At 38.6% G+C, this 47,642-nt stretch carries 54 protein-coding genes; 37 read left to right on the top strand and 17 right to left on the bottom strand.

The features are described 5' to 3' along the window. Nucleotides 1–120 precede the first annotated feature (120 nt). On the bottom strand, nt 121–546 hold the full coding sequence (locus tag AC3E7H_RS09095; protein WP_075228257.1) for a DUF6556 family protein: 426 nt from the start codon (nt 544–546) through the stop codon (nt 121–123). Between the two features lie 136 nt (nt 547–682). Here AC3E7H_RS09095 and AC3E7H_RS09090 point away from each other — a divergent pair, with 136 nt between their 5' ends. The 6 genes from AC3E7H_RS09090 (at nt 683) to gla (ending at nt 6,977) form a co-directional block, all read left to right on the top strand. After that, nucleotides 683–1,825, top strand: coding sequence for a cysteine desulfurase family protein (locus AC3E7H_RS09090; RefSeq protein WP_000638945.1), 1,143 nt, complete (start codon nt 683–685; stop codon nt 1,823–1,825). 8 nt (nt 1,826–1,833) lie between these two features. Next, nucleotides 1,834–3,048, top strand: a complete 1,215-nt coding sequence (gene thiI / locus AC3E7H_RS09085; protein WP_001200055.1) for a tRNA uracil 4-sulfurtransferase ThiI — start codon at nt 1,834–1,836, stop codon at nt 3,046–3,048. Nucleotides 3,049–3,183: 135 nt separating this feature from the next. After that, nucleotides 3,184–4,008 carry an alpha/beta hydrolase gene (locus AC3E7H_RS09080; protein WP_001076728.1) on the top strand — a complete coding sequence of 275 codons (825 nt, stop codon included), beginning with the start codon at nt 3,184–3,186 and terminating at the stop codon, nt 4,006–4,008. Between the two features lie 21 nt (nt 4,009–4,029). Then, a complete protein-coding gene (locus tag AC3E7H_RS09075) occupies nt 4,030–4,770 on the top strand; it encodes an esterase family protein (protein ID WP_001019250.1) in 741 nt (246 codons plus the stop codon). A gap of 12 nt (nt 4,771–4,782) precedes the next feature. Beyond that, complete coding sequence (locus AC3E7H_RS09070) at nt 4,783–5,949, top strand: ATP-grasp domain-containing protein (protein WP_001108594.1); 1,167 nt, start codon at nt 4,783–4,785, stop codon at nt 5,947–5,949. A gap of 158 nt (nt 5,950–6,107) precedes the next feature. Then, the gene (gla, locus tag AC3E7H_RS09065) at nt 6,108–6,977 is read left to right on the top strand and encodes an aquaglyceroporin Gla (RefSeq protein WP_000344872.1); all 870 of its coding nucleotides are present in this window, start codon (nt 6,108–6,110) and stop codon (nt 6,975–6,977) included. Nucleotides 6,978–7,143: 166 nt separating this feature from the next. Here gla and AC3E7H_RS09060 read toward each other — a convergent pair whose 3' ends face one another. From AC3E7H_RS09060 to AC3E7H_RS09035, 6 genes are all read right to left on the bottom strand, one after another. Then, nucleotides 7,144–8,271: a tyrosine-type recombinase/integrase gene (locus AC3E7H_RS09060; protein WP_490676437.1), complete on the bottom strand. Its 1,128-nt coding sequence runs from the start codon at nt 8,269–8,271 to the stop codon at nt 7,144–7,146. Between the two features lie 54 nt (nt 8,272–8,325). After that, a complete protein-coding gene (locus AC3E7H_RS09055; RefSeq protein ID WP_490676436.1) occupies nt 8,326–8,667 on the bottom strand; it encodes a DUF771 domain-containing protein in 342 nt (113 codons plus the stop codon). A gap of 21 nt (nt 8,668–8,688) precedes the next feature. Then, nucleotides 8,689–9,819: a replication initiation factor domain-containing protein gene (locus tag AC3E7H_RS09050; protein ID WP_490676435.1), complete on the bottom strand. Its 1,131-nt coding sequence runs from the start codon at nt 9,817–9,819 to the stop codon at nt 8,689–8,691. 92 nt (nt 9,820–9,911) lie between these two features. Continuing rightward, nucleotides 9,912–11,333 carry an FtsK/SpoIIIE domain-containing protein gene (locus AC3E7H_RS09045; protein ID WP_490676434.1) on the bottom strand — a complete coding sequence of 474 codons (1,422 nt, stop codon included), beginning with the start codon at nt 11,331–11,333 and terminating at the stop codon, nt 9,912–9,914. Then, nucleotides 11,330–11,569 (bottom strand): hypothetical protein, encoded by a 240-nt coding sequence (locus AC3E7H_RS09040; protein ID WP_490676433.1) that lies wholly within the window; start codon nt 11,567–11,569, stop codon nt 11,330–11,332. The genes AC3E7H_RS09045 and AC3E7H_RS09040 overlap by 4 nt, the downstream gene beginning before the upstream one ends. Nucleotides 11,570–11,582: 13 nt before the next feature. Then, on the bottom strand, nt 11,583–12,011 hold the full coding sequence (locus AC3E7H_RS09035; protein ID WP_490676432.1) for a hypothetical protein: 429 nt from the start codon (nt 12,009–12,011) through the stop codon (nt 11,583–11,585). Nucleotides 12,012–12,211: 200 nt separating this feature from the next. Here AC3E7H_RS09035 and AC3E7H_RS09030 point away from each other — a divergent pair, with 200 nt between their 5' ends. Then, nucleotides 12,212–13,258 (top strand): hypothetical protein, encoded by a 1,047-nt coding sequence (locus tag AC3E7H_RS09030; protein WP_490676431.1) that lies wholly within the window; start codon nt 12,212–12,214, stop codon nt 13,256–13,258. Between the two features lie 82 nt (nt 13,259–13,340). Here the strand turns inward: AC3E7H_RS09030 and AC3E7H_RS09025 are convergent, their stop codons facing one another. Further along, nucleotides 13,341–13,670, bottom strand: a complete 330-nt coding sequence (locus tag AC3E7H_RS09025; protein WP_490676430.1) for a helix-turn-helix domain-containing protein — start codon at nt 13,668–13,670, stop codon at nt 13,341–13,343. A 151-nt stretch (nt 13,671–13,821) separates the two neighbouring features. On the opposite strand from AC3E7H_RS09025, the gene AC3E7H_RS09020 reads away from it, so the two are divergent. Then, nucleotides 13,822–16,785: an SEC10/PgrA surface exclusion domain-containing protein gene (locus AC3E7H_RS09020; RefSeq protein ID WP_490676429.1), complete on the top strand. Its 2,964-nt coding sequence runs from the start codon at nt 13,822–13,824 to the stop codon at nt 16,783–16,785. Nucleotides 16,786–17,041: 256 nt separating this feature from the next. Here the strand turns inward: AC3E7H_RS09020 and AC3E7H_RS09015 are convergent, their stop codons facing one another. Then, on the bottom strand, nt 17,042–18,298 hold the full coding sequence (locus AC3E7H_RS09015; RefSeq protein WP_490676428.1) for an ISL3 family transposase: 1,257 nt from the start codon (nt 18,296–18,298) through the stop codon (nt 17,042–17,044). Between the two features lie 237 nt (nt 18,299–18,535). Between AC3E7H_RS09015 and AC3E7H_RS09010 the strand changes: the two genes are divergently transcribed. The 4 genes from AC3E7H_RS09010 to abc-f are packed head-to-tail and all read left to right on the top strand — an operon-like array spanning nt 18,536 to nt 22,189. After that, a complete protein-coding gene (locus AC3E7H_RS09010; protein ID WP_001224360.1) occupies nt 18,536–19,069 on the top strand; it encodes a YutD family protein in 534 nt (177 codons plus the stop codon). Nucleotides 19,070–19,085: 16 nt separating this feature from the next. Further along, nucleotides 19,086–20,171, top strand: coding sequence for a dual-specificity RNA methyltransferase RlmN (rlmN, locus tag AC3E7H_RS09005; RefSeq protein WP_000804756.1), 1,086 nt, complete (start codon nt 19,086–19,088; stop codon nt 20,169–20,171). A 1-nt stretch (nt 20,172) separates the two neighbouring features. After that, nucleotides 20,173–20,646 carry a VanZ family protein gene (locus AC3E7H_RS09000; protein WP_001080341.1) on the top strand — a complete coding sequence of 158 codons (474 nt, stop codon included), beginning with the start codon at nt 20,173–20,175 and terminating at the stop codon, nt 20,644–20,646. 1 nt (nt 20,647) lies between these two features. Next, the gene (abc-f, locus tag AC3E7H_RS08995; RefSeq protein ID WP_049527818.1) at nt 20,648–22,189 is read left to right on the top strand and encodes a ribosomal protection-like ABC-F family protein; all 1,542 of its coding nucleotides are present in this window, start codon (nt 20,648–20,650) and stop codon (nt 22,187–22,189) included. Between the two features lie 61 nt (nt 22,190–22,250). Here abc-f and AC3E7H_RS08990 read toward each other — a convergent pair whose 3' ends face one another. The 5 genes from AC3E7H_RS08990 to AC3E7H_RS08970 form a co-directional block, all read right to left on the bottom strand. After that, on the bottom strand, nt 22,251–22,490 hold the full coding sequence (locus tag AC3E7H_RS08990) for a zinc-ribbon domain-containing protein (protein ID WP_083501000.1): 240 nt from the start codon (nt 22,488–22,490) through the stop codon (nt 22,251–22,253). A 28-nt stretch (nt 22,491–22,518) separates the two neighbouring features. Next, a complete protein-coding gene (locus AC3E7H_RS08985) occupies nt 22,519–23,325 on the bottom strand; it encodes a peptidylprolyl isomerase (RefSeq protein ID WP_000717397.1) in 807 nt (268 codons plus the stop codon). 71 nt (nt 23,326–23,396) lie between these two features. Next, nucleotides 23,397–24,209 carry an HAD family hydrolase gene (locus AC3E7H_RS08980; protein ID WP_490676427.1) on the bottom strand — a complete coding sequence of 271 codons (813 nt, stop codon included), beginning with the start codon at nt 24,207–24,209 and terminating at the stop codon, nt 23,397–23,399. Nucleotides 24,210–24,222: 13 nt separating this feature from the next. Further along, complete coding sequence (locus tag AC3E7H_RS08975; RefSeq protein WP_045763784.1) at nt 24,223–24,966, bottom strand: DeoR/GlpR family DNA-binding transcription regulator; 744 nt, start codon at nt 24,964–24,966, stop codon at nt 24,223–24,225. 113 nt (nt 24,967–25,079) lie between these two features. Continuing rightward, nucleotides 25,080–25,613, bottom strand: coding sequence for a hypothetical protein (locus AC3E7H_RS08970; RefSeq protein ID WP_490676426.1), 534 nt, complete (start codon nt 25,611–25,613; stop codon nt 25,080–25,082). Nucleotides 25,614–25,790: 177 nt separating this feature from the next. Here AC3E7H_RS08970 and rpsP point away from each other — a divergent pair, with 177 nt between their 5' ends. The 7 genes from rpsP (at nt 25,791) to AC3E7H_RS08935 (ending at nt 29,192) form a co-directional block, all read left to right on the top strand. Continuing rightward, nucleotides 25,791–26,063: a 30S ribosomal protein S16 gene (gene rpsP / locus AC3E7H_RS08965; protein WP_000268760.1), complete on the top strand. Its 273-nt coding sequence runs from the start codon at nt 25,791–25,793 to the stop codon at nt 26,061–26,063. A gap of 19 nt (nt 26,064–26,082) precedes the next feature. Continuing rightward, a complete protein-coding gene (gene kphA, locus AC3E7H_RS08960) occupies nt 26,083–26,322 on the top strand; it encodes an RNA-binding protein KphA (protein WP_000379617.1) in 240 nt (79 codons plus the stop codon). A 44-nt stretch (nt 26,323–26,366) separates the two neighbouring features. Next, the gene (locus AC3E7H_RS08955) at nt 26,367–26,702 is read left to right on the top strand and encodes a MazG nucleotide pyrophosphohydrolase domain-containing protein (protein WP_414316076.1); all 336 of its coding nucleotides are present in this window, start codon (nt 26,367–26,369) and stop codon (nt 26,700–26,702) included. Nucleotides 26,703–26,794: 92 nt separating this feature from the next. Further along, nucleotides 26,795–27,577 (top strand): alpha/beta fold hydrolase, encoded by a 783-nt coding sequence (locus AC3E7H_RS08950; protein ID WP_485714849.1) that lies wholly within the window; start codon nt 26,795–26,797, stop codon nt 27,575–27,577. A 36-nt stretch (nt 27,578–27,613) separates the two neighbouring features. Next, entirely contained in the window at nt 27,614–28,132 is a 519-nt protein-coding gene (gene rimM, locus AC3E7H_RS08945) for a ribosome maturation factor RimM (protein WP_414319500.1), read from the top strand. After that, entirely contained in the window at nt 28,122–28,841 is a 720-nt protein-coding gene (gene trmD / locus AC3E7H_RS08940) for a tRNA (guanosine(37)-N1)-methyltransferase TrmD (protein ID WP_049502991.1), read from the top strand. The genes rimM and trmD overlap by 11 nt, the downstream gene beginning before the upstream one ends. 12 nt (nt 28,842–28,853) lie before the next feature. Next, nucleotides 28,854–29,192 carry an ATP cone domain-containing protein gene (locus AC3E7H_RS08935; RefSeq protein ID WP_001196044.1) on the top strand — a complete coding sequence of 113 codons (339 nt, stop codon included), beginning with the start codon at nt 28,854–28,856 and terminating at the stop codon, nt 29,190–29,192. A 30-nt stretch (nt 29,193–29,222) separates the two neighbouring features. Here the strand turns inward: AC3E7H_RS08935 and AC3E7H_RS08930 are convergent, their stop codons facing one another. After that, nucleotides 29,223–29,543, bottom strand: a complete 321-nt coding sequence (locus tag AC3E7H_RS08930) for a hypothetical protein (RefSeq protein ID WP_414267271.1) — start codon at nt 29,541–29,543, stop codon at nt 29,223–29,225. Nucleotides 29,544–29,641: 98 nt separating this feature from the next. Between AC3E7H_RS08930 and AC3E7H_RS08925 the strand changes: the two genes are divergently transcribed. After that, entirely contained in the window at nt 29,642–29,857 is a 216-nt protein-coding gene (locus AC3E7H_RS08925; protein WP_000807425.1) for a YdbC family protein, read from the top strand. A gap of 51 nt (nt 29,858–29,908) precedes the next feature. On the opposite strand, the gene AC3E7H_RS08920 is transcribed toward AC3E7H_RS08925, so the two are convergent. Then, nucleotides 29,909–30,448, bottom strand: a complete 540-nt coding sequence (locus AC3E7H_RS08920; protein ID WP_485714850.1) for a biotin transporter BioY — start codon at nt 30,446–30,448, stop codon at nt 29,909–29,911. 317 nt (nt 30,449–30,765) lie between these two features. Next, nucleotides 30,766–32,112, bottom strand: coding sequence for a glutathione-disulfide reductase (gene gor / locus AC3E7H_RS08915; protein WP_414267269.1), 1,347 nt, complete (start codon nt 32,110–32,112; stop codon nt 30,766–30,768). A gap of 239 nt (nt 32,113–32,351) precedes the next feature. On the opposite strand from gor, the gene AC3E7H_RS08910 reads away from it, so the two are divergent. The 17 genes from AC3E7H_RS08910 (at nt 32,352) to AC3E7H_RS08830 (ending at nt 47,611) form a co-directional block, all read left to right on the top strand. Next, nucleotides 32,352–33,539: an efflux RND transporter periplasmic adaptor subunit gene (locus AC3E7H_RS08910; RefSeq protein WP_049509141.1), complete on the top strand. Its 1,188-nt coding sequence runs from the start codon at nt 32,352–32,354 to the stop codon at nt 33,537–33,539. Then, nucleotides 33,523–34,224: an ABC transporter ATP-binding protein gene (locus AC3E7H_RS08905; RefSeq protein ID WP_045615203.1), complete on the top strand. Its 702-nt coding sequence runs from the start codon at nt 33,523–33,525 to the stop codon at nt 34,222–34,224. Before AC3E7H_RS08910 ends, AC3E7H_RS08905 begins: the two co-directional genes overlap by 17 nt. Nucleotide 34,225: 1 nt before the next feature. After that, nucleotides 34,226–35,485 carry an ABC transporter permease gene (locus tag AC3E7H_RS08900; RefSeq protein WP_049527850.1) on the top strand — a complete coding sequence of 420 codons (1,260 nt, stop codon included), beginning with the start codon at nt 34,226–34,228 and terminating at the stop codon, nt 35,483–35,485. 134 nt (nt 35,486–35,619) lie between these two features. After that, complete coding sequence (metG, locus tag AC3E7H_RS08895) at nt 35,620–37,617, top strand: methionine--tRNA ligase (protein ID WP_490676425.1); 1,998 nt, start codon at nt 35,620–35,622, stop codon at nt 37,615–37,617. 113 nt (nt 37,618–37,730) lie between these two features. Next, complete coding sequence (locus AC3E7H_RS08890) at nt 37,731–38,657, top strand: aldo/keto reductase (protein ID WP_485714852.1); 927 nt, start codon at nt 37,731–37,733, stop codon at nt 38,655–38,657. A gap of 158 nt (nt 38,658–38,815) precedes the next feature. After that, nucleotides 38,816–39,847 (top strand): DNA/RNA non-specific endonuclease, encoded by a 1,032-nt coding sequence (locus AC3E7H_RS08885; protein ID WP_490676424.1) that lies wholly within the window; start codon nt 38,816–38,818, stop codon nt 39,845–39,847. Between the two features lie 107 nt (nt 39,848–39,954). Continuing rightward, nucleotides 39,955–40,191 (top strand): DUF2829 domain-containing protein, encoded by a 237-nt coding sequence (locus AC3E7H_RS08880; protein ID WP_000141913.1) that lies wholly within the window; start codon nt 39,955–39,957, stop codon nt 40,189–40,191. Next, a complete protein-coding gene (locus AC3E7H_RS08875; RefSeq protein WP_490676423.1) occupies nt 40,184–40,882 on the top strand; it encodes a 3-oxoacyl-ACP reductase in 699 nt (232 codons plus the stop codon). Before AC3E7H_RS08880 ends, AC3E7H_RS08875 begins: the two co-directional genes overlap by 8 nt. 36 nt (nt 40,883–40,918) lie before the next feature. Then, on the top strand, nt 40,919–41,254 hold the full coding sequence (locus AC3E7H_RS08870) for a hypothetical protein (protein ID WP_490676422.1): 336 nt from the start codon (nt 40,919–40,921) through the stop codon (nt 41,252–41,254). Between the two features lie 19 nt (nt 41,255–41,273). Next, entirely contained in the window at nt 41,274–41,699 is a 426-nt protein-coding gene (locus tag AC3E7H_RS08865) for an SMI1/KNR4 family protein (protein WP_490676421.1), read from the top strand. Between the two features lie 12 nt (nt 41,700–41,711). Beyond that, nucleotides 41,712–42,053, top strand: coding sequence for a DUF7716 domain-containing protein (locus tag AC3E7H_RS08860; RefSeq protein WP_490676420.1), 342 nt, complete (start codon nt 41,712–41,714; stop codon nt 42,051–42,053). 57 nt (nt 42,054–42,110) lie between these two features. Further along, on the top strand, nt 42,111–42,482 hold the full coding sequence (locus AC3E7H_RS08855) for an Imm51 family immunity protein (RefSeq protein WP_075228654.1): 372 nt from the start codon (nt 42,111–42,113) through the stop codon (nt 42,480–42,482). Between the two features lie 50 nt (nt 42,483–42,532). Further along, nucleotides 42,533–43,138, top strand: coding sequence for a DUF6707 family protein (locus AC3E7H_RS08850; protein ID WP_490676419.1), 606 nt, complete (start codon nt 42,533–42,535; stop codon nt 43,136–43,138). Between the two features lie 40 nt (nt 43,139–43,178). Next, nucleotides 43,179–43,679 carry an NUDIX hydrolase gene (locus AC3E7H_RS08845; protein WP_490676418.1) on the top strand — a complete coding sequence of 167 codons (501 nt, stop codon included), beginning with the start codon at nt 43,179–43,181 and terminating at the stop codon, nt 43,677–43,679. Beyond that, complete coding sequence (locus AC3E7H_RS08840) at nt 43,657–44,505, top strand: putative PEP-binding protein (RefSeq protein WP_490676417.1); 849 nt, start codon at nt 43,657–43,659, stop codon at nt 44,503–44,505. Before AC3E7H_RS08845 ends, AC3E7H_RS08840 begins: the two co-directional genes overlap by 23 nt. Beyond that, entirely contained in the window at nt 44,502–44,942 is a 441-nt protein-coding gene (locus AC3E7H_RS08835) for an ASCH domain-containing protein (RefSeq protein ID WP_490676416.1), read from the top strand. The genes AC3E7H_RS08840 and AC3E7H_RS08835 overlap by 4 nt, the downstream gene beginning before the upstream one ends. 122 nt (nt 44,943–45,064) lie before the next feature. Then, nucleotides 45,065–47,611: a M1 family metallopeptidase gene (locus tag AC3E7H_RS08830; protein ID WP_490676438.1), complete on the top strand. Its 2,547-nt coding sequence runs from the start codon at nt 45,065–45,067 to the stop codon at nt 47,609–47,611. Nucleotides 47,612–47,642: the final 31 nt, after the last annotated feature.

The following is a 47,642-nucleotide window of genomic DNA, read 5'->3' as shown; positions in this document are numbered from 1 at the left end:
AAAAATGATTGGTTTAAAGGCTGATCATTTTTCTGTTGCAAAGATTAACTTTTTCTGATTAATACTGAAGACAGCAATAAAAAAACCAGCGATTCAATCACTGGCTGTTAGATAGTTCTTTTAGGAAGCTCCATTGGTAGTAGACGTTTTTGTATCTGTTGTTTGAGTGCTAGAAGAAGGAACAGTCGGTTGTTCTTGTTTACTGCTAGTATCTTCTTTCTTACTTTCTGCACTGCTACTAGATTGAGTTGTTGTTTCTTCTTGTGTGTTTTCTTTTGTAGAAGTATTGTCCTTGTTTGGAGTAGTATTCTCTTGAGGGGATTCCTTTTGAATCTCTTTTATGACTGTTGTCTGGGTTGTCGTAGTTTCTTTTTTAGAGTTATTGTTGTTATTATTATTATTATTATTCATAGCATTCATGATGGTGATACTTGCAGTAATCAGCCCCAGAATACTACCGATAGTAGCAATCGTTTTTTGAAAAACAGTAAATCCTTTTTTGATGTGTTCCGTTTTAGGTTTTGATGTTCTACGATAATTAGACATAATATCTCTCCTTTACTAAAATTCATTATACCGAAAATCTTTAAAAAAAACTTAAATGAACCTGAATTGCCTTTCTTGTCGCCTGAACTGTTTCGTGATACAATAGAAGGAGTGATTTTAGAAAGCGTGAGAAACCATGATTTACTTTGATAATTCGGCAACGACTAAGCCTTATCCAGAAGCACTTGAAACCTATATGCAAGTGTCTGCAAAAATTATTGGAAATCCTTCAAGTCTCCATCGTTTGGGAGACCAATCTAGCAGAATTTTAGAAGCTTCTCGACAGCAGATTGCAGATTTGATTGGCAAGAAAAGCGAAGAAATCTTCTTTACCTCTGGTGGGACTGAAGGGGATAATTGGGTTATCAAAGGTGTGGCTTTTGAAAAAGCGCAATTTGGTAAACACATTATTGTGTCAGCTATTGAGCATCCAGCAGTCAAGGAGTCAGCTCTTTGGCTTAAGACTCAAGGTTTTGAAGTGGATTTTGCACCTGTAAATGAAAAAGGATTTGTAGATGTAACTGCTTTAGAAAACCTACTTCGTCCTGATACAACGCTAGTCTCTGTTATGGCAGTCAACAATGAAATCGGCTCAATCCAGCCTATTGAAGCTATATCAGAACTATTAGCTGATAAGCCAACGATTTCCTTCCATGTTGATGCGGTTCAAGCTTTAGCTAAGATTCCGACAGAAAAGTATTTGACTGACCGAGTGGATTTTGCGACCTTCTCTAGTCATAAATTCCACGGAGTTCGTGGTGTTGGATTTGTCTATATCAAGTCTGGCAAGAAAATTACACCGCTTTTAACTGGTGGTGGCCAAGAGCGTGACTATCGTTCAACAACTGAGAATGTAGCAGGAATTGCAGCAACAGCCAAGGCACTGCGTCTAGCTATGGAAAGATTGGAATTGTTTTCTAACAAAACGAGTCAGATGAAGGAAGTCATCCGTCAAGCTCTTCTCGACTATCCAGATATTTTTGTTTTCTCAGGTGAGGAAGACTTTGCTCCTCATATTCTGACCTTCGGAATTAAGGGAGTTCGTGGGGAAGTTATCGTTCATGCTTTTGAAGACTATGATATTTTCATTTCTACAACATCAGCTTGCTCGTCCAAGGCTGGGAAACCTGCTGGAACCCTGATTGCCATGGGGATTGAAAAGGATAAAGCCCAGTCAGCAGTACGCCTCAGCCTAGACCTAGAAAATGACATGAGTCAAGTTGAGCAATTTTTGACCAAACTAAAATTAATCTACAATCAAACTAAAAAAGTAAGATAGGAGCATTCATGCAGTATTCAGAAATTATGATTCGCTACGGAGAGCTTTCAACCAAGGGTAAAAATCGGATGCGTTTCATCAATAAACTACGTAATAATATCTCAGACGTTTTGTCCATCTATCCTCAAGTTAAAGTGACAGCAGACCGCGATCGTGCCCATGCTTATCTGAATGGGGCAGATTATGAACCGGTGGCAGAGTCACTCAAGCAAGTTTTCGGGATTCAAAACTTTTCTCCAGTCTATAAGGTTGAAAAATCTGTAGAAGTTCTGAAATCTGCTGTCCAAGAGATTATGAAGAATATTTACAAGGAAGGTATGACCTTTAAAATCTCAAGTAAGCGTAGCGACCACAACTTTGAGCTAGATAGCCGGGAACTCAACCAGACACTTGGTGGAGCAGTATTTGAAGCTATTCCAAATGTGCAGGCACAAATGAAAAATCCTGACATTAACCTTCAGGTGGAGATTCGTGAAGAAGCAGCCTACCTTTCATATGAAACTATTCGTGGTGCAGGTGGTTTGCCTGTCGGAACTTCTGGCAAAGGCATGCTCATGTTGTCAGGAGGGATTGACTCTCCTGTTGCTGGATATCTAGCTCTAAAACGTGGAGTGGATATCGAGGCTGTTCACTTTGCGAGCCCTCCCTACACTAGTCCAGGTGCCCTCAAGAAAGCCCAGGACTTAACCCGTAAATTGACCAAGTTCGGAGGAAATATACAATTTATCGAGGTTCCCTTCACGGAGATTCAAGAAGAAATCAAGGCTAAAGCGCCAGAAGCCTATCTCATGACACTGACTCGTCGCTTTATGATGCGGATTACTGACCGTATCCGAGAAGTGAGAAAAGGTTTGGTCATTATCAATGGGGAAAGCCTTGGTCAGGTGGCTAGCCAAACCCTAGAAAGTATGCAGGCTATCAATGCGGTGACTAATACACCAATCATCCGTCCAGTCGTGACCATGGATAAGTTGGAAATCATTGACATTGCACAAGAAATTGATACCTTTGAAATTTCTATCCAGCCCTTTGAAGATTGTTGTACGATTTTTGCGCCTGATCGTCCGAAGACAAATCCTAAGATTAAGAATGCTGAACAGTATGAAGCTCGAATGGATGTCGAAGGTTTGGTTGAGAGAGCAGTAGCGGGAATTATGATTACTGAAATTACACCTCAGGCTGAGAAGGATGCAGTCGATGAGTTAATCGATGATCTCCTTTAATCAGAAAAACCAGAGGAAAAGATAAAATAAGTAAAAAAAGTTAGTTTATTGTCTTAAATTTGGACGGAAACTGACTTTTTTTCTATTTTTATGATATAATTAGGTAAAATTTTGAATATAGAGAGTTTTCTGACAATGAATCAATCTTATTTTTATTTAAAAATGCGAGAGCATAAATTGGTGGTTCCCTACACAGGTAAGGAGCGCCGCGTACGTGTTCTCCTCCCAAAAAACTATGAGAAAGATACGGATAGAAGTTATCCAGTCGTGTATTTCCATGATGGACAAAACGTCTTTTATAGTAAGGAATCCTACGTCGGCCATTCCTGGAAGATTATCCCAGCCATCAAGCGAAATCCGGATATCAGTCGCATGATTATCGTGGCTATTGACAATGATGGTCTTGGACGGATGAATGAGTATGCAGCTTGGAAATTCCAAGAGTCTAATATTCCTGGTCAACAATTTGGTGGTAAAGGTGTCGAGTACGCAGAGTTTGTCATGGAAGTGGTTAAGCCCTTTATTGATGAAAACTATCGGACAAAATCAGACCGTAAACACACTGCCATGATAGGATCTTCACTTGGTGGGAATATTACCCAGTTTATTGGTTTAGAATATCAAGACCAGATTGGTTGCTTGGGAGTTTTCTCCTCTGCCAACTGGCTTCATCAAGAAGCCTTTGATCGCTATATTGAACGTAAAAAGCTTTTGCCTGACCAACGAATCTTTATCTATGTTGGAACGGAAGAAGCAGATGACACAGATAAGACCCTAATGGCTGGCAATATTAAGCAGGCCTATATCGACTCTTCCCTTCGCTATTATCATGATTTGATAGCAGGAGGAGTTCAGTTGGAAAATCTCTCTCTCAAGGTTCAGGCTGGAGCCATTCACCATGAAGTGCCATGGTCAGAAAATCTTCCAGCTTGCCTACGCTTTTTTGCAGAAAATTGGTAACTAGTATAAAGGAGACAGGATATGAATATTGAACATCTTAGCCACTGGAGTGGTCATCTAAATCGTGAAATGTACGTCAATCGTTACGGACACGCAGGTATCCCAGTTGTTGTCTTTGCGTCCTCAGGTGGTAGCCACAATGAATACTATGATTTTGGCATGATTGATGCATGTGCATCCTTTATTGAGGAGGGCCGTGTTCAGTTCTTTACACTTTCAAGTGTCGATAGCGAGAGCTGGCTTGCGACATGGAAAAACGGTCATGACCAAGCTGAAATGCACCGTGCTTATGAGCGATACGTTATTGAAGAAGCTATTCCTTTTATCAAGCATAAGACGGGCTGGTTCGATGGCATGATGACGACAGGTTGCTCTATGGGAGCTTACCATGCTCTTAACTTTTTCCTACAACATCCGGATGTCTTCACCAAAGTCATTGCTCTTAGTGGTGTCTACGATGCACGTTTCTTTGTCGGTGATTACTACAATGATGATGCCATCTATCAAAATTCACCAGTAGACTATATTTGGAATCAAAATGATGGTTGGTTTATCGACCGTTACCGTCAAGCTGAAATTGTGGTTTGTACGGGACTAGGTGCTTGGGAACATGATGGCCTACCTTCTTACTACAAGTTAAAAGAAGCCTTCGATCAAAAACAAATTCCTGCCTGGTTTGCAGAATGGGGACACGATGTTGCCCATGACTGGGAATGGTGGCGCAAACAAATGCCTTATTTCCTCGGTCACATGAGTCTATAAAAGGAGTTGCTTATGAATTATCTTGTAATTTCACCCTATTACCCACAAAATTTCCAACAGTTTAGTATTGAACTAGCCAATAAAGGAATCACCGTTCTAGGGATTGGGCAAGAACCCTATGAACAACTAGATGAACCATTGCGCAATAGCTTGACTGAGTATTTCCGAGTTGATAATCTTGAAAATCTTGATGAAGTTAAACGTGCAGTAGCCTTTCTTTTCTACAAACATGGTCCAATTGATCGCATCGAATCACACAATGAATACTGGCTAGAGTTGGACGCTGCCCTTCGTGAACAATTTCATGTCTTTGGTGCCAAACCAGAAGACCTCAAGAAAACTAAGTTCAAGTCTGAGATGAAAAAACTCTTCAAAAAAGCTGGGGTTCCAGTTGTGCCAGGTGCAGTTATTGAAACAGAAGCAGACGTTGATAAAGCTGTGAAAGAAATTGGACTTCCAATGATTGCCAAACCTGACAATGGAGTAGGTGCAGCAGCAACCTTTAAACTTGAAACGGAAGATGATGTCAATCACTTTAAGGCTGAATGGGACCACTCAACCGTTTATTTCTTTGAGAAATTTGTCACCTCTAGTGAGATCTGTACTTTCGATGGTTTGGTAGATAGAGATGGGAATATCGTCTTTTCTACGACCTTTGACTATGCTCACACACCTCTCGATCTTATGATTTACAAGATGGACAATTCTTATTATGTTCTAAAGGAGATGGATCCAAAATTGCGTAAATATGGTGAGGCAATTGTCAAAGAATTTGGCATGAAGGAACGTTTCTTCCATATTGAGTTCTTCCGTGAGGGTGATGACTATATCGCTATTGAATACAATAACCGTCCAGCGGGTGGTTTCACCATTGATGTCTATAACTATGCCCATTCTTTTGATTTGTATAAGGGCTATGCAGCGATCGTTGCGGGTGAACCATTCCCAGCTTCTCAATTCGATCCTCTATACTGCTTGGCAACATCTCGTCGCGCTAATGCCAACTATGTTTATTCAGAAGAAGACTTGCTCGCCAAATATGGTCACCAGTTCAAGGTCAAGAAAATCATGCCGGCTGCCTTTGCTGAATTGCAAGGAGACTTTCTCTATATGCTAACGACGTCAAGTCGTGAAGAAATGGATCAGATGATTAAGGACTTTGGTCAGCGTCAAGAATAATTAAAATTTTGACTTAACAAACTCTCTTTGTTAGGTCTTTTTTGTAGACTTGAAATAAAAGCGTTTTCCCGCAGGATTCTTTTAGAAAATCTGTTGCTAAAAGGCTTAAAAATTGATAGAATAGGGATTGTCTAAAAAATATTAAGGAGAATCTATCAATGGATTTCGCATGGGCAGTCAAATATGCCACTGAATTTTTGGGAACAGCCATCTTGATTATCTTGGGAAATGGTGCAGTTGCCAACGTTGAACTTAAAGGTACGAAAGGTCACCAAAGTGGCTGGCTCGTTATCGCTGTTGGTTACGGTATGGGGGTTATGATCCCTGCCTTGATGTTTGGTAATGTTTCTGGTAACCACATCAACCCAGCCTTCACTCTTGGTCTAGCAGTTAGCGGACTTTTCCCTTGGGCACAAGTAGCACCATACATCGTTGCACAAGTCTTGGGAGCAATCTTCGGACAAGCCTTGGTTGTTGCAACTCACCGTCCTTACTACTTGCAAACTGAAAAAGCAAACAATATCTTGGGAACTTTCTCAACAATTTCAAGTATCGACCACGGAACAAAAGAATCACGCTTTGCGGCAACAGTTAACGGTTTTATCAACGAGTTTGTTGGTTCATTCGTTCTCTTCTTTGCAGCACTTGGTTTGACAAAGGACTTTTTTGGTGCTGAAGTTCTCCAATATATGAAACAAATGGCGACTCAAGCAGGTCAAAATGTTGACTTCTCTGATTTGGCAATTAAAGCTCAAGTAGCGCCTCATACAGCTGCAGGACTTTCTGTTGGTCACTTGGCACTTGGTTTCTTGGTAATGGCCTTGGTAACATCTCTTGGTGGACCAACTGGACCTGGTTTGAACCCAGCTCGTGACTTTGGACCACGTCTCCTTCATGCCTTCCTTCCAAAATCAATCCTTGGTCAACACAAGGGCGATTCAAAATGGTGGTATGCTTGGGTACCAGTAGTTGCACCGATTGCAGCTGGTATTGCAGCAGTAGCGCTTTTCAAATTACTTTACCTATAATCACAAGAAAACTGGGAAGACCCAGTTTTTTCTTGTCTACGAAAGTCGAGTTTTTAGAGGCTCTTTGTCAACTGTAGTGGATTGATATAATAGTACTAGACCTTGAGAAATCAAGGTCTTTTTTGAATTTGGTCAATTTTTGGTCAACTTTTGTTAGAAAAAATTATTAACTTAAAAACTCCCTAACACGTTTGTTTTCGGATTCTTCTTTTTCCTTGATTAAATGACCATATGTTTGAGTTATTTGTGTAATATCTTTATGTCCCATATTTGAAGCTATAACCCAGATATCGATTCCATAACCTAACATAATACTTGCGTATGTGTGCCTAATACCTGTAGCTGATAAATCGAGTGGTTTGAGTTTTAACTTCTTGAGATGTTCTCTTAAACGCTTATTCACTTCGTGATTACTTGGAACGATAGTATACAAATCGAAAAAGATATGATTTTCTTTATTTTGGATATTTGTTTGTTCAATATCTCTACTTTGAATCTCTTTTAATTGATTCAAAACATTCAATGTTTCTATATCTACTGGTATAGTTCTGATTGATGTTTCTGTTTTGGGTGGTCGCCACTCTTGTTTCCGTGGATCGTAGCGCCGGTATGTTTTTACTTCTTGAGTTTCGTTCAAAATGCAATCCCATGTCAAGCCTAGCACCTCACCGAAACGCAAGCCAGTTTTTAGTTGAATAAAAAGAAGATAGTCAATAATATTAAACTTCAGTTCAATATTATGTTTTACCTCTTTCAATAATTTATGATAATCAGCTGAGCTTGTAATAGCTTTTTCTTTTTTTATCTTTCGACTTGCTTGCCCTGTAATAACAACACCATCTGTAAAATCAATGATTGATAACTTATCTTTTTTCGCAAATTGAATGACTTTTCTAACTTCCGCATTTAATCGCCGAACTGTATCTTTTCCAACCTTCTTTGCGTATTCGTTGATAAATTCTTGATATTCACTAAAAGTGATGTTAGTAGCGGATTTATCTTTGAAATATTCTAAAATAAGTTTTCCTCTATGTTTATGATGTGCAAGTGTTCCCTCACTTTTGTTTAAAGGGATAATTTGAAGATTATACCATTTCTGCCACAATTGATAGAGAGAGATATTTGAATCAATTACATTACCGTTTAACAACTCTAATTCAATTTTACTTGCTTCCAATATTGCTTCTTTTTTCGTTTTGAAGCCTGAGTTTGAAGCTACTACCTTTTTATTTTTATCAAATATTCTATAATCCCAATTTTTCTTTTTACCCCTTTGTCTGTATGAAATCGCCATATGATTATCCTTCCTACTTAAAAAGATAACCAAGACATCGTCTTGGCTATTATATCATTTCTCTTTTAATAATTCTGAAAAATGCTGTTCAAAAAATACTCTTGTCTTAGAGGCAAGAAAGATATATTTACCACCCTGATTTTGAGGATATTTTACAAAACCATTTTTGTTTTTATCAATATCGATTTTTGAGCGAATATCAGACCGATAGAGAACATTTTCAAGTAACCAAGGTCGAGAGACTGAAACCATCTCTAAAACCTCAGATAAGCTCATATATTTCCCCTGAGAAGCCTTGTTTTTCAAGTCAAGATATTCATCTTTCTCTACTATAATATGAGTACTAGGAAGAATTACTTCCAAATTTTCTATTTTAATTGAGATTTTATCCGTCATATAAGTTTTCCTCTCATTGTTTTATTTAAATATGTTCCACGGCTCTTTTTCTTTCTTTAATTCATCTTTTTTATTATTTAAAAAGATGATAGTATCAGGAGAGGGTTTGTACTTTGTTTTGAAATGAATCAAAACATGCCTGAAAAACTCCTGAATTGATTCTTTACCGTAAATTTTGTCAATCTTGTATAGAAACGATTCTAAACCGCTGTTTTTCAATAAGTAAATATAGGTAGATAATAAATCATTTTTTCTTCTTGGTTTTGACCTCAATAAATCAAAATCGGTTGAAACATATTCCAACATAACCTTTGAAATATCCCATAATTCATCATTTTTGAAAAATAAATACTTGTCCGTAAATCGTTGAAAAATTAGACTCGATAGTTCTTTATCATTTCTACATTTTAAAATATCTAAGCCTGTTTGGTTAGCGTAAGCCTGTCTGATTGACATTTCAAATCTCACCCAATCATCACATTTCAAGGCATCATCATAAAAGATGCCCTTTTTTTTCTCCTGCTCCAATTTTTTATCATAGATTCTTAACAATAGAGAGTTTCCTTTATTTGCTTTGCTACCAACGTAAATTGTTTCTACTCTATTGTTTGTATTGAACGTACTGATATTTGACTGATTCTTTCTCAATTTGATTGTATTTGTAAAACTATCAACGTATTTTGATTTTATTATTGACTTGTTTAACTCCTGGTGAATCTGATTCACTTTCAAACCTTCATCTATAAAATCAATCGCAAAATCAATTTTTGAAACTCTACAACTACCGCTAAAATAATTTTCTAATTCAAAAAATTTTTGAACTAATTGGCGATACGAAATTTTTTGATTATCTTCTTCGCGTCGTTTCAAGTAATGTTTCAAACCTTGACCCGAGAATTTGAGAAGCACTCCCATTCGTGGGCTGTCAGTGTTAAAACATAACAAAATTTCAAATTCATCAAAATTGATAATATAACTGTATCCTGCAAAGCCTTTTTCATTTAGCTTGTAATTAACCGTGTACTTTTCTAATTTCAATAATTCATCAATTTTTGAACAAATATCCAAAGCAAATGCCTCATAATTAGACATCATTTCGTTATACTCTGGTAAAAATACAAATGAAATTTCATCAACGTCACATTGAATCATAGTAAAATAACTCCTTTTAATTATATTGTAGTTAACCCCGTAAGGGGTGGGATGGGGGTCATTACTCGACCCCCATGAATGCCAGTACCCCATTATTTACGCTTTTTTCTTAATCGTTGACCGTATAAGAATGCTCTTTTAAATGTACTAATCTTTTCCAAACCGTGTTCGTGTAGATTGATATTCCAGAACTTTCTTGGTTTACTGAACTGTCCATCAGTAGTCATGATGTATCCTGAAAATCGTTGCGCATGATTATCAATATTGTCAGTTTCTCCAAAGACCATTCTAGCTAATTCATCTGTTATAGCGCCATTTGATAAACAAATACGAACACCTAAATTATCTCGTATTGCTGTACTCAAGAGTTCTGACCTTGGTTGTTGCATACAGATACAGATATAGACACCACTAGAGCGAGAACGCGAAACGATAGACAAGACCAAATCTTGAACCCTTTTTCTCATCTTGTTATCTGTAATGCTTGAAAGCATGGCTGAATATTCTTCGATAATACATAGTTTCATCTTCATCTCTTTACCGAAATTAACGAAAGTTGCGCCAGTAATATCATCACGTGCTGACAATTTTGCAATTTCTTTTTCACGTTTAATAACTAATTCCAACAATTCTTCAAAGTATGCTAAAATCTCTTCACTGTCTGATAAAATAGACCCAGCTGGTAGAAAATCCCATGAGCTGAACTCAGATTTTACATCTAATATTGTTAAATCAACATCTTCATTGAACATGAATACTTGTGCGAGCATTGATTTTAAAAACGTTGTTTTTGAGCTGTTTGTATTTCCGACTAATAACATTTGAGGAGAACGCAAGAAAGAAAAGGTCAAACCTTCTTCAACTGTTATTTCAAAATCATTAGCTGGTTTTAATTCTGTGATATGTTTAGGCTTCAGCTGTCTTGCTTTAGCTTCTACAATATCATCTAGTAAATAAATGAACTCTGTATTATCTTCACTTAACCAATAATCTAAAACAATGAGTGAACGGTTTTTACCCACTAAACACGCTGATAACATTTCCGCAAACTTTTCTAAATCGTCCGTAGTCTGGTCAGCTAATTTTTTGATTTTAACCGATATGCGCCTGCTTAGCTTTTCAAAGCACGCATGCGCTTTACTAACATCTATGAATTTGCTACCAACTTTGAGATTTGCAGTTGCTGAATCCAACAGTGCTTTGTGTGTTTGTCGTTCAATCAACCTTAGTTGATAGTATAGAGATACTGAGCCAATTTTTGATAGCTTTAAAACAAATCGAACCAGTAAAACAAGATTAACCAAAAGCAAGACAGCTATTCCAATTACTTCTAAATGAAAGCCAAGCTGTGCTTCACTTCTAAAAATCCCAATCTTTGTTCCTTTAAATAGTAGCCATCGAATAATACCACCACCAAATAGTAACCCAACTCCAAAAAATTGGAGTAGAGTTACTAGGCTTGGCAAGGTTGGCATCAGATGACCCGTATTTTTATTTAATTTATACCGAATCATAAATACCTACAAATTTCTTCCATTTCTTTTAACATCTTACGACGCATAAGTTCAAAATACATGTATGAACGAATGAAATCAGTGTAACGACCGTTTGAGTAAACCAAACTCAAATTCACGAAAGATGAAACTCGTCCTTGAACCTCAGAATTAATGTATGTTGCTAAAATCTTGCGTAATTCGATGGGCAAGTCTAAAGCTGATAAGTCATCTAATTCTTTAAAAATTTCTTTCATATCTATTTCCCCTCTACTTTAAACTAACCTCTTTGACATCTTCAGCCCAAACTTCGATGACATCATAACTTTTGAACTTATAGCGACCGCGTGGGTTGACTAACTGATACAAATGTCTGAACTGAATCTTGTTCGCAATTTCTAAAGTTGGGACAACAAGACTAATCAATTTAACTGCTCCATCATCTTTGGGCATTGAAAGGAACACTTCATAACCAATTGATTTGTCAGAAAAAACCGGGGCGTTCTTACCATTTTGATTTTTTTCGAATCCCACGATCGGAAAGAATGGTTTTGGCTCTGTAACGCTAACTGCAACGCAAGTTGAGATATTTGTGAGCTCAGGGGCAGTGCGACGGTCATTTACAATTGAACCTTCTGATTGTTTTGAATTGCTTCCAAACAATCCTGTTTGAACTAAATTATTGTTAATCTGTGACATTGGTATATCCTTTACTAGCTTGAAACTAGTTCTTTCTGTTGAATTTTTCTTGTAAATATTTGAACGTTCGTTATTTACATTTTCAGTTTATCATGATTAAAAATTCCGGTCGTCAAATGCACCAAAAGGGAAAAAATAAAAAATTTGCATTAGGAAATTTTATTTGATAAGCTGAAAATAGCGATAAGGAGGATATTATATTGGAAGAAAAGTATTATAATGTAAAAGAAGCTTTGGATTATATTAGAAGTTATCCCAGCGGAAGAATAGAAAAAGAATTTTATATGGATATAACTGAAAAACAAATTCGTGATATTTTGAAAAAAGATGTACTAGGGCAATATATGCACTGTTCGGAGGGAGAACATATAAGTGAAATATACGAAAATTTTCAAGGAGATGAAGTAGTTGAAACTTTGTATGTATTTCCAAAATTTGGGAAGCATCCCAAAATTCTCTCGAGTTGGGATGTTCTTTATAAAAAAGAAGATAAGCTAGTAAAGGAATTGCAACGGCAAGGTTTAAAAACACCAGAAGAGAAAATTAGAGAAGAGTTTAAAAATTCTGGAAAACCTGCGTATTTAATGAATGAAGATTATCTTTTTTCATTAAAATTGGAGATTGAAAGACGTCAACTACCGATTAAAATTTTTCGCATTCAACCACGTACTAGTTCAGCAATTAAGCAACTATTGAATGAAGAAATGTTGGAGACTAATTTTGAGTTAACTATAAATACTTTATTAGAAGAATTTGAACAAAGATTAAAAGAAGATTGGTTTGAAAATCAGAAATTATGCATTGAACAAGCTGAAAAAGTAGGTGAATTATTAGAGGATGTCCGGGGGCGAACAGAAATATTACAGTCTGTAGCACCAGAATTGTCATTGGATGCTTACAATAGTAGATTAAAAGAAGTAGAAGAATTTTATAATAAGTCAAAGAATCAAGAATTTATACCACCTTTTAATTTTGAAAAATCTTTCAATAAGTTTAAAAAAAATTATATGAATCAAGAAAACAAGAACGTGATTTCTTCTCTTTCAAATAAAATATATGAATTTGAAAAGTATCAGATTAACAAGTATAAAGAAAAGATTGAAGAACAAAATAAAAATAGAGTTATAACTGAAATTTCATTTAAACGGTATTTAGTCGAATTTTACAAGACTATAAATGACTCTTTTTGGAGAGAGGATTTTCTAAGTAATTTAGAGGATAATTTTGGGATAAAAATAAACCGCTAAGATTTTTTTCTTAGCGGTTCTTTACATTGTTTAATAGGGTTGTTATGTTATCAATTATAGCGTTTTGATTTTGATTAAAATATTATTTAATTTGATTCAGAATCATGTTGAATGCAGAAAGTATTTCTTTTTGTTTACTATCAGGTAAATTTTTTATATTTGAAATTAATTCAACAATTTCAGGATTCTCATCTTTTTTTGTAATATCGAAAAAAGATGAAATATCACATTCAAGGGCATTCATAACTTTTTCAAGGGTATTAATTGTTATGTTTGTTTCTAAGTGTTCAAGTTTATATACATAATTTGTTCCAAGATCAGCTCTTTCTTCAATTTGTTCTTGTGTAAGTCCTTTTTTCAATCTTAAAAGGCGAATTCGTTTTCCTATATACTTTCTTAATGATTGTTTCATGCAATACCTCTCAAACTAAATATTACAGTATTTGTTCTACATATTTTAGTTCTTAAAAGATTGCTTATAACTTTACAAGGTTGGTTTGATGTGGTATAATTAAATAAAAAAACAACTATATATAGTTGTTTTATAAATTTTTGGAGATTCTATGTCAAACAAAACTATTAAAACCCTAACAACTTCAACAGCTATTGCGCTTGCATCAGTTGGTGGAACTGCATTTGCTCAAGAAGCTCAAGCGACTTCAGTACCTACTGACACTGCTGTCAATGAACCAGCTCTTGTTGCTAAATCAGAAGTGAAACCACTTGAAAAGAGTGAAGTTCCTGCGCCTTCTACAGTAAAACCTGCTCTTGACGCTCAAAAAGGTGTAGTAAAAGACGCTGAAGCTAAGATTGAAACAGCTAAAACTGGCGTTCAAGAAAAAGAAGCTACTGTTGCTTCAACTGAAAAAGAAGTAGCTACTGCTACTCAAGTTGTTAAAGATGCTGAAGCAACTGCTTCTCAAGCAACACCTGCAAAAATTGCTGAAGCCAAAGATGCTCAAGCTAAGAACCTTGAAGCACAAACTGCTAACCAAGAAGCAACTGAAGCTACAAACGAACAAATCAAAACTGAAACTACTGTTCTTGCTGAAAAGCAATCAGACGTGGCAACAGCTAAAGAAAATCTTGACCAAGCTGAAAAAGATGTCCAAACAGCTGAACAAACAGTCGCAAATGCAGAATCTGCACTTGACGGAACTGGACTTGCAAATGCTGAAAACGACTTGAAAGACGCTCAAAAAGGCGTTAAAGGCGCTGAAGCTACAGTCGCTGAAGCTGAAGATGCTTTCAAAACAGCAAAAAAAGCTGATGAAGCACGTGAAGATGCTATCAAATCAGCTGAAACTGATGTAAATACTAAAAATGATGCTGTCAAATTGGCAAAAGAAAAATTGGCAACAGCTAACCAACATGCTGAATCAGTAGAAGCTAAATTGGAAGATGCTCAAACTGAACTTACTAAAGCTCAAGATGCACTCAAAAACGTTGATGTTGTAAATATCCAAAATCCAACTTTCCACATCTCTGACAGTCTCCGTGATAAAATTGGTGCAAAATCAAATGATATCACATACAAAGACGCTTATGAATTGTGGCGAACAAATGATAACGAAACCACTCGCATGGTCATGCGTGGTATGGCTGTCAAAATGGCTAGTGCATCAACCATTAAAATCAGCGAAGCTGATAAAAATCGTCCAGTTGATTTGAATAACTTGACTGATGACCAATTGGTAGAAATCAGTCAGTTCTACGCTAAAATGTTGACTCAGTTGAACCATAATTTTGGTTATAATACAAGTAAAAAGGCTTATGTTTCAGAAGAAACATTAGATTACTCAAAATCTGTTGCTAAAAAATATGAAACTCGTGCACTTGACCCACGTAAAGCTGGACACATCCCTGGTGGTCTTGAAAACCTTATGCCAATGGGTAACGGTGCTGCTGAACAAACCATGTATGACCTAAAACAAGCTGTTCAACGTTCATTTGAACTATCTTCATTCGAAGATGAGCCATCAAAATGGGAGCATCTACGCATTAACCTTGCTAACCAAGCAAATAGTCCAGTCGCTCTTTCAGTAGCTAACATCAATGGTCAATATTGGATGATTACAACATATGCTGAATTCGACAATAACACAGTCATCGAAGACAAAACAGACATCGCAACTCTTGAAAAAGCAGTCGCAACAGCTGAATCAAACCTTGAACAAGCTAAAACTGCATCAGAAAATGCTAAGAATGCTTTAACAACAGCTTCAACAGATTACGCAAGCGCACTTAGCTTGAAAACTGAAGCTGAAAAAGTATTGGCTGACGCAATGGCTACGCCACTCCAAGCTCAAGTTGCTGAAAACAACCTACGTTTAGCAAACATTGCTCTTGAAAATGCTAAGAAACGTGAAGCTCAAGCAAGTGAAGCAGTCGCTAACTTCTCAGCAAGTCTAGCTGACAAGAAAGCTACTCTTGAAAAAGCTCAAGATGCACTTAAAGAAGCTAAAACTGTTCAAACAATTGCGTCACAAGCTCTTGACATTGCTTCAGCCAAACTTGAAGACCAAGAAACTAAACTAGACAACTTGAACAAACAAGTTACTAAACTTCTTGCTGAAAAAGACGCCCTTGTTAAAGAAGCTAAAGAATTGGCTGAACAATTGCAAGCATATTTGGACGCACCAGTTGCTCTAGCAAATGCAAAACAAGCTCGAACAGCAATTAGTGTCAAATTGGAACTCGCTAAAGCTGACCTAGAAATGGCACAGTCTAAGCTTGAAAACTTGTTGACTGCACAAAAAGCAGAAGAAGCTAAACTTGCAGAACTTGAAGCAACATATGCTAAACTTATTGACCTTGCAGAGAAAGCTCAAGAAAATGTTGTTGCAACACTTCCTGATGGAACAGTAATTGCTGTACCAAAAGTAGCTCCAACTGCTGAAACTCTTCCTGAGTTGAATCTTGATGCACTTGTTAAGGAAGATGCTAAAGGTAGCGTTGTGAAACAACTTCCTGACGGAACAATTGTTGCTGTACCTAAAGATGCACCAGTTGCTGAAACTCTTCCTGAACTAAATCTTGAAGAACTAGCTAAAGAAGATGCTAAAGATAGTGTTGTAAAAACACTTCCTGACGGAACAATCGTAGCTGTTCCTAAAGATGCACCAGTTATTGAAGAACTTCCTACTGTCAATGTTGACGAATTGAAGAAAGCTCTTGATGCAGGTAAAGAAGTTACTTTAGATGCTCAAGGGAATGTTGTTGTACGTGAAACAAAACCAGCTACTTATGAAAAACCAGTGAACGTTGAACGTCCACAAGCCAATAATGATAAATCAAATAAAGATTATGCAAGTGATAAAAACGTTACTATCGATAATAAAGGAAATGTTATCGTAAATGGTCAGACTTACACAAGTCAGCAACAAGTATCAAGTAAACCAACTTATTCACGAGTAGAACGCGCAAAAACATTACCAAATACAGGAGAGTCATCAAGTGTTGCAATGTTGGTACTCGGTGCAATTCTTGGAACATTTGGACTTGTAACAGTACGTAGAAAAAATTAGAATAATAAAAAAATCTTCTTATTATAAATAGGAAGATTTTTTGGATTCACAAAATTAGTTTAAAAGACTACGCTATTTAAACTAATTTTGAGAATGAACATATACGGATATTCAGAACTTTAGTTGGTCAACCTTTGGTCAACTTTTGTATTTTGAATATACCTTAGATTGTGACGATGTCTTGGTATATCTGATACTCACTTACATATTCTAACTTATTTTAACTAAGATAAAACTGTAGTGGGTTGATGAAAAGTTATAACCTGGAGAGGACCAACTTGGTTCTCTCCTTTTTGATATTCAAAGCAATGAGGATTCTAATTTTAAAGTTTTCAAAGTTCCGGAAGCCAAAAGCATTGCGCTTGATGACCTTAATGAGGTTATTGGTAGCCTCTAGTTTTGCAGTTGAGTAGGGCAGTTCCAGTGAGTTCATGATTTTGTCCTTGTCTTTCAAAAAGGTCTTAAAAACAGTTTGAAAAATAGGATTTACACAAGAAATCGTTTCTTCAATTAGTTCAAAGAAATGGTCTGTTTGTTTCTCTTGGAAATGAAACAGTAATAGTTGATAGAGTTCATAGTGCTCTCTAAGTTCTTGAGAGTATGCAAGGAGCTTTTCGAGAATCTCTTTATTGGTCAAGTGTGAGCGAAAAGTCGGGCGATAAAATCGTTTATCGCTTAGTTTACGGCTATCCTGTTGAATGAGTTTCCAGTAACGTTTTAGTGCCTTATATTCGTGCGATTTACGATCAAAACGATTCATGACTTGGATGCGAAGACGATTCATAGCTCGACTGAGATGTTGGACAATGTGAAAGCGGTCGAGAACGATTTTAGCGTTAGGAAAAAGTTTTCTGGCAATATCGTAATAGGGACTAAACATATCCATGGTAATGACTTTCACGCGACTTCTCACCTGACTAGAATAACGAAGGAAATGATTGCGAATAGTCACTTGAGTCCGTCCATCTAAGATAGCTACGATCTTTCTGGAATCAAAATCCTGTGCAATGAAACTCATCTTACCTTTCTTGAAGCTGTATTCATCCCAAGACATGTGAGTTGGAAGGAACGATAAATCTGTCTTGAATTTGAATTCTTTCAATTTACGAATGACTGTCGAAGTAGAGACAGATAGACTTTCTGCGATAGCCGTCATAGGGACTTTCTCGATTAGTTTTTGAGTGATTTTCTGGTTGACGATGGTCGCGATTTGATGATTCTTTTTGACTAAGGAAGTCTCTGATACAGCCATTTTCCCGCAGACTTTACAACGAAAACGACGTTTTCTCAATCGAATGAGTGTCTTATATCCTGCACATTCGAGGTAGGGACTTTTAGATTCTTTTTGAAAGTCATATTTAGCCATTTGTCCTAGGCAGTGATGACACTTAGGAGCAGGATAATCGAGCTTAGCGATGATTTCTTTATGAGTTCCAGCATCAATATAATCCAAGATTATGATGTTCTTGTCTTTAATTTCGAGTAAGTTTGTGATAAAATTTAATTGTTCCATAAGATTCTTTCTAATGATGGTTTGGTCACTTTTCATTATAGGTCTTATGGGACTTTTTTTCTACAACAAAATAGGCTCCATAATTCCTATGGTGGTTTTACCCACTACAGAAATTATAGAGCCTTTTTAGATAGAGATTCTTAAATCGTCAGACTTTTTTCATTTTAATGCTAAAGGTGAAAATGTGGCGAAAATATGGTAAAATAGAGTACTAAGTAAACGTTAAAAAGGAATATTATGCGTAAAGAGATTGCACCCGAATTATATAATTACAATAAATTCCCTGGTCCTGAATTTCATCTATCTGGAGATAAAGTCGAAGCTGAAGGGTTTACCTTTACTTTGGTTGAAAATAGTAAGGATGCTTTTGATGCAACGGCATTTACTCAACGCTTTTCTGAAGTTTTAAGTAAGTTCGATTATATTGTTGGAGACTGGAGTAATGAGCAGTTGCGCTTACGTGGTTTCTACAAGAATGAGCGAGCTGAAGAGTCTCTTGAGAAAATCAGTCGTTTACAAGATTACCTACTTGAGTATTGTAGCTATGGTTGTGCCTATTTTGTTCTAGAAAATGAAGTTCCTAAACGAGCACCGTTTGACCAAAAGATGCGCAAAAAAGAGGAAGAAAAAGATACTCGAAAAGGGAAAAAGACTTCCCAAAGTAAGAAAAGAAATCATACGGACAAGAGAAATAGACGCCGTTCAAAAGAACAGAAACCTCAGAACGAAGAAAAAGGACAACGCCATTTCGTCATCCGTCAGAAAGATTAGAGAATAAGGAGAAAAGATGAAACCGTCGATTTATAGTTTAACACGCCAAGGCATGCAAGAATGGGTCTTGGAACAGGGAGAAAAGAAATTCCGTGCTGACCAAATCTGGGAGTGGCTTTACCGTAAACGTGTTCAGACATTTGAAGAAATGACCAACTTGTCTAAGGATTTGATTGCCAAACTCAATGATCAATTTGTAGTCAATCCTTTGAAACAACGCATTGTTCAAGAGTCAGCAGATGGAACAGTCAAGTACCTCTTTGAGTTGCCAGATGGGATGCTGATTGAGACGGTACTGATGCGTCAACACTATGGTTTGTCAGTCTGTGTAACCACGCAGGTAGGATGCAATATTGGTTGTACCTTCTGTGCATCAGGATTGATTAAGAAGCAACGTGACCTCAATAACGGAGAAATTGTTGCGCAGATTATGTTGGTTCAAAAATATTTTGACGAACGTGGACAAGATGAACGTGTAAGCCATATCGTTGTAATGGGCATCGGAGAGCCATTTGATAACTACAATAACGTTTTGAACTTTATCCGTACCATCAACGACGATAAGGGAATGGCAATTGGTGCTCGCCATATCACTGTATCAACTTCAGGTTTGGCTCACAAGATTCGTGAGTTTGCTAATGAAGGTGTGCAGGTCAACCTTGCTGTTTCTCTTCATGCACCAAACAATGAACTTCGTTCAAGCATTATGAAGATTAACCGTGCCTTTCCAATTGAAAAACTCTTTGCAGCTATTGAGTATTATATTGAAACAACTAACCGTCGCGTAACTTTTGAGTACATCATGCTAAATGAAGTGAATGATGGAGTGGAACAAGCACTTGAGTTGGCAGAATTGCTGAAAAATATCAAGAAATTGTCTTATGTCAACTTGATTCCTTACAACCCAGTTAGTGAACATGACCAGTACAGTCGTAGTCCGAAAGAGCGTGTCATGGCCTTCTATGATACACTCAAGAAGAAAGGCATCAACTGTGTTGTTCGTCAGGAACATGGTACTGATATCGATGCAGCATGTGGACAATTGCGTTCAAATACTATGAAGCGTGATCGCCAAAAAGCAGTAGCTGAAGTAAATCCATGATATGAATCGAAAAAAATTACTAGGCTTGGGAGTTTTTCTATACAGTCTTTGTATTGTCTGTTTTTGCTTTACTCCTCAGCCAAAACTTCCGATAGGAGTGGGAACTCCAGGTATTCAAACTATTGGACGCCTGGTTTTTCTTTTGACGCCTTTTAACTCTTTGTGGAAATTGGGAGAAGTAACAAGCTTTTTACAACTGTTCTGGATTTTTTTGCAAAATGCCTTAAATATCCTTTTACTATTCCCACTGATTTTCCAACTTCTCTATCTCATGCCTAGTCTAAGAAAAACGAAGAAAGTGATTCTTCTCAGTTTTCTATTGAGTCTAGGAATCGAATGTACACAGCTAGTTTTAGACTTTTTCTTCGACTTTAACCGGGTATTTGAGATTGATGATTTATGGACCAATACTTTGGGTGGCTACCTGGCTTGGGTCCTTTATAAACTACTACATAGAAACAAGATAAGGAATTAGAATGAGTATCTTAGAAGTAAAAAATTTAAGTCACGGTTTTGGAGACCGTGCGATTTTTGAAGATGTATCCTTCCGTCTTTTAAAAGGTGAACATATCGGTCTGGTCGGTGCCAATGGTGAAGGAAAATCAACTTTCATGAGTATCGTGACTGGTAAAATGTTACCTGATGAAGGTAAGGTGGAATGGTCTAAATATGTGACAGCTGGCTACCTAGATCAGCATGCGGTGCTCAAAGAAGGCCAAACTGTTCGTGACGTTCTTCGTACAGCTTTTGACGAATTATTCAAAGCAGAAGCACGTATCAATGAACTCTACATGGAAATGGCAGAAGAGGGCGCTGATATTGATGCTCTAATGGAAGAAGTTGGAGAACTTCAAGACCGTTTGGAAAGTCGTGATTTCTATACCTTGGATGCTAAAATCGATGAAGTGGCGCGTGCCCTTGGTGTCATGGACTTTGGGATGGACACGGATGTCACAGCTTTGTCTGGTGGGCAAAGAACAAAGGTGCTTTTAGCCAAATTGCTTCTTGAAAAACCAGATATCTTGCTTCTTGACGAGCCAACCAACTATCTCGATGCTGAACATATTGACTGGCTCAAACGCTATCTCCAGAACTATGAAAATGCCTTTGTACTTATTTCGCACGATATTCCTTTCTTAAACGATGTAATCAATATCGTCTATCACGTTGAAAATCAACAGTTGACACGCTATTCAGGCGATTACTACCAGTTCCAAGAAGTCTATGCCATGAAGAAATCACAACTGGAAGCAGCCTATGAGCGTCAACAGAAAGAAATTGCGGATCTCAAGGACTTTGTGGCTCGAAACAAAGCACGTGTCGCAACGCGTAACATGGCTATGTCTCGTCAGAAAAAATTGGACAAGATGGATATCATCGAGCTTCAAAGTGAGAAACCAAAGCCGTCCTTTGAATTCAAAACTGCTCGTACACCTGGACGCTTTATCTTCCAAGCCAAGGATTTGCAGATTGGGTATGACCGTCCCCTTACCAAACCATTAAATCTTACCTTTGAACGCAATCAAAAGGTTGCCATTATTGGTGCTAACGGTATCGGGAAAACAACACTTTTGAAGAGTCTCTTGGGGATTATTCCTCCAATTGCTGGGGAAGTTGAGCGTGGTGACTACCTAGAACTTGGCTACTTTGAGCAGGAAGTAGAAGGAGGCAATCGTCAGACACCACTGGAAGCAGTTTGGAATGCCTTTCCAGCCCTTAACCAAGCAGAAGTCCGTGCAGCCCTTGCCCGTTGTGGTTTGACGACTAAACATATCGAGAGTCAAATCCAAGTATTGTCAGGTGGAGAGCAAGCTAAGGTTCGTTTCTGTCTCTTGATGAACCGAGAGAATAATGTCCTTGTTCTTGACGAACCTACCAACCACTTGGATGTGGATGCCAAGGATGAACTCAAACGTGCTCTGAAAGAATACAAGGGGTCTATCCTCATGGTGTGTCACGAACCAGACTTCTACGAAGGCTGGATGGACCAAATCTGGGACTTCAATGAGTTGACATAAAAAGAGAATCCCGCAAAACTAGAATAGGAAAAAGCCAAGTCTGGGTGACTTGGCTTTTTGGCTAGTAATTCAAATAGGTTTCAATATCAGATTTTTGGATTTCTTTCCCGTAGTGACAAATCGGGCAAGAAACGAAATAAGTTTTTCCGTAAGGAAAGAGTGGAATCCAGTAAAGGGTAAACTTACGTCCAGTTTCTGAAATTTCCCAAGTGTCGGCATTGTTACAGTGACCACACTCGATAGTGGTTTGAGTATGTCCTAAGACCTTTTGGTAACCTTTAGAACCCCAGAATAAAATCATTTTCACATCTCCTTATTTTGGGATTATCCTATTTTTTACTGAAATCGTAGTCCTTAACAATTTCGATACTGTCGATAGTGATAGCAGTAGTTGGTTTGTCTTTTTCGTCTTTTTCAGCCTTGGCAATCTTGTCAACAACATCCATACCGTCGATGACTTGACCAAAAACAGGGTGCTTACCGTCTAGACTAGGATTTCCACCTTCTTTGTAGGCTTCGATAATTTTCTTTGGATAGCTACTTGTAGGGAGTTTGGCAGAAATATCCGTCGTATTTTGGTTGATGAAGAACTGGCTACCGTTTGAATTTGGTTGGCCCGTATTGGCCATAGAGAGAGATCCACGAATGTTATAGAGATACGGAGAGATTTCGCTCTTGAAACCAGTTCCCTGGTCTTTAGTCTTGTCCTTATCATGCCAGATGGATTCACCACCAGTACCATCCCCTTTTGGATCACCAGTCTGGACCATGAAGCCATCGATCACTCGGTGGAAGGTAACACCATTATAGTAGCCTTCTTTTGCGTGAGTTAGGAAATTTTCAACCGCAAGTGGAGCTAGCTTTGGAAAGAGTTTGATGCGGATATCTCCTTGACTGGTGTGGAGAATGACTTCAGCTTCGTCTTCAGCAACCTCCTTAGAGAGTTGTGGGAAGTTAGCATTCTCATTTGTCAAGGCGTCTTTGAGATCCTTTGCAGATTGGGCAGCTGCTTTGGAACTTTCTTCAGCAGCCAAGCTAGAATCTACATAGTCATCCCCTCGGAGACTACGTTGGATACTGCTACATCCAGCAAGGGCAAAAGTTGAGATTAATAGAAGTGTTGCTATTTTTTTCATGGTAATCCTTTCAAAAATCATTTCTACCATTGTACCCTAATTGAAAGTGGATTTCAAATATTCAATTGTGATCATTCCGATAGTACATACAATTTTATGGCCTTACTTACCCCATTTTGATCATTAGAATCTGTTACTTTATTTGCACAGACTTTAACATCTGTAGGAGCATTTCCCATTGCAACACCAAGTCCAGCGGTCTCAATCATTGGAATATCGTTATAATTATCTCCAATACTCATAATTTCAGTGAGTGATAGTTGATAATAGTTGGCTAATTCTAACAGAGCTTGTTTTTTTGAGACTTGATTATGTGTGACTTCAAGATAGTTATCCTTCGAAAGGTAAAAGTTAGTTTGAGGGAAATCTATTGTTGCTAATGTCTCTTTAAGTTTCTGGATAGTAGTTGCGTTATCTATTAGTAAAAGTTTATGAATAAGATTCTTTTCTTCCTGAAGAAAATCTGCTAGTGAAGTAACTTTTGGGCTCTCTCCAGTAATCTGTGCTTCAATTTCTACCCATTTATCTAAAGTATTGACGTACCAATCTTTTCCAGAATAAACATTAATTGAAACTGTCGGAAATTCTTTTGTTAAAAAATCATGTAGTAAGAGTAATTCCTTTTTATTAATAGTATGCTGACTCAGAATTTTATCTCCTCTACTAATGAGAGCACCATTATAACTTGCAATTGGAAAATCTGTGATTCCAAGTTCTTTCGAAATTGGAGCTATACCAAGAGGAGAGCGAGCAGAAGCTAGAACAAAAGGAATTTCACTTTGTTTCAAAAGTGGCATAAGCTCTAGTAAATGAGAGTCTAATTGGTGATTTTGGTCTAAAATGGTACCATCGATATCACTTATGATTAACTTTATCACTGACATATGTTTCTCCTTTTTAAAATAGAATAGTTGTTTTACCATCTAAAGATTGTTGAATTTCTATGTCGGGTTCTTTGTCTGTAATCCAATAATCAAAATCTGTAAGTTCGGAAAGAATATAATGAGAGTGTTTGTTTATCTTGCTGGTTTCAGCTAACAAGACGCGAATTTTACTGGTTTTAAATGCTCTTTTTTTCATTAGAACATCTTCTTGATCTTCAAAACTAACTTGTCCGTCTGAAAGACTAGCTGCACCAAAAAATGCTAAGTCAAATTTAATTCTATTCAAAGATTCGGATTCTTCTAATGAGTAATAGAAACGATTCTTTTTATGAAATCGTCCACCGATAATGTTAAAATCGACATTTTCATTTTCTCCTAAGACCAGTGCATTATCCAATGAATGGCTGAAAATAGTAACTTTTTTATCTGTTATTTTTGCTAACTCAAGTACAGTTGTTGAAACATCATAGAAAATTAATTGTGAATCAGAAATAAGTTGGGTAGCTAAATGAGCAATTTTCTCTTTTTCTTTGGAAGACTGTCCTGCTCGACCTTTATAACCAAGAATCCTTTGCTTTTGGATTGGCAATAAACCTCCATGAGTTCTTTTTGCTCGTTTTTCCTTTGCGAGAATAGCAAAATCTCTACGGATGGTATCTTTGGAAACATGGAAATGGTCAACCATTTCTTTTGCTGATAGACTTCCTCTATCCTCTAAAAGTTTAATGATTTCTTCTAATCGTTGTTCTTGGTACATATGAATTCCCTCTTTTAATACTAATATACCTCTTTTGTAAGTGATTGTCAATAATTGTAATGTTTTATAAGTGTTTTAAATGATTTACAAAAAAATCAACCTGACTTGGTTGATTAAAGATTCTTCTTTGGATGGCGGTCAATGATTGCCTGATGGTCCTTGAGAGCCTGTTCTCCTTTTGGAGTTAGTTTATAACCGCGAATCGAAAAGAGACTAGCTAATTCCTCTTCTGAAAAATGGTCATGAAGGGCTTGGTCCAGATCTGCAGCCTTCATCTTAGAGAGTCCAGTAACACCCTTCTTTTTAAGGATATTCTTTTTCATTGTAGCATTGATATGATCCAGCGAATCAAAAGCAGTTTCAACAAGAGCATAGCCTTTTTCAACAAGCGTTTCTAAATGTTTTGGTGCGTCAATTCCATAAGAATACTCAAAATATTTTGGAAACCAAGTTTCTGTAGTAAAGGTACCAAACTGAATTCGCCAGAGGAGGATGATATCTCCTGCCAGGAGATTGTCTTCTAGTAATTTCATATTTCGCTTGGGAACAGGCTTGGGATTTAGTAGCCAAGCCTCTATATCACGATCAGGAGAGATGTAAGGCTTAACCTGATGGTCTTTGTAAATCTTCTCTAGACTAGTATTCATAAAGTTTCTCTTTCTAATTTATCCCTATTAGTCTAACAAATTTCAAAAAATTTAAAAATTTTAAAGTCTGTCAAGTTTTTTTCTTGACACCTCTTAGAAATCTGCTATAATAGAACATGTGCTAAATAGCTCAGCTATTTCACCGAACTAAAAAATAAAAGAAAAGAGATATTAAAAATGGCAGTTAAAATCCGTTTGACTCGTATGGGTTCTAAGAAAAAACCTTTCTACCGTATTAACGTAGCAGATTCACGTTCACCACGTGACGGACGTTTCATCGAAACAGTTGGAACTTACAACCCACTTGTTGCTGAAAACCAAGTAACTTTGAAAGAAGACCGTGTTCTTGCATGGTTGGCTGATGGAGCTCAACCTTCAGATACAGTACGTAACATCCTTTCAAAAGAAGGCGTATTGAAGAAATTCCACGATTCTAAATTCTCTAAATAATTCTAAAGTAGGTTGACAGATGGATACGATTGAAAATCTCATTATTGCAATTGTGAAACCTTTGATTTCACAACCAGATGCCTTAACTATCAAGATTGAAGATACACCAGAATTTTTGGAATATCATTTGGATCTTGATCAAAGCGATGTGGGTCGTGTAATCGGTCGTAAGGGTCGCACTATTTCTGCGATAAGAACGATTGTCTACTCTGTCCCAACTGAAGACAAAAAAGTAAGAATCGTTATTGACGAAAAATAAGAAAAGCGGGACGGATGTCTCGCTTTTTTTGCAAGGAGCAGGATATGAAGGATTTAACGTTTAGACAATTACAAGACTACTTACTCGAACATTACCAGCAGTCTCGAACTGAGGAAGGTCTTTTTATCAAGCTAGTGGAGGAAGTCGGAGAAGTAGCTGAAGTTTTAAATGGACGCTCTGGTCGAAAAGAGGGTGTTCAAGACTCGAACGAGGAACTTGCTAAAGAACTTGCTGATATTATTCATTATACGGTTGCAATCGCAGCTATCAACGATATTGATCTAACCAAGACCATTTTTGAAAAAGACAAAAAGGCTGCCATCAAGTATCACCATGAACGAGATTTGGAAGGATATTTAGAAGCCGAAGGTCAGAACTAGCTTTTTCTCCAACTTGTGAAAATCCCTGGAACGTGATAAAATAAAGGATAAGGGTATATAATAAATCATTGTATAGAATGAGTGGTTTCTTTATGAAGAGGTTTGAAGTATCTACAGAAATTGGCAGTCTCTTTGTTACTTATCAAAAGCAAAAGAAAGTGCTAGTTTGTCTAAATGGAGCAGGTTTGCTACCAAGTTATGAAAATTTTTCACTTATACTTGAAAAACTTCCTCCTACAATTGGTTATTTGACAATTGATTTTCCGAACACAGGTAGGAGTCCGATTCAGAACCTAGCTGGAAAAAATCTGGACAATCTTGTAGATGCAGTTTATGAAATTCTTAAAAAACTAAATATTTCTGATTATGTACTTTGTGTTCATAGCTTGAGTGGAATCTTAGCTTGCAAATTGATGAACAAAGATTTTAATTGTCAAGCTTTAGTGGCGATTGAACCTACAACTAAAAAAGTAATGTTTGCTGATTTTTCAAAGAATCCTTATCCAGAAATGGAAAAGCAAATGAGACTGATTGAAGAATTCGGTCCTGAACTTTATTTTAAGAACTTAACTCAAACCACCTTTAGCCCTGAAATTAATAAAGAGATATGGGAATTAATGCAAGAAAACGGTTCAGAGTTGGAATGTCAAGTTCCGGGATTTCAGGTATCTGTTGAGATCACCAAGGAAGATTTTGAGGATGTGTCAATAACAGATCGTATCCCTGTATTTATTTTTTGCCAGGCTTATAGAGAAAAAGAGTACAGAGAATCAGAATATTGGACTTCTAAGACTAAACTTATTCTAGGTGGAAGTCATCATTATTTACAGTGGTCTGAATCAGAAAAAATTGTAGATATTATTAAAAAATTGTAAGAAGAAAATGGAGATAAGGAAATTACAGGAGATCAAATGAACTATTTTAACGTTGGAAAAATCGTCAACACACAAGGTTTGCAAGGTGAGATGAGAGTCTTATCTGTGACGGATTTTTCGGAAGAACGCTTTAAAAAAGGTGCAGAGCTTGCCTTATTTGATGAGAAGGATCAATTTGTTAAAACAGTGACTATCGCGAGTCACCGTAAGCATAAAAACTTTGATATCATCAAATTTAAGGATATGTATCACATCAATGATATCGAAAAATACAAGGGCTACAGTTTGAAGGTTGCAGAAGAAAACCTGAATGACCTGGACGAGGGTGAGTTTTATTATCACGAAATTATCGGCTTAGAGGTCTACGAGGGTGATAACTTGATTGGAACCATTAAGGAAATCCTTCAACCAGGTGCCAATGATGTCTGGGTAGTTAAGCGTAAGGGGAAACGCGATCTGCTTTTACCATATATCCCACCGGTTGTCCTTAATGTAGATATTCCTAATAATCGTGTGGATGTAGAACTCTTAGAAGGGTTAGACGATGAAGATTGATATTTTAACCCTCTTTCCAGAGATGTTCTCACCGCTAGAACATTCCATCGTTGGAAAGGCCCGTGAAAAAGGGCTTTTAGATATCCAGTATCATAATTTTCGTGAATATGCTGAAAAGGCCCGTCATGTGGATGATGAACCATATGGCGGTGGTCAAGGGATGTTGCTACGAGCGCAACCGATTTTTGATGCCTTTGATGCTATTGAAAAGAAGAATCCGCGCGTGATCCTTTTGGATCCTGCTGGTAAGCAGTTTGATCAAGCCTATGCTGAAGATTTAGCCCAAGAAGAGGAACTCATCTTTATCTGTGGTCACTACGAGGGCTATGATGAACGCATTAAGACCTTGGTAACAGATGAGATTTCCCTAGGTGATTATGTCTTGACTGGTGGAGAACTGGCAGCAATGACCATGATTGATGCGACGGTTCGCTTGATACCAGAAGTAATTGGGAAGGAAACCAGTCACCAAGATGATAGCTTCTCATCTGGGCTCCTCGAATATCCTCAGTACACACGTCCTTATGATTATCGTGGGATGGTGGTTCCAGAAGTGCTTATGAGTGGGCATCATGAGAAGATTCGCCAATGGCGTCTCTATGAAAGTCTCAAAAAAACTTATGAGCGTAGACCAGATTTGTTGGAACATTATGAATTAACAGCAGAAGAAGCAAAAATGTTAGCGGACATTAAAGAAAATACAAATTAAAAGGAGAAGCCTATGCAAGTCATTAAACGTGATGGACAAGTTGCCGACTTTGATCCAGATAAAATCTATCAAGCAATTCTCAAAGCTGCTCAAACAGTTTATGTTTTGACAGATGATTTACGTCAAAATCTAGCTCAGGTAACTAAGAAAGTTGTCTTGGATCTAGAAGAGGCAAAAGTGGAGCGTGCGACAATCAGCATGATTCAATCAATGGTTGAGCATCGCTTGCTTGGTGCAGGTTACATTACCATCGCTGAACACTATATCTCTTACCGTTTGCAACGGGATTTAGAGAGAAGTGGTTACGGAGAACATATTGCTGTTCATCTTCATTTTGAACAAATCCGTTAATAGAAAAGAGTGAGATGAAGAAAACTCATCTCACTCTTTCTTAAATCGATTTTTTTGGGCAGTTTGGACAGTTGAGGGAACAAAACTTATTTTTCGAATATCTGGGATTCGAATAATGCGGGTCACATTTTTTGCAAAATTTTTAACGATAATTTGCTGGCGATCCGTATCAAATTTGATGATATCCCCTGTAAAACTTGTATCTGAAAAAATAATGTGGACAGCAGTTTTTTTCAGGAGTGCCTCTTTAATAGCACTTGTCAGGGAGTCAGCTTTGGAATGATCTGGTTCTTCTCGTCCGTTGAGAAATCCTTGGAATTTTTGTTGAATATGTTTAAAAAAATCTTTCATCGGAGCCTCCCTTCTTTTTACCATTATTATATACAATTTTAAAAAAATCTACAAGATTTTACGAATAATCAAGTGAATACAATTAAAAGGAGAATACAATGGCAGAATTTACATTTGAAATCGAAGAACACTTACTTACGCTTTCAGAGAATGAAAAAGGTTGGACCAAGGAAATCAATCGTGTCAGCTTTAATGGAGCACCAGCAAAGTTTGACATTCGTGCTTGGAGTCCAGACCACACTAAGATGGGGAAAGGAATCACCCTCTCAAACGAGGAGTTTCAAGTGATGGTCGATGCCTTTAAGAATCAATAAGCAATCATGTAAGAATAATCCAAAAGAAGCTGGGAAAAACCCGGCCTCTTTTTATTTGCTTGAAAAATAGGATTGAGTACGGAGACGTTGAAGGAGTGGTCGTCCGATAAAACTAATGGCAAGGATTTTTGCAAGATCAGGAATGATAAAGGGAAGTACACCGACAGCTAGTGCTTTATCAAAAGGCATACCAGCAAGGAAGTGGAGGCTGAGAATACCACCAACAAAGACAAGGGAATCTCCTAAGAGATTTGCAAGAAAGATACGAATATAGCCACTTTTATTATGGATAAGATAGGACGTAAGTCCAGCATAGACAAGGTCAAACCAAAGATAGCCAGCGCTTGGACCTACCAAAACATGAAAACCAGCTCCCCCACTGGCAAAGACAGGAATACCGATAGCACCCAGCAAGAGATAGAGACCAACAGAAAGAACGGCTTCCCTTGGTCTAAAAACAGTAGCGATGAGTCCGATAGCAAAATTTTGAAGAGTAAATGGAACAGGTCCAATTGGGATACTGATTTGGGCTAATACTGCAATCAGAGCAGCCCCGATAGCTGGAATAGCATAAATGTGTGCTTTTTTCATAATAGTTAACCTCTTTTTTAATTTATAGTAACTATTATACTTTAAGAAACACAATTGTCAACCTGTTTTAAAAATAAAGGTTACAAATTTGTAACGGCCGATTTAGAGAGAGCCGGAGGCCAAAGAGATTTTTCAAAACACAGATAAATCTTATCCGTAATAAAAAGACTAGCCTTATAGAGCTTGGCTACTATATGGTGAATAAACCTTAGGAATCCTGATGGAAAAGAGTTCTTTAATTAAAAGAAAAAGATTGAAGAAAATGCTCCTAAATAGGCTTTTTCTTCAATCTGAGTGACCAAGATGGTCTCTTTTTATTAACGCATAGTCACAAACTCTTCTGAGCCAGTTGGATGGATAGCAACTGTCGCATCAAAGTCAGCTTTTGTAGCGCCCATCTTGATTGCTACTGCAAAACCTTGAATCATTTCATCGACGCCGTAGCCGATACCATGAAGACCAACGACCTTTTCGTCCGCACCAGCTGTAACGAGCTTGAAGCGTGCTTCTTGACGGTGACTAGTAACTGCTGAATACATAGAAGCAAATTTTGAAGTATAAACTTTAATGTTTTCTTGTCCATACTCTTTGATAGCTTCTTCCTCAGTCAGGCCGACTGTTCCGATAGCTGGGTGTGAGAAGACAACAGTTGGAATAGTAGTGTAGTCCATTTTGGCATTGGTTTTACCGTTGAAAAGTCTTTCGGATAGGGTACGGCCAGCCTTGATAGCAACAGGAGTCAGTTCTTTTTCACCCGTCACATCTCCAAGAGCGTAGATACCATCAACGACTGTGTTTTGGTATTCGTCAACCTGGATGAAACCATGTTCATTGAGAGTAACGCCTGCCTTTTCTAGCTGGAGTCCTTCAACGTTTGGACGGCGGCCAGTTGCCCAGATAACTTGACTGGCAGTATGAGTACTACCATCTTCGAAATGAATGGTAATGCCTTGTTCAGTTTCTTCAAGTTTAGCAGGAACCTTATGGGTGTGGAGGTTTAGTCCAGTATTCTCCATTTCTTGAACTAGACTCTCAACAATATAGCTGTCAAACCCACGAAGTGGACGCTCACGACGGACGAATAAATCTGTCTGCACACCAAGGGTATGGAGCACGCCAGCTAATTCGACAGCAATGTAACCAGCACCCAGAATGGCTACAGAATCTGGCAACTCTTCCCAAGCAAAGACATCATCAGAACTACCACCTAGTTCAGCACCAGGAATGGTAGGAATATGAGGATGTGCCCCAGTTGCAATCACGATGTGCTTAGCACGAATCAACTCTCCATTGACACTAACAGTATGAGCATCAACGAACTCGGCGCGTCCTTCAATCAAATCAACTCCGTTACGCTTAAAGCTTCCACCATAAGAAGAGCGAGCACGATCAATATAGGCTTCACGATTTTTACGAAGCCTTGCATAATCAAATTCATTGCCAGTACTTGTAAAACCATAGTCAGGTCCATATTTGTGGATGCTCTCTGCGATTTGAGCTCCATACCACATGATTTTCTTAGGAACGCAGCCAATATTGACACAGGTTCCACCTAATTTCTTTTCCTCAATCACTGCCGCTTTAGCACCATGTTCACCAGCACGATTCATGGTAGCAATACCCCCGCTACCTCCTCCAATGGCGATAATATCGTATTCTCTCATAGAAAGCTCCTTTGTTGTTTTCTAGTCATATTCTATCTTTTTTTGGAGGTCAATGCAAAAATCTGCTACGTTTAAAATTTTTAAGAAAATGCTTGCAAAAATAAAAAAGAAAGTGTATTATATAACTAATACAACAATAAAAGATTCAGCAAATGTTTTTGGATAATGAGAAATAAATTGTCCATTTTTAGGATATGTGCTATAATCTTAACATATATATTTATAAAAGGGGTATTGCTATGAAAAGAAAGTCAAAAGCTAAGAAATGGCCTTTATTTACTGCTATTGGAGTGGCGTCAGTTCTTGTAGTGGGTGCAGCTGCTGTTCTTCTGTTAAGACAACCAAATCAAGCTGCAGCAAAAGATGAAACTGCTAAGATTGTCCTTGCTAAAGAGGGGTCTGTGGCATCTTCAGTTCTCCTATCGGGGAGTGTTACTGCTCAGAATGAACAATACATCTATTATGATGCAAGTAAGGGTGACTTGGACGAGGTCTTGGTTTCTGTTGGAGATCAGGTCAGCGAAGGACAGGCTCTTGTCAAGTATAGTAGCACAGAAGCCCAGGCTGCCTATGATGCTGCCAGTCGTGCTGTTGCTAAAGCTGATCGTCATATCAATGAACTGAATGAGTCTCGAAATACCGCTGCAGCAACACCTAGCCTTCCGCAAGCAGGTCTAGAAGGAGCAACTGGACAAGCGCCAGCTCAGTCATCCGGTTCTGCTACAGCTGCTATTGATTCTCAAATCAGCGATGCTCGTGATGTGCGTGCAGATGCAGAAGCGCAACTCGAAAAAGCTCAAGCCCAGTTGAATGCTGCTACGGTATTGAGTAATGTAGAGGGAACAGTTGTTGAAGTGAATCGTAACATTTCAAAATCTCCAACAGGAAATAGTCAAGTATTGGTACATATCGTAAGTAACGATAATTTGCAGGTCAAGGGGGAGCTCTCTGAATACAACCTTGCCAATCTATCTGTAGGTCAAGAAGTAACTTTCACTTCTAAAGTTTATCCAGATAAAACTTGGAATGGTAAGATTAGCTATATTTCAAATTATCCAAAAAATAACAGTGAAGCAAGCAGTAGCTTAGCTGGTTCAAACACAGGTTCTAAATACCCATATACAGTCGATGTAACTAGTGAAATCGGTGACTTGAAACAGGGCTTTACAGTCAGTGTCGAAGTGAAAAGTACTAGTAAAGCATTGATAGTTCCAATCTCGAGCGTAGTCATGGAAGAAGATAAAAACTATGTTTGGATTCTTGATGAAAATCAAAAGGCCAAAAAAGTTGAAGTTGGATTGGGCAATGCAGATGCAGAAAACCAAGAAATCACATCTGGTCTGACAGATGGAGCAAAAGTCATCAGTAATCCGACAGCTTCCTTGCAAGAAGGAAAAGAGGTGAAGACTGATGAAGCAACTAATTAGCCTCAAAAATATCTGCCGTAGTTATCGAAATGGTGATCAAGAGCTTCAAGTTCTCAAAAACATTAACCTTGAAGTTCACGAGGGAGAATTCGTGGCTATCATGGGACCATCTGGTTCAGGGAAGTCTACCCTCATGAATACTATTGGTATGTTGGATACCCCTACAAGTGGTCAGTATTTTCTAGATGGAAAAGAAGTGGCTGGTTTGGGTGAAAAACAATTAGCCAAGGTTCGAAATCAGGAAATCGGCTTCGTCTTTCAACAATTCTTTCTCTTGTCCAAGCTTAATGCTCTTCAAAACGTAGAATTGCCCTTGATTTATGCTGGAGTTTCAGCTTCAAAACGTCGCAAATTAGCAGAAGAATATCTGGAAAAGGTTGAACTGACCGAGCGTAGCCATCATTTACCTTCGGAGTTGTCAGGTGGTCAGAAGCAAAGGGTTGCCATTGCGCGTGCATTGGTCAACAATCCTTCAATCATCTTAGCAGATGAGCCTACTGGAGCTTTGGATACTAAAACTGGAAATCAGATTATGCAACTCTTAGTTGAATTAAATAAAGAAGGAAAAACCATCATTATGGTTACGCATGAGCCTGAAATCGCTGCTTACGCCAAGCGTCAGATTGTCATTCGTGATGGCGTCATTTCATCTGATAGTGGTCTCGTAGAAAAGGAGGAAAACTAAGATGCAGAATCTGAAATTTGCCTTTTCATCCATTATGGCCCACAAGATGCGTTCTTTCTTGACCATGATCGGGATTATCATAGGTGTATCCTCCGTTGTCGTTATCATGGCCTTGGGTGACTCTATGTCTCGCCAGGTCAATAAAAATATGACCAAGTCTCAGAAGGACATTCATGTCTTTTTCTCACCTACCAAGAGCAAGGACGGTTCCTTCACCCAGAAGCAATCTGCTCTAACCCTGTCTGGTAAAGAGGAAGATGTTTTTGTTGAACCTCCAAAACCACAAGAAGCTTGGGTTAAGGAAGCTGCTAAGCTCAAGGGAGTGGATAGCTACTATGTGACCAACTCAGCCAATGTGACCTTGACTTATAAGGATAAAAAGGTCGAACACGCTAACATGACGGGTGGGAATGTCACCTATATGGATGCGGTCGAAAATGAAATCATTGCAGGTCGAAGTCTTAGAGCACAAGATTATAAGGATTTTGCAAACGTGATCATTTTAGATGAAGAACTAGCCAATAGCCTTTTTGGTTCAGCACAAGAAGCACTCAACCAAATTGTTGAAGTAAATGAAATCAGTTACCGTGTTATTGGTGTTTATGCAAGTAAAGAAGCTAAGGCTGCGAAAACATTTGGAGTCGGAGGACTACCAATTACGACCAATATTTCCTTAGCAGCTAATTTTAACACAGATGAGATTTCAAATATTGTCTTCCGTGTCAATGATACTAGCTTAACCCAGACTTTAGGACCAGAGTTGGCAAGAAGAATGACAGAGATTGCAGGTCTTCAACAAGGGGAATATCAAGTTGCAGATGCGTCTGCCGCCTTCCAAGAAGTTCAACAACTCTTTGGCTTCATAACAACGATTATTAGTGCTATTGCTGGGATTTCCCTCTTTGTTGGTGGTACCGGTGTTATGAACATTATGCTTGTTTCGGTGACAGAGCGTACCCGTGAGATTGGTCTACGTAAAGCACTAGGAGCAACACGGGCTAATATACTGGTTCAATTCTTGATTGAATCCATGATTTTAACCTTATTAGGTGGGGTCATCGGTCTTCTGCTTGCTGCAGGGGTGACCATGCTTGCAGGAGTTCTTCTTCAAAATATGATTGCAGGAATCGAAGTTGGCGTATCCATCCCAATAGCTCTCTTTAGCTTAGCTGTCTCAGCTGGCATCGGTATGATATTTGGTGTTCTACCAGCCAATAAAGCTTCTAAGTTAGATCCGATTGAAGCTCTTCGCTATGAATAAGATAATCAACAGGAAAAACAAGATGGACATCAGTCTGTCTTGTTTTTGTATGGATTTCCTTATCGAAAATCATCAAAATATGATATAATGAAGTGTTAGAAAAACAGGTTTCATTTGCCTGGAAAGGAAAAATTATGTCTGAAAAGAATTTTTATATTACAACACCGATTTACTATCCATCTGGTAAACTTCATATCGGTTCTGCCTACACGACTATCGCCTGTGATGTCCTAGCTCGCTACAAACGCCTGATGGGCTACGATGTCTTTTATCTGACTGGTCTTGATGAGCATGGCCAAAAGATTCAACAAAAAGCAGAAGAAGCTGGCATCACTCCTCAAGCCTATGTTGACGGAATGGCAGTTGGTGTTAAAGAACTCTGGAAATTGCTTGATATCTCATACGATAAATTCATCCGTACCACAGATGACTACCATGAAAAAGTAGTGGCACAAGTTTTTGAACGCTTGCTTGCCCAAGATGACATCTACCTAGGTGAATACTCTGGTTGGTATTCAGTATCAGATGAGGAATTCTTTACAGAAAGCCAGCTTGCGGAAGTTTTCCGTGACGAAGCTGGAAGTGTGACGGGTGGTATCGCTCCATCAGGTCACGAGGTTGAATGGGTTTCAGAAGAGTCTTATTTCCTTCGCCTCAGCAAATACCAAGACCGCTTGGTCGAATTTTTCAAATCACATCCTGACTTCATCACTCCAGATGGCCGTCTCAATGAAATGTTGCGTAACTTCATTGAGCCAGGCTTGGAAGACTTAGCAGTATCTCGTACAACCTTTACCTGGGGTGTACCTGTCCCATCAAATCCTAAACACGTTGTCTATGTATGGATCGATGCCCTTCTCAACTACGTGACTGCTCTTGGTTATGGTCAAGATGAACATGGTAACTTTGATAAGTTCTGGAATGGAACAGTCTTCCAAATGGTTGGGAAAGACATCCTTCGTTTCCACTCGATTTACTGGCCAATCCTTCTTATGATGTTGGATGTTAAATTACCTGACCGCTTGATTGCCCATGGTTGGTTTGTCATGAAAGATGGCAAGATGTCCAAGTCTAAAGGGAATGTCGTTTACCCTGAAATGTTGGTAGAGCGCTATGGTCTAGATCCGCTTCGCTACTACCTCATGCGTAGCCTTCCAGTCGGTTCAGATGGCACCTTCACTCCAGAAGACTATGTAGGTCGTATCAACTATGAATTAGCAAATGACCTTGGAAATCTCCTCAACCGTACGGTTTCTATGATCAACAAGTACTTTGATGGTCAAATCCCTGCCTATGTAGAAGGTGTAACAGACTTTGACAATGCACTTGCTCAAGTGGCAGAGCAATCAATCGCTGACTACCATACCTACATGGAAGCAGTTGACTATCCACGTGCACTTGAAGCAGTCTGGACTCTCATCTCACGTACAAATAAATACATCGATGAGACAGCTCCATGGGTACTGGCTAAGGACGAAGCGCACCGTGATCAATTGGCAAGTGTGATGAGCCACTTGGCAGCTAGCCTTCGTGTCGTAGCTCACTTGATTGAGCCATTTATGATGGAAACCAGTCGTGCAGTCTTGACACAACTTGGTCTAGCAGAAGTTTCTAGCCTTGAAAACTTGAGCCTGGCAGATTTCCCTGCTGGTGTGACTGTTGTTGCTAAAGGAACACCAATCTTCCCACGTCTCGATATGGAAGAAGAAATCGCCTACATCAAGGAACAAATGGAAGGCAACAAGCCAGTCGTCGAGAAAGAATGGAATCCAGATGAAGTTGAACTCAAACTCAACAAGGATGAAATCAAGTTTGAAGACTTTGACAAGGTCGAAATCCGTGTTGCAGAGGTCAAAGAAGTTTCTAAAGTGGAAGGCTCTGATAAGTTGCTTCAATTCCGCTTGGATGCTGGAGATGGTGAAGATCGTCAAATCCTTTCAGGAATTGCCAAATACTATCCAAACGAACAAGAATTGGTCGGCAAAAAAGTCCAAATCGTTGCCAACCTCAAACCACGTAAAATGATGAAAAAATATGTCAGCCAAGGGATGATTCTCTCAGCTGAACATGATGGCAAATTAACCCTTCTCACAGTTGATCCAGCTGTACCAAACGGAAGTGTGATTGGCTAAGATTTAAAAAGAACCAGTTTGAGCTGGTTCTTTTCTTTTGTGAGATAGCAGTTGATAAAAGTTGATAAAAGTGGCATTCTGCTTTATAATGAAGAAAAACGGAGGAAATTGCCATGAAATACATTCCATTTGGTCAAGAGAAAAGAGAATTGTCCGAAATCGTTCTAGGCATGATGCGAATCAGTGACAAGTCGGTTAAAGAGGTTGAGGAGTTGGTTGAAACAGCCCTATCTGTAGGAATCAATGCCTTTGACTTGGCAGATATCTACGGTGGTGGACGTTGCGAAGAATTACTGGGTCAAGTGTTAAAGCATCGTCCTGATCTGCGAGAAAAGATGTGGATCCAGTCCAAGTGTGGCATTCGTATAGAAGAATTTACCTATTTTGATTTTTCAAAAGATTATATTTTAGAATCAGTAGACGGGATTCTAAAAAGATTGCAGGTTAATTACCTGGATAGCTTGCTTCTCCATCGTCCAGATGCTTTGATGGAAGCTGATCAAGTGGCTCAAGCCTTTGATATTCTACACACATCAGGTAAAGTTCGAAACTTCGGTGTGTCCAATCAAAATCCTATGATGATGGAATTCCTGAAGAAAGAGGTCAAACAACCTTTATCTATCAATCAATTACAACTAAGCGCAGCTTTCACGCCAGGATTTGAATCAGGTTTCCATGTCAATATGGAAGGTGACAAGGCAGCTTTGCGTGATGGTAGCGTCTTTGAATACTGCAAATTAAACGACATGGTTATTCAGGCCTGGTCAGTCTTGCAGTTCGGATATTTCAAAGGGAATTTTGTCGGCAATGAGAAGTTTCAACAACTAAACCAAGTCCTAAATCGATTAGCCTTAAAATACGGTGTAAGCCCTTCAGCTATTGCTATCGCTTGGGTGTTACGCTACCCAGCTAAGATGCAGGCAGTAGTAGGAACAACTAACCCTAAACATTTGATAGAAGCAAGCCAAGCAAGTGATATTAACCTAACTCGAAAAGAATGGTATGAGATTTACCTCGCAGCAGGGAATGATTTGCCGTAAAAACTAAAGAAATATTTTATCAAAGAGCGAGGTGATACCTCGCTCTTTTTATCTTTGTTTAAAAATTTATATAATTGTTTGAAAACACAAACTATATATGGTAAAATTGTATAAAATAACAATATAATAAATATTTTAATAAGATAGGAGCGTTAAAAATGAAAAAAATAGTACTGACTTCTGTTGTTTTACTTTCATTACTGACAACTGTTGGCTGCTCGAAACATAAAGAAGAGGCGAAAGTAGCTGAATCTGTAACGACTGAACAGACTACGCAGGATAATACAAAGTTATACAAGGAAGCTGGCTTACTTACTTTTAAAAATGAAAAGCAGCTAGAACTCGGGGAACTTGATTCAAAATCCCGTGCAACTTATGCTCACATTCAGCTAAAAGATAGTGATGAGCCTAAAGAAAAGAGAGAAGCTAAATTAACCTTTGATCCAGTTGGATGGCATAACTATAAATTTTATTATGGTGATGGAACAAAGGAAGCCTGGCTAATGAATCGCGGTCATTTAGTTGGGTATCAATTTAGTGGACTCAACGATGAAGGCCGAAATCTAGTTCCTATGACAGCTTGGTTAAATACAGGTGCTTTTACTGGAACGGATGACAAAAATCAAAGTAGCATGCTCTATTATGAAAATGGACTAGATTCGTGGCTTGCAAATCATCCAAACTATTATCTTGACTATAAGGTGACAGCTGTCTATAAGGATAATGAATTGATTCCAAGACAGATTATCTTACAGTACGTAGGAATTGATCAGGATGGGAATTTGCTTGAAATTAAATTAGGTAGTAGCAAGGAAAAAATTGATAAGTATTCCGTAACCCATGTCGCCTTGGATAACGTTTCAGCCAATGCTGAAATAAATTATGCAGATGGTACTGCAAAGAATACGGTCAAGTCAGCTGAAGAACGCGCTGCAGAGCTTAAGGCGGCCGAGGAAAAGGCTAAGAAAGAGGCTGAAGAAAAAGAAGCACAAGAAAAAGCTAAAAAAGAGGCAGAAGAGAAGGCTAAAGAAGAACAGACACAGCAGGAAACTGAAGCCCCAGCACCTGCGGAGGAGTCACAAAGCAGTAATTCAGGTGGCTACTTTAGAGATAGAAAAGGAAGATGGCACCGACCAAATGGGAAGTATGCCTCTAGAAAGGAAATCATAGAAGCTGGGTTGCAATGGTGATGGTTTTTCAAGCTATATAAATCAGAATAATCACAGTCAAAAAACCGTTGGAAAGCGGTTTTTTGTTATAATTAAATTAAGATTCATAGATAACAAAGGAGAAAAACATGACATTTGAAGAAATTTTGCCTGGACTAAAGGCTAAGAAAAAATATGTACGTACTGGCTGGGGTGGAGCTGAAAACTATGTCCAACTTTTTGACACTATCGAGCAAAACGGGGTCGCTCTTGAAGTGACACCCTATTTCCTCATCAACGTGTCTGGTGAAGGAGAAGGTTTTTCTATGTGGAGTCCGACACCATGTGATGTCCTAGCGACGGATTGGGTGGAAGTCCATGACTAAACGTGTCTTAGTTACGGGCGTTAGTTCAGGGATTGGTCTGGCTCAAGCTCGACTCTTTTTAGAGAATGGTTATCAGGTTTTTAGTGTGGATCAGGGTGAAAAGCCTGCCTTACAAGGCGACTTTCACTTTCTACAACGTGATTTAACGCTTGACTTGGAACCAATTTTTGATTGGTGCCCTGAAGTTGATATTCTTTGTAATACGGCAGGTGTATTGGATGATTACAAGCCCTTACTAGAACAATCTGCCCCAGAAATCCAAGAAATTTTTGAAATAAACTATGTGACACCAGTGGAGCTGACGCGCTATTATTTGACAGAAATGCTGGAACATAAACATGGGATTATCATCAATATGTGTTCCATCGCTTCAAATCTAGCAGGCGGTGGTGGTCACGCCTATACCTCTTCTAAACATGCCTTGGCTGGATTTACCAAGCAATTAGCTCTGGACTATGCAGAAGCAGGTATCCAGGTCTTTGGAATCGCACCAGGTGCAGTTAAGACGGGTATGACGGCAGCTGATTTTGAACCAGGTGGTTTGGCGGACTGGGTAGCTAGTGAAACACCCATCAAACGCTGGATAGAACCAGAAGAAGTAGCAGAGATTAGCCTTTTCTTAGCAAGTGGAAAAGCAAGCGCCATGCAGGGGCAAATTCTCACTATTGACGGTGGATGGTCTTTGAAGTAGCATAGTTGGTATTCTGTGAATATGTGGAGGTAAGCTATGAAAAGAGATGAGTTTGGATTTGTCTTGCCCAATCTCTACTATCAGTTTTTATCGGACTGGAAAGAGATTGACCCCTATGAAATTGGAGATTCAGGCATCTGTTTGTATGCTAAGGAGGATCTTCAAGAGCGAAATGAGACTTATCAGATTGAGGAAGTAGAACCAGATTACTTTATGATTGGACAGGAAGGAGATTTGGCTTACTTTATCAAGAAAAATTCTGATGATTGCATTTATGAAAATGACCTGGGTGCTTTAGGCTCCTTAGAAATGAAAATAGTTGCTGCAAATGTCTATGACTTTATTGAAAAGGTACTAAAAGAAGAATTGTAGAAAACTGAAGGGAGTAATCATGTTTAGGATGCTTGATGAAGATTCACCGATTTCAAAAGAAGACCTTTTACAATTTGAGGAGATTCTTGGGAAGAAATTGCCAAAAACTATGTTGGAGTTTTATTTCAAGCACAATGGTGGTCAGCCCCAAGTAAGGGGTGTCCACGATGAACATCACCTCTTTCCTTTCAATTCCTTTAATTCACTTGAGGAAATGAGCAAGTCTCTTACATGGTATGACGATGAGGCTGTGCCTGCAGGATTTAAGGCAACAGATCTTCTCCATTTTGCCTATGATCCTGGATCTGGTAATTATGCTCTTTCCCTAAGGGAAGAAGATTATGGCAAGGTTTACTTCTATGTTCTAGAAGAAAAAGCCGAGTTGTATGGTCAATGGCCGTCTTTTGAAGAATTTTTGAATTCTTTTGTTGAAGAACAAGACTAAAAAGGAGAAGAGATGCGGAAACACCAAGAACTTTCACTAGAGCAGATGATCGAACAGCTACGAGCGGATCAACTAACTTCAGATGATTTTTGCCTCTATGGTAAGGAGGATGGAGAACTGGCACTAGGTAGGCTCTATTGGGTGTCAGATTATCCGGATGTCATAGAAGACCGTGATATTTACCCTGCTGATGTAGTGGAGCAAAATCTCCAGCTAGTCTACTATGGAGAGCAGTTGCTTGATGTTCTCACGGTTGCACTTGAGGAAAAGCCAGATGCAAGTCCCCAAGACTTGGTCGAAGCTTTGAATTATTATAATCAGCATGATAGCTTTATGCCTTTTGATTCTGATTAGCTCTCCTAGATTTATGGAGTTCCGTTACCAATAAACGTTTTCATAAGGAGTTAAGAAATGATGGATTACAAAAACATAAATGAAATAATTGCCCCTTTTAACCTGCTTGTATATGATGATGATCCTGAAAATGTTCGAGGGTCGCTCATTTATTACCCTGATGGAGAATACAGACAGGAAGTATTTGACACTCGAGAAGAGGAGGGATTTGAAGGAAATGGCTACGATTGGACATCTTTAGCTTTGGTATTTTTGGAGGAGAAAATGCCTGAATTAAGCGAAGCTATCGACTTTGATCCTGAAGGAAGTATGTTTTGCGCCTATTCTTCCAAGGTGGACGCTTTGGCTAGATTTGCTCTTGGCTTTAAAGAGTTTTGTGATGATATCAACACTATGAAAGACTTGTTCAGTCGAGCAGAGTTGGATTAGTTGACTAAAATCTCTTTAAATTTTTAAAAAAAGAATAGAAAGGATTTCAAATGAAGCTACCAGAAGTAGTTGAACAAATGGAAAAACATCCAGATCTACATCTCTATCTAGATAAAATTTTAAAAAAGAATAAGAAAACCCAAGTTAGCTATCTCGAGTCGCTGAATCATCTGGCCTATTTACTTTATCTGGATGGTCAAGAGAAAATGGCTAAGAAATTGTTGGAGAGTGTCATACAAGTCCCATTTGAAGGAAATTATAACACTTGGACCTTTGTTGATAGCTCTCTGGTTTTATTGGCCTATATGGAAAGAGAGGCAGAAAATAAGCTGTCTGCCTATAAAAAACTGCTTTTATCCCCATTAAAACAAGGGGAGGAATCCACTCAAAAAATAAGAAGGAGAGTTCATCAGAGATTTTTAAATGGTGATAGCTTGGAGCAAAAGCTTGCAAAAATCGAGCAAGCTTCAAGTCTTGAATCAGAAATGAAACGTCGTCTGCTATACTTGACAGATTTATTGAAGATTCACCTCTTTATTGCTGAGTCAACGTGTGAAGAGGCAGATATCCAGGCAAAAATCGAAGAGAATATGGAGATACTAAAGAAGTATATCAAGGAGCATGAAATCTATAGCCTCTTTCCTTTTAAGGGATGAGGTAAGTTATTGATTTTGGACTTTTAGAAAAGAGTAGAATATGGAAATCAAAAATCACTTTGGTGTCTATGGCATTTGCTATGAGAAAGGAAAATTACTCTGCATTGAGAAAACGAGAGGACCTTATCAACATCGTTTTGATTTACCTGGTGGTAGTCAGGAAGCAGGTGAAGGGTTGACAGAAACCCTCAAGAGAGAAGTTTTGGAAGAGACAGGCTATACTCTTAGCCGTTCTTCAAATCCTAGGATTTATGATGTAATGGTTCAAGAAGAGGGTCAAGACTTTGCAGTACATCATGTCATGGCCTTTTATGATATAGTACTTGATTTAGAACGCTCTCAAAAATCCCTTCCTCATGAAGTTCTTGACGGAAGCAATGATTCAGCAAAGGCAATTTGGCTTCCTCTTGAGCAGATGACCGAAGAAAATGCCTCCCCCTTAGTATTGAAGGTGAAGGCAGAGTTACGAGGATTTCCAGAATTGGACATGACAAGCTATAATAATTGGAAGGTAAAACATGCAAAATCAACTAGCTCTTAGTGGCGAAAGAATTGTTGAAAAAGTTTACCCACAACTATTGCACCACGTCGGCATGATTCGTGGGGAATACTTGCTGAGAGAGCTTAATCAAAACATCCTATTAGCAAGTTGTCAGCTATTTGTAAAAGATTATCTAGACACTATTTGCCATTTGTACCCAGATGAAGAAGTCTGGTATCGCTTTTCAGAGTTAACAAATGCAGAAGCAAATTATCTAGACGGGACTAAAGAGTATTTTGATGAACGCCACCCCTTATTTGGATATAGAGGAACTAGGCGTTTACTGGCGTGTTTGGATGAATTTCATGCTGAAGCACATGTTGTTACAGAAGTTTATCAAACCAATCCCAATTTGTCTGTTATTTTTCCTTTTGTCAATGATGCTGAACAGTTAAAACAAGCTATTAGAGTATTGCGTCAGCATGGTTTTACTGGAAAAATCGGCACAATGATTGAATTACCATCAGCTTATTTTGACTTGGACAGGATACTGGAAACTGGTATTTCAAAGATTGTAGTGGGAATGAATGATTTGACTTCTTTTGTTTTTGCGACTGTGAGGAACAGTCAATGGCATGATATGGAAAGTCCCATTATGTTAGAAATGCTGAGACAGATGCAGGATAAAGCAAGGACGAAAAAGATAGAATTCGTCGTAGCAGGCTATCTGAATACTTCTTTTATACAAAAAATGAATCAAATGGATATCAAGTGCATTATCCATTATAGTTCTATTCCAGAGATTTTTAATTTAGAGATTGACCATCCATATCATCTCAAACGTGTAAAAGAAGAAAGAAAAAAAATACAAAGGAGCAACCTATGACACCTCAAGAAATGTGGAATGCCTACAAGCAAATCAACCTCTCTATCGGAGATGAGATAGACGCCTGGGCCTTTGGAGTGGATCCAGACCTTTTAGCGGATCTGGTGTTTACAGGCGAAAAAACAGCAACAGCCTCAGCTTACGATCTTTACGCAGTAGAGGACGAACCCCTTCCCCAAGAAGGAACTTTTGATGTTATTTTAGACAGTAAGGATCAAGCTGTTTGCATTGTCGAAATTACCAAGGTTTCCGTTCAGCCTTTCCATCAGGTTTCAGCCGACCATGCCTACAAGGAAGGTGAGGGAGACAAATCTTTAGCCTATTGGCGTCAGGTTCATGAAGACTTTTTCAAAGACTGGTTAGGAGAAGCAGGTCTGGATTTTACACCTGACAGCAAGGTTGTTTTAGAAGAATTTCGCAAGGTCTATCCTCTGTAGACTACTAGAAGGAAGAAAGTTTTGGAAATCACCGTCCAAAGCTTTTTTCTGACTTAAAATATGATAAAATAGGTATGTTTGAACTAGAGCATTTGCTCAGAAATTTAGAATAGGAGAAAATGATGCAAGCAGTAGAACATTATATTGAAAAATTTGTTCCTGAACATTATGATTTATTTTTAGACTTGAGTCGTGAGACTAAGACGTTTTCAGGAAAAGTAACCATTACTGGTCAAGCTAAAAGTGACCGTATTTCCCTTCACCAAAAAGACCTAGAGATTGCTTCTGTTGAAGTAGCAGGTCAAGCTCGTCCATTTACAGTTGATAATGAAAACGAAGCTCTTCATATCGAACTTGAAGAAGCTGGTTCAGTCGAATTGGTACTTGCTTTTTCAGGTAAAATTACTGACAACATGACAGGGATTTATCCTTCATACTACACAGTTGATGGTGTTAAGAAGGAAGTTTTGTCAACTCAGTTTGAAAGTCACTTTGCTCGTGAAGCCTTCCCATGTGTGGACGAACCAGAAGCCAAAGCAACCTTTGACCTAGCTCTTCGATTTGACCAAGCAGAAGGTGAGTTGGCCTTGTCTAACATGCCGGAAATCGATGTTGAAAACCGCAAAGAAACTGGCATCTGGAAGTTTGAAACTACACCTCGTATGTCTTCTTACTTGCTAGCTTTCGTAGCTGGTGATTTACAAGGGGTAACTGCTAAAACGAAAAATGGTACTTTGGTAGGTGTTTACTCAACCAAGGCACATCCACTTTCAAATCTTGATTTCTCACTAGACATCGCTGTCCGTTCTATCGAATTTTACGAAGACTACTACGGAGTTAAGTACCCAATTCCTCAATCTCTTCACATCGCCCTTCCTGACTTTTCAGCTGGTGCTATGGAAAACTGGGGTCTGGTAACTTACCGTGAAGTTTACTTGGTTGTGGACGAGAACTCTACCTTTGCCAGCCGTCAACAGGTAGCCCTCGTTATTGCCCATGAGCTTGCTCACCAATGGTTCGGTAACCTTGTAACTATGAAGTGGTGGGATGACCTTTGGCTCAATGAAAGCTTCGCGAACATGATGGAATACGTCTGTGTGGATGCCATCGAGCCAAGTTGGAATATCTTTGAAGATTTCCAAACAGGTGGAGTACCTCTTGCTCTTGAACGCGATGCGACGGATGGCGTTCAATCTGTTCACGTTGAAGTCAAACACCCAGATGAAATCAATACGCTCTTTGATGGAGCTATCGTCTATGCCAAAGGAAGTCGCCTCATGCACATGCTTCGTCGTTGGTTAGGGGATGCTGATTTTGCCAAAGGTTTGCATGCTTACTTTGAAAAACACCAATACGGAAATACCATTGGTCGTGACCTTTGGAATGCCCTTGGTCAAGCATCAGGCCGTGATGTAGCAGCCTTTATGGATTCTTGGTTGGAGCAACCTGGTTATCCAGTTTTGACTGCTACAGTTGAAAATGATGTTTTGAAGATCTCACAAAAACAATTCTTCATCGGTGAGCATGAAGACAAGAATCGTCTTTGGGTAGTGCCACTTAACAGCAACTGGAAAGGAGTACCAGATACTCTCGAAACTGAAAGTATCGAAATCCCCGGCTATGCAGCACTTCTTGCTGAAAATGAAGGAGCACTTCGTCTCAACACTGAAAATACAGCCCACTACATTACAGACTATCAAGGTCAATTACTTGATGCTGTGCTTGCAGATCTAGTAGAACTTGATAACACAAGTAAACTTCAAATCGTCCAAGAACGTCGTTTGCTTGCTGAAGCAGGGCACATTTCGTACGCAGACTTGCTTCCAGTGGTGGATCAATTGGCTAAAGAAGAATCTTATCTCGTTGTTTCAGCAGTTTCACAAGTTATCGGAGCGCTTGATCGCTTTATCGATGAAGGAACTGAGACAGAAAAAGCCTTTAAAGCCCTTATTGCTAAACTGGCTCGTTACAACTATGACCGTCTTGGCTTTGAAGCTAAAGAGGGTGAATCTGATGAGGATGAATTGGTTCGTCAATTGACAATTTCTATGATGATTCGTTCAAATGATGAAGAAGCTAGTCAAGTTGCTAGCCAAATTTTCGAAGCCCACAAGGATAATCTTTCAGGACTTCCAGCAGCTATTCGTTCACAAGTTCTCATCAATGAAATGAAACACCATGAGACTAAGGAATTGGTCGCAACTTATCTCGATCTTTATACTCATGCCACAGATGCCGCCTTTAAACGCCAATTGGCAGCTGCTCTTGCCTACAGTACAGATGCGGATAATATCCAAACCTTGATTGCTTCTTGGAAGGACAAATTTGTGGTAAAACCACAAGACTTATCAGCTTGGTACTTCCAATTCTTAGGTCATCAAGCAACCCAGGAAACAGCGTGGTCTTGGGCGCGTGAAAACTGGGATTGGATTAAGGCTGCCCTTGGAGGAGATATGAGCTTTGATAGCTTTGTTATCCTTCCTGCCCATGTATTCAAGTCAGAACAACGCTTGGCGGAATACAAGGAATTCTTTGAGCCACAACTTTCTGACCTAGCTCTTAGCCGTAACATCGGTATGGGAATCAAGGAAATCGCAGCTCGCGTTGAATTGATTAAGCGTGAAAAAGCAGCAGTTGAAGCAGTTGTAGCTAAATATAGCAAAGCTTAAAAGATTCTAGTCTAACTAGATTACAAAAACT

The organism is Streptococcus sp. SCPM-O-B-15304 (M98) (assembly GCF_058200215.1).
The sequence above is the reverse complement of the archived record's forward strand: the minus strand, read 5'-3'. Positions and strand labels throughout refer to the sequence as shown.

Bases quoted from the DNA above. Each gene is read 5' to 3' on its own strand.
- AC3E7H_RS09045 (WP_490676434.1), bottom strand. From the start codon at position 11,333: ATGATTCGGTATAAATTAAATAAAAATACGGGTCATCTGATGCCAACC.
- rpsP (WP_000268760.1), top strand. From the start codon at position 25,791: ATGGCAGTTAAAATCCGTTTGACTCGTATGGGTTCTAAGAAAAAACCT.
- AC3E7H_RS08955 (WP_414316076.1), top strand. From the start codon at position 26,367: ATGAAGGATTTAACGTTTAGACAATTACAAGACTACTTACTCGAACAT.
- AC3E7H_RS08845 (WP_490676418.1), top strand. From the start codon at position 43,179: ATGGAAATCAAAAATCACTTTGGTGTCTATGGCATTTGCTATGAGAAA.
- AC3E7H_RS08950 (WP_485714849.1), top strand. From the start codon at position 26,795: ATGAAGAGGTTTGAAGTATCTACAGAAATTGGCAGTCTCTTTGTTACT.
- AC3E7H_RS08920 (WP_485714850.1), bottom strand. From the start codon at position 30,448: ATGAAAAAAGCACACATTTATGCTATTCCAGCTATCGGGGCTGCTCTG.
- AC3E7H_RS08980 (WP_490676427.1), bottom strand. From the start codon at position 24,209: ATGTCAGTGATAAAGTTAATCATAAGTGATATCGATGGTACCATTTTA.
- AC3E7H_RS09010 (WP_001224360.1), top strand. From the start codon at position 18,536: ATGCGTAAAGAGATTGCACCCGAATTATATAATTACAATAAATTCCCT.
- AC3E7H_RS09000 (WP_001080341.1), top strand. From the start codon at position 20,173: ATGAATCGAAAAAAATTACTAGGCTTGGGAGTTTTTCTATACAGTCTT.
- AC3E7H_RS08930 (WP_414267271.1), bottom strand. From the start codon at position 29,543: ATGAAAGATTTTTTTAAACATATTCAACAAAAATTCCAAGGATTTCTC.
- AC3E7H_RS09055 (WP_490676436.1), bottom strand. From the start codon at position 8,667: ATGACGGATAAAATCTCAATTAAAATAGAAAATTTGGAAGTAATTCTT.
- AC3E7H_RS09075 (WP_001019250.1), top strand. From the start codon at position 4,030: ATGAATATTGAACATCTTAGCCACTGGAGTGGTCATCTAAATCGTGAA.
- AC3E7H_RS09015 (WP_490676428.1), bottom strand. From the start codon at position 18,298: ATGGAACAATTAAATTTTATCACAAACTTACTCGAAATTAAAGACAAG.
- AC3E7H_RS08850 (WP_490676419.1), top strand. From the start codon at position 42,533: ATGAAGCTACCAGAAGTAGTTGAACAAATGGAAAAACATCCAGATCTA.
- thiI (WP_001200055.1), top strand. From the start codon at position 1,834: ATGCAGTATTCAGAAATTATGATTCGCTACGGAGAGCTTTCAACCAAG.
- AC3E7H_RS08910 (WP_049509141.1), top strand. From the start codon at position 32,352: ATGAAAAGAAAGTCAAAAGCTAAGAAATGGCCTTTATTTACTGCTATT.
- AC3E7H_RS08855 (WP_075228654.1), top strand. From the start codon at position 42,111: ATGATGGATTACAAAAACATAAATGAAATAATTGCCCCTTTTAACCTG.
- AC3E7H_RS09070 (WP_001108594.1), top strand. From the start codon at position 4,783: ATGAATTATCTTGTAATTTCACCCTATTACCCACAAAATTTCCAACAG.
- AC3E7H_RS08900 (WP_049527850.1), top strand. From the start codon at position 34,226: ATGCAGAATCTGAAATTTGCCTTTTCATCCATTATGGCCCACAAGATG.
- AC3E7H_RS08970 (WP_490676426.1), bottom strand. From the start codon at position 25,613: ATGAATACTAGTCTAGAGAAGATTTACAAAGACCATCAGGTTAAGCCT.
- AC3E7H_RS08885 (WP_490676424.1), top strand. From the start codon at position 38,816: ATGAAAAAAATAGTACTGACTTCTGTTGTTTTACTTTCATTACTGACA.
- AC3E7H_RS08935 (WP_001196044.1), top strand. From the start codon at position 28,854: ATGCAAGTCATTAAACGTGATGGACAAGTTGCCGACTTTGATCCAGAT.
- AC3E7H_RS08890 (WP_485714852.1), top strand. From the start codon at position 37,731: ATGAAATACATTCCATTTGGTCAAGAGAAAAGAGAATTGTCCGAAATC.
- gla (WP_000344872.1), top strand. From the start codon at position 6,108: ATGGATTTCGCATGGGCAGTCAAATATGCCACTGAATTTTTGGGAACA.
- AC3E7H_RS09040 (WP_490676433.1), bottom strand. From the start codon at position 11,569: ATGAAAGAAATTTTTAAAGAATTAGATGACTTATCAGCTTTAGACTTG.
- trmD (WP_049502991.1), top strand. From the start codon at position 28,122: ATGAAGATTGATATTTTAACCCTCTTTCCAGAGATGTTCTCACCGCTA.
- AC3E7H_RS08875 (WP_490676423.1), top strand. From the start codon at position 40,184: ATGACTAAACGTGTCTTAGTTACGGGCGTTAGTTCAGGGATTGGTCTG.
- metG (WP_490676425.1), top strand. From the start codon at position 35,620: ATGTCTGAAAAGAATTTTTATATTACAACACCGATTTACTATCCATCT.
- AC3E7H_RS08985 (WP_000717397.1), bottom strand. From the start codon at position 23,325: ATGAAAAAAATAGCAACACTTCTATTAATCTCAACTTTTGCCCTTGCT.
- AC3E7H_RS09090 (WP_000638945.1), top strand. From the start codon at position 683: ATGATTTACTTTGATAATTCGGCAACGACTAAGCCTTATCCAGAAGCA.
- kphA (WP_000379617.1), top strand. From the start codon at position 26,083: ATGGATACGATTGAAAATCTCATTATTGCAATTGTGAAACCTTTGATT.
- AC3E7H_RS09080 (WP_001076728.1), top strand. From the start codon at position 3,184: ATGAATCAATCTTATTTTTATTTAAAAATGCGAGAGCATAAATTGGTG.
- rlmN (WP_000804756.1), top strand. From the start codon at position 19,086: ATGAAACCGTCGATTTATAGTTTAACACGCCAAGGCATGCAAGAATGG.
- AC3E7H_RS08975 (WP_045763784.1), bottom strand. From the start codon at position 24,966: ATGTACCAAGAACAACGATTAGAAGAAATCATTAAACTTTTAGAGGAT.
- AC3E7H_RS08990 (WP_083501000.1), bottom strand. From the start codon at position 22,490: ATGATTTTATTCTGGGGTTCTAAAGGTTACCAAAAGGTCTTAGGACAT.
- AC3E7H_RS08925 (WP_000807425.1), top strand. From the start codon at position 29,642: ATGGCAGAATTTACATTTGAAATCGAAGAACACTTACTTACGCTTTCA.
- AC3E7H_RS08860 (WP_490676420.1), top strand. From the start codon at position 41,712: ATGCGGAAACACCAAGAACTTTCACTAGAGCAGATGATCGAACAGCTA.
- AC3E7H_RS08870 (WP_490676422.1), top strand. From the start codon at position 40,919: ATGAAAAGAGATGAGTTTGGATTTGTCTTGCCCAATCTCTACTATCAG.
- AC3E7H_RS08840 (WP_490676417.1), top strand. From the start codon at position 43,657: ATGCAAAATCAACTAGCTCTTAGTGGCGAAAGAATTGTTGAAAAAGTT.
- AC3E7H_RS09025 (WP_490676430.1), bottom strand. From the start codon at position 13,670: ATGAAACAATCATTAAGAAAGTATATAGGAAAACGAATTCGCCTTTTA.
- AC3E7H_RS08830 (WP_490676438.1), top strand. From the start codon at position 45,065: ATGCAAGCAGTAGAACATTATATTGAAAAATTTGTTCCTGAACATTAT.
- AC3E7H_RS08835 (WP_490676416.1), top strand. From the start codon at position 44,502: ATGACACCTCAAGAAATGTGGAATGCCTACAAGCAAATCAACCTCTCT.
- AC3E7H_RS08865 (WP_490676421.1), top strand. From the start codon at position 41,274: ATGTTTAGGATGCTTGATGAAGATTCACCGATTTCAAAAGAAGACCTT.
- AC3E7H_RS09020 (WP_490676429.1), top strand. From the start codon at position 13,822: ATGTCAAACAAAACTATTAAAACCCTAACAACTTCAACAGCTATTGCG.
- rimM (WP_414319500.1), top strand. From the start codon at position 27,614: ATGAACTATTTTAACGTTGGAAAAATCGTCAACACACAAGGTTTGCAA.
- AC3E7H_RS08880 (WP_000141913.1), top strand. From the start codon at position 39,955: ATGACATTTGAAGAAATTTTGCCTGGACTAAAGGCTAAGAAAAAATAT.
- AC3E7H_RS09035 (WP_490676432.1), bottom strand. From the start codon at position 12,011: ATGTCACAGATTAACAATAATTTAGTTCAAACAGGATTGTTTGGAAGC.
- AC3E7H_RS09050 (WP_490676435.1), bottom strand. From the start codon at position 9,819: ATGATTCAATGTGACGTTGATGAAATTTCATTTGTATTTTTACCAGAG.
- AC3E7H_RS09095 (WP_075228257.1), bottom strand. From the start codon at position 546: ATGTCTAATTATCGTAGAACATCAAAACCTAAAACGGAACACATCAAA.
- abc-f (WP_049527818.1), top strand. From the start codon at position 20,648: ATGAGTATCTTAGAAGTAAAAAATTTAAGTCACGGTTTTGGAGACCGT.
- AC3E7H_RS09060 (WP_490676437.1), bottom strand. From the start codon at position 8,271: ATGGCGATTTCATACAGACAAAGGGGTAAAAAGAAAAATTGGGATTAT.
- AC3E7H_RS08905 (WP_045615203.1), top strand. From the start codon at position 33,523: ATGAAGCAACTAATTAGCCTCAAAAATATCTGCCGTAGTTATCGAAAT.
- gor (WP_414267269.1), bottom strand. From the start codon at position 32,112: ATGAGAGAATACGATATTATCGCCATTGGAGGAGGTAGCGGGGGTATT.